Genomic DNA, 56,552 nt, shown 5'->3' with positions numbered 1-56,552 from the left:
AACCAGCTGTATCTGCTGCTGCCCGACGGGGCGCGTGCGGCCACCGGCTGGGACGGCGCGGCCGGACTGGTCTTCCTGATCGGAACGGTGACCAACCTCGCGCTCCAGCTGCGCATCACCCGAGCCCTGAAGTCCCGTGGATCCAGGCCGCGTTGGATAGCCGGCGGGCTCGCCGTGATGGGGCTGGCCTTCCTGCCACCCCTGCTCGGCGGACCACTGGTCCTGCTCAGCGCCCTGCTGTTGTACCTCGGCATGATGATCTGCTCCCCGTTCGTGATGGAGCTGATCCCCGGCTTCGGCCGCCCCGAACTGACCGGCACCTACTTCGGGATCTTCTACGTCGTCTCCGGCATCGCCGCCGCCGTCGGCAACGCGGTCGTCGGCTGGGCCATGGACACCGGCGAGAACCTGCCCTGGATCTACTGTGCCGTCGTCGGACTGGCCTCGGCGGGCTCGGTGGCGTGGCTGCACCGGCGCGGGGCGCTGCCCCGGGTCGGCGAGCGGAGCTACGCATGACCGGCGGCAACCTGCTCACCGACCACCCCGCCCTGTACGAGGCCCGCTTCCCCGACCCCGACCGGCTCGCCGCCCGCTGGACCGAGGACTGTCTGCGCCGCCACGGCGCCGGTCCGCGCCTTCTCGACCTGGGCTGCGGCACGGGCCGGGACGCCGCCCATCTGCACTCAGGGGGCCGTACGGTGACCGGCGCCGACCTGTCCGAGGCGATGCTGGCACACGCCCGGGACACGCACCCCGGGCCGGAGTACCTCCGGGCCGACCTGCACGGCTTCGACCTGGGCCGGGCCGGCTTCGATGCCGTCGTCTGCCTGGACAGCTCCCTGCTGTACTGCCACACCAACGACCAGCTCGACGGCTTCCTCGCCTCCTGCCGCCGCGCCCTCGCGCCGGGCGGGCTGCTGGTCGCGGAGATGCGCAACGGGGCGTACTTCCTGGGCCGTACGGATCTCCTCGACAGCCCCCGCGTCAACGCCTTCACCTGGCGGGGCGTCGCCTATCGCTCCACCACCACCCTGACCGTCGACCGCACCGCCCAGCTCCTGCGCCGCACCCGCGTATGGACCACCGACGACGGCTCAGCACCCGTCGAACAGCGCTCCGCCTGGCGGCTGCTGTTCCCACAGGAGCTGCGCCACTTCCTCGCCGCGCACGGCTTCGAGGTGCTCGAACTGCACGACGGCCCGGGACCGCGCACCGAACCGCCTTGGCGGCAGGGCGAGTTGCCCGGGACCGCCACCGATGCGGACCGGCTGCATGTCGTCGCGCGCAGGCACACCCACTGACACGAAGGACCACTCGATGAACGACGAACGTTTTCCAGGCCTGCGCCGACGCGGATTCCTCGCCGCCGCCTCGGGTGCCGCCGCTTTCACCCTGGTCGGCTGCGGTGGCGGCACCGACGACGACAAGACGGCCGACGGCACCCCGAAGCGCGGTGGCCGGCTGCGCGCCGCCTTCGCCGGCGGCGGCGCGAGCGAGACCCTCGACCCGCATCTGGCCAACCTGTTCGCCGACGCGGCGCGCGCCAAAGCCCTCTTCGACAAGCTCGCCGACTTCGGCGCCGACCTGTCCGCCCAGCCTCGCCTCGCCGAGAAGTGGGAGGCCGACAAGTCCCTGGACCGCTGGCAGGTGACCCTGCGGCGGGCCACCTTCCACGACGGGAAGCCGGTCACCGCCAAGGACGTCCTCTACAGCTACCGCCGGATAGCCGACCCGAAGCAGGCCTTCCGCGCCAAGGCGTCCCTGGAGCCCATCGACCTCGACGCCAGTCGTGCGACCGGCGAGCGAAGCATCGAGTTCGTGCTCAAGCGGCCCACCGCCGAATTCCCCAACGTCCTCGCCGCGTTCGGCGCGTACATCGTCCCCGAGAACGCCACCGAGTTCGACGACCGGCCGATCGGCTCCGGCCCCTTCAGGTTCGTCTCCTTCGCCCCCGGACGCTCCGCCGTGTTCCGCCGGAACGACGACCACTGGGACGGCGCACCGCTCCTCGACGAGATCGAGTTCGTCGTCGCCAACGAGGAGTCGGCCCGGGTCAACGCCCTCCTCGGCGGCCAGGTCGAGTACGCGCACGAGCTCAACCCGACCACCGCCCGCGCGCACGAGGGCCGGGGGCAGATCGAGATCGTGCGGCTGCGGGGCAGCGCCATGCAGGCGTTCTGCATGAAAACCGACCGGCCGCCCTTCGACGACAAGCGGGTCCGCGAGGCGTTCTTCCTCATCGCCGACCGCGAGGAACTCGTCGACGGCGCGCTGTCCGGCGCGGGCGAGATCGGCAACGACCTGTTCGGCAAGGGGTACCAGTACTACGCCGACGGTCTGCCCCAACGTACGCAGGATCTCGACCGGGCCCGTGCCCTGCTCAAGCAGGCCGGCGCCGAGAAGCTCAAGGTCACGCTGGACACCTCGGCCGTAGCGGCCGGGTTCACCGAGGCCGCCGGCATCTTCCGGGACCAGGCCGCGAAGGCGGGCGTCACGATCGACGTCAGGATGGGCAGCAAGGACTCCTACTGGAGCGACATCCTCGACGGCGGCACCCTGTGCTGTTACCGCTCCGGCGCCATGCCCATCGAGGCCCATCTCTCCCAGCGCCTGCTCACCGACTCCACCACCAACGCCACCAAGTGGCGGCACAAGGACTTCGACGCCCTCTACCGGCAGGCCCAGTCCACCCGGGACACGACCGAACGGGCCGCCGTCTACGCGCGCATGCAGCGCCGGCTGTACGCCGAGGGCGGTTTCCTCGTCTGGGGCTTCGCGGACTGGATCATCGCAACGGCGCGCACGGTGAAGGGAGTCGAGACCGAGGCCCCCGCCAACACCCTCGACTGGGCCCGCTTCGACAAGGTGTGGCTCGCGTGAGCTTCGGCCCCCCGCGTTCCTTCGTCGCCCGGCGGCTGCTCCTCGGCGTCGCACAGACCGTGGCCGTGGTGCTGCTGGTCTTCGTGCTCACCGAGGCGCTGCCGGGCGACGCGGCGGTCGCCCTCGCCGGGGACCAGCCGGACCCGGCACGCATCGCCGCGATCCGCGAGGCGATGGACCTGGACCGGCCGGCCCACGAGCGGCTCGCCGACTGGGCGACGGGTCTGGCGCACGGCGACTTCGGCACCTCCCTGACCTCCGGCCGTCCGGTCACGCAGTACCTCGCCGACGGCTTCGGCCCGACCCTGCTTCTCGCCGTCCTCACCCTGGCGCTGCTGGTCCCGCTCGGCTTCGGACTCGGTGTGCTCGCCGCCCGCCACGAGGGCGGCCCCGTCGACCGGCTGGTCAGCTCGGTCACGCTGGCCGTGTACGCGGTACCCGAGTTCGCGCTCGGAGTGCTGCTGGTGACGGTCCTCGCCCTGAAACTGGCGTGGCTGCCACCGACCGCCGTCGGTTACGGCACCGACCTGCTCGCCCATCCGGCGGCGCTGGTCCTGCCGGTGCTGGTCCTGCTGGCCCGCCCGGTGTGCTCCCTGTCCCGTCTGGTGCGGGCCGGCATGGTCGACGCCCTCGCCTCCCCCTACGCCGCCCACGCCCGCCGCTGCAAAGTCCCCGGCGCCCGCGTCCGCTACGCCCACGCCCTGCCGAACGCCCTCGCCCCGGCCGCTCAGCAACTCGCCCGCACCGTCGACTGGTTGCTGTGCGGTGTCATCGTCGTGGAGGCCCTCTTCGTGATCCCCGGCCTCGGGACGGTCCTCCTCAACGCCGTCGCCGAACGTGACGTACCCGTGGTGCAGGGGCTGGCCGTGGTGTTCGGCGTGCTGACGGTCCTGCTCAACCTCGCCGCCGACCTGGTGGCCCACCGGCTCACACCCCGTGCGGGGGTGGCCGCATGACCCGGCGCCGTTTCGCGCTCGGCCTCGCCGTCGTCGCCGTGCCCCTCGCGCTCGCCCTGCTCGGCCCCCTCTTCGCGGGCGACGCGGGTCCCCGGGCCACCTCCTTCACCCTCGGCGACGGACACCGGCTCGGCACCGACTTCGTCGGCCGCGACGTCTGGCGACAAGTGCTGCTGGGCGGCCGTACGGTCGTGCTCACCGCCCTGGCGGCGACCACGCTCGCGTATCTCGTCGCCGTCCCGGTCGCGCTCATCAGCGCCCTCACCCGCCTCCGCCTGCTGGAGGAGCTGCTGATGCGGCCGCTGGACGTGTTGCTCGCGGTGCCCTCGCTGCTGCTGATCCTGCTCGTGGCGTCCGTGCTGACGCCGGGCACCACGGGTCTCGCGTTGCTGGTGGCGCTGGTGAACGTGCCGGACGCGGCCCGGATCGTGCGCGCGGCGGCGGGCGAGGCGGCGGCCCGTCCGGCCGTCGAGGCGCTGCGCATGCAGGGCGAGACCTGGTGGCGGATCGCCGTCGGCTACGTCGGCCGCTCCGCGCTGCGCACCCTCGCCGCCGACGCCGGGATCCGGCTGACCGGCGTGCTGTATCTGGTGTCGACGGCCGCGTTCCTCGGCGTCGGTGTCGCGCCGGACGCCGCCGACTGGGCGGTGATGGTCGACCGCAACCGCACCGGTCTGCTGGTCCAGCCCTGGGCCGTGGTGGTGCCGGCACTGCTGATCGTGGCGCTGACGATGGGCACGAACCTGCTCTTCGACGCCGCGCTGGAGAAGAGAGGGCGACGCCCATGAGCCGGCCCATGAACCAGGAGACGGAACCCGTCGTCGAGATCCGCGGCCTGCGCGTCGAGGTCGACGGCCGGGCGATCGTCGACGGCGTGAACCTCCGGGTCCTGCCCGGAAAGGTGACCGCGCTCGTCGGGGCGTCCGGCAGCGGCAAGACCACGACCGGCCTTGCGCTGCTGGGGGAGTACCCGGCCGGCGCCCGGGTCACGGGCGAGGTACGGCGACCGCCGGGGGACGGCCCCGTGGGCTACGTCCCGCAGCACCCCGCCGCCGTCCTCAACCCGGCCCGCCGGATCGCCGCGCTCCTCGACGACATCGCCCGCCCGCAGGTCCGGCACCTGCCGCGCGCGGAACGCCGTACGGCCGCCCGGACACTGGTCCTGCGCGCCCTGTCCGATGCCCAACTCCCGCACGCCGAGGAGCTGCTGCGCCGCCACCCGCACCAGCTCTCCGGCGGACAGCAGCAGCGTGTCGTCCTGGCGCAGGCGCTGCTGCTCGGCGCCCGGGTGATCGTCGCGGACGAACCCACCACCGGGCAGGACGCGTTGACGAAGAGCCGGATCGTCGAGCAGCTGGCGTCGGTCGCGGCGCGCGGGGTCGCCGTGGTCCTGCTCAGCCACGACCTCGACGTGGTCCGCGCCCTGGCCGACGAGGTCCTCGTCATGCGCGCGGGGCGGGTCGTCGAGTCGGGGCCGACCGGCCGGCTGTGGGCGGCGCCCCGGCACGAGTGGACCCGCCGGCTGCTCGACGAACGGCGCGCCGCCCCGCCGGACGGCACCAGCCCGGTGGGGCGCCAACCGGTACTGGAGGTAAGGGACTTGACCGCTGGGCACGATCGCCGAGCTTTCGTCCTGCGCGTCCCACGCCTCGTCCTGAACTCCGGCGAATGCCTGGCCCTGGTCGGCCGTTCCGGCAGCGGCAAGACCACCCTGGCCCGCTGCCTCGCGGGACTGCACCGCGCGTACGACGGTGAGGTCCTGCTGGATGGCACACCACTCCCACCCAGCCTGCGGCAGCGCGGCCGGGACCGGCTGGCCGCCGTGCAGTACGTCTTCCAGGACGCCTGTGCCGCCTTCGACGAACACCGGCCGGTGCTGGACCAGGTGGCCCGCACGGCGATCCGGCTGCGGCGGGCGGATGAACGCGCGGCCACCGACGAGGCGACGACCACCCTGAACCGCCTCGGCCTGCCCGCGGACCTGGCCCGGCGCCGCCCCGGCGCGCTCTCCGGCGGCGAACTCCAGCGCGCCGCCCTCGCCCGCGCCCTGCTCGCTCACCCCAGGGTGCTGATCTGCGACGAGATCACCTCCGGCCTGGACACGGTCACCCGGCGCGGCATCCTCGACGTCCTCGCGGGCCTGCTGGGCGAGGGCGGCGGCCCGGACGCACGGCACGCCGGCCTGTCTCTCGTCCTCGTCACCCACGACCTGGACACGGCACGCCTGGCGCACCGGGTCGCCGTGCTGGACGCCGGCGACATCGTCGAACAGGGGCCGACACAACGGATCCTGACGGCACCTCAGCATCCGCTCACGATCGCCCTCATGGAGATCGCGGAGCGGCCGACGACCGGGGCCCGTCTCTGACAGCCGACCCCCGGGCACCTTCGCGGAGGAGACGGGAAGGTCTCCGCGAGCGGCCCGGGGGTCGGCGGCTTCGGGTGCACCCGTGGGTCTACGACCTGGTCGGCAGGCGCCGGCGGCGCGGGCGGGCGGTGGCCCGGGCGAGCAGCACGTGGATCTGGCGCACCGCCTCGCCGGGGTGGCCGGCGGGGGCGTCGAAGGGCAGTCGGACGTCATGGTGGGAGTCCGGTGTCTCCAGCCGCAGCACCATGCCGTGCCGGTCCAGCCGCAACGGCCGTACGTCCCCCGCGCCGAGCCGCCGCCGGGCCGGCAGCAGCCGGGCGAGGGGGGCCACGGTGTCGGCGTGGGCCGCGTCCAGCCGGGCCAGCATCTCCGCCTCGTGGGTGGCCAGCGGGTCGGGGGCGGCCAGGGCCAGTTCGTCGAGGCCGATCAGGGTCGTGCCGTCCGCCTCGGTGAGCACGGCCCGCGTCGGATGGAACACCAGCGCCTTCGGGCCGAGGGCGGTCAGCAGGCCGCCCAGCGTCAGCCGGGCGCGCACCCGGTCGCGTACGGCGACGGGGGCGACGTCGGTGAACTCGACCAGGGCGGTCAGGTCGCCCTGGGGTGCCACGGCGAGTTCGGCGGCGAGGAAGGCGTCCGGCGGGTTCTGGAGGAGCAGCCGGGCGGCGGCGTCGACCGTGTGCAGGCCGATCAGCTCGACGCGATGGCCGTGCGTGGTGACGGTCAGCGAGCCGGCCGCCGAGAGCACCGAGCGGGCACGCTCGGCGGGCGTCGGCTCAGGGCAGGGGGCAGCAGGCATGAGAACCTTTCGAGCACGAGCTTCGACTTAGGTAAGCCTAACCTTATCGGCCCGTGGGTGTGTTCACCAACCCGTCAGCAGCAGATGATTGACGAGCAGCGCGAGCACGGCCTGCGCCGCGAGCCAGGCGCGCGGTCCGGGCAGGAACGCGCACGCGGGCAGCAGCCACAGCGCGAACGGCAGCCAGATCCGCTCCGTCTCCGCCTTGCTCATCCCGGACAGATCGGCGGCCAGCATCGCGACCAGCCCGGCCAGCACCAGCACGCCGAGGCGGAACGCCGCCGTACGGTCCCGGCGCAGCAGCACCGTCCCCGTCCGCCGCAGCCCGGCCGCCGTCGCCAGGCCGACAACCAGCACCTGGCAGGCCAGGTTGGCCCACACCCAGTAGGCCTGCGGGCGGGTACCGCCGGCGCCCTGGTTGTAGCGGGTGACCAGCAGGTCGTACGCCTCCCACCAGTAGAAGCCCAGCGCCGTGAGCACCGCGGGCACGACCACGAAGCCCGCCAGCGCGAAGGGGAGCGGGCGCACCCGCCGGGTGCCCAGCACCAGGACGGCCGCGGCGATCACGACGTACAGCGTCAGACCGTACGAGAGACAGACGGTGAGGCCGAACAGCAGCCCCGAGGCGAGGCCGGTCCAGCGCGGCCGGTGCCCCGTCACCGCGAGCGCGAGCAACGCCACCGCCCACGACGCCACCGCCGCGAAGTAACCGTCGGCCGACGTACCCATCCACACCGCGGCGGGCGCCAGCGCCAGGAACGGCGCCGCGCGCCGGGCGAGCTTCTCGTCGGCGAGGGTGCGGATGGTGACGAGGATGCCCAGCGCGGCGGTCGCGCCGACCGTGATGCACCAGATCCCGGCCCACGCGCCGCCACCCAGACCGATGCGGTCCAGGTAGACGAAGGTGAGGGTGGCCGCCGGGGGATGCCCGGCGATGTGGGCGGGCCAGTGCTCCGGAGAGGCGCCGACCACGATGTGCTCGGTGAAGGTCCGCAGGGTCGCCGGGATGTCCCGGAAGTCGTCGATGACCTGGAGATACTCGTACCGTGTCGTCAGCCGGCGGGCGATGCCGCGCTGCCAGCCGTCGATCAGCGCGAGCGAGAAGGTCCAGGCCGTGCCCACGCCCCAGACGGCGAGCAACAGCCGCCGCCAGGGCAGTCGCGCGGCCAGCGCCGGGCCGTAGGCCACCACGGCCACCGCCACGACGATCGCGGCGGGGGTGCCCGGTCCGAGGTGCGGATCCCCATAGGCCAGGAGCGGCGGCCAGTTGACGAAGAGGGTGCCGTCCCGGTCCTCGATCCAGGTGCCGACCACAGCGGCGGCGGCGAAGAGCAGGACGGCGGCCGCGACCGCGTACAGATCGCGGCGGAGGTCGCGGCGGGCGGCCGGGCCGGTGTCGGCGGGAGCCTCGGGCAGAAGATCGCTGGTCACGTCTCAGACGCTAGGCCGCCGAGGGTCCGCCGGACGCGTGACGGGCGCGGACGTCAGAGATTCGTCATGGTTCACGGCGGCGTTTGCGGCCCCGCTTCGGCCTACGGTCGGGCCATGGCACGGTCTCCCTTCTCTCCTTCCTTCTGGCGCAGCCCGCTGCGCGGCCCCTGGCTCACCTCGGTGCTCGGTGTCGTCCTGCTCGGCGGGATCACGGTGCTGTTCGTGACGGGGCTGGTGTCCTACGCCGCCTACAACCCGAACCTGTCGCCGGTCAACGACAAGACCCCCGACAAGGGCATCCTCGGCTTCTACCTCTTCTCCTGGCCGACCGACCCGCACTGGCTGTACCGGCTCAACCAGGGCGTCCACGTCACGCTCGGCATCACGCTGATCCCCGTGCTGCTGGCCAAGCTGTGGTCGGTCGTGCCGAAGCTGTTCACCCTGCCGCCCGCGCGGTCCCTCGCGCACGCCCTGGAGCGGCTCTCGCTGCTGCTCCTGGTCGGAGGCGCCCTGTTCGAGTTCGTGACCGGCGTGCTCAACATCCAGCTCGACTACATCTTCCCCGGCTCCTTCTACACCCTGCACTTCTACGGGGCGTGGGTGTTCTTCGCCGGCTTCGTCGCGCACGTCGTGCTGAAGATGCCCATGGCCTGGCGCAACCTGCGCCAACTCCGGGAGGAGAAGAACGACTTGGTGCCGCCGAGCCCCGCCGAGCCGACCGTCTCCCGGCGCGGCGCCCTGTGGTTCGTGGGCGGCGGCTCCCTGCTGCTGTTCGCCACGACCGTCGGACAGAACTTCGGCGGCTCCCTGCGCCGGACCGCCCTCCTCGCCCCGCACGCCGCCGATCCGGGCAGCGGGCCGAACGGCTTCCAGATCAACAAGACGGCCGCGTACGCCGGGATCCGCGCGGCCGACACGGACGAGGAGGCGTGGCGCCTGGTGGTCGTCGGCCGCGACGGGCGAACGGTCCGCCTCAGCCGCGCCGACCTGCTGGAGATGCCGCTGCGCAGCGCGGCGCTGCCGATCGCCTGTGTGGAGGGCTGGTCGACGTCCGACCAGTGGTGGCGCGGAGTACGGCTGCGCGACCTGGCGGCGCTGGTCGGCTACGACGAGGACCCGCCCGACGTCCTCGTGGAGTCCCTGCAACAGCGCGGCGCCTTCCGCCGGGCCGCCCTGCGCGCCAACCAGGTCGCCGACTCCCGCTCCCTGCTCGCCCTCTCCGTCAACGGCGAGGACCTGACCCCCGACCACGGCTACCCGGCGCGGATCATCGTGCCCGCCGCGCCCGGTGTGCTGAACACCAAGTGGGTGGCGCGGATGACGTTCGGAGACCTGTGATGCGACGACCCCGGCTCATCCCTGTGGGCAGCCCCCTCCAGATCCTGCTGCTCCTCTGCTCGTTCGCGCTCGCCGGATACGCCGGGGTGCGGCTGCTGGAAGGGGACTGGTTCGACATCGCGCTGTGGTTCGTCGGCGCGGCGATCGTGCACGACCTGGTGCTGGTGCCGCTGTACGGGGCGGCCGACCAGGCGCTGCTGCGGGGCTTCGAGGCGGTCGACCGGCGGAGCTGGATGCCGTACGTCCGTGTCCCCGCCGCGCTGTCCCTGCTCCTTCTGCTGGTCTGGTTCCCCTTGATCACCGGCCGGGTGGCGGACCGGTACGCCGGCGTCACCGGCCTGTCCACGGACGGCTTCATGGCCCGCTGGCTGCTGATCACCGCCGTGCTCTTCGGGGGCTCCGCGGTGGTGTTCGTGGTACGGCGGCGACGGCGGCCGTCAGGCTCGCGCTGACCGGCTCACGGCTCGGCGAGGCGGTTGGGCTGGAGCAGCAGCAGCGCGATGTCGTCGGTGTGGTGGTTGGTGCGGCGGGTGTGGTGGATGAGGTTGTCCGCGAGCTGGTGCAGCGGGAGGTCGCTGGACACGGCGAGTTGGTGCGCGAGGTCCGTGATGGTCCGGGTGATGTCGGTGCCGGGGTCCTCGACCAGGCCGTCGGTGTACAGGGCGAGCAGTGTGTCGGGGGCCAGCGGCAGGGTGGTGAGCGGGTAGGAGGGGGTGCCGACACCGATGCCGAGCGGCGGGCCGGGGCGGATGTCGACGGCGTGGGCCCGCGCGTCGGGGTGGCGCAGCAGCGGGGGCGGGTGACCGGCGCTGGCGAGGGCCACCTGGTGGCGGGCGAGGTCGAGATGGGCGTAGAGGCAGGAGACGAACCGCCCGGCGTTGAGGTCGGCGAGGTCGCGGTCGGTGCGGGTGAGGACCTGGTCCGGGGTGGCCCCGGCCGTGGCGTGGGAGTGCACGGCCATACGGACCTGGCCCATGAGGGCGGCCGCCGACATGTCGTGGCCCTGGACGTCTCCGATCACGGCCGCGGCGGTGGTGCTGGTGAGGCGGATCAGGTCGTAGAAGTCACCGCCGATGTTCATGCCCTGGCCCGCCGGGAGGTAACGGGCCGCGACTTCCAGTCCGGTGACGGTGGGAAGGGCGTGCGGCAGCAGGTTCTGCTGGAGCGCGAGCGCGAGGCCGTGCTTGGCGTCGTAGAGGCGGGCGCGGTCCAGGGCCTGGGCGATCAGACCGGCGAGCGGCGTCAGGATGGAGCGCTCGGCGGTGGGGAACGGCCGCGGGTGGTTGTACGCGAGCAGCAGACAGCCGATCGGCCGTCCGGAGCTGAGCAACGGCAGGAAAGCCCAGGCGTGTTTGTCGCTGAGCTGCGGCGCCCGGGGGTAGAGCCGGGCCAGTTCGCCGCGGTCGGCGAAGAACGAGGAGGTGCCCGTGGCCATGGTGCGGCCGGCCGGAGTCAGGTCGGCGTCCGTGGGCAGGGCCTCGAACTGCTCGATGACGGCCGGGTCGTAGCCGCGGTACCCGATGATCCGGATCCGGCCGGCGTCGGCGGTGGACATGATCATGCCGTGGGCGCCGAACGCGGGCAGGATCTGGTCCGCGACCAGGTCGACGACGTCCTGGACACCGACGGTCTCGGTCAGCGCGGCGGCCAGCGCCATCAGCAGATGGATACGGCTCTCCGGCGGGGCGCCGGTGGCCACGGGCCGCACGTCGGGGGCCTCGGCGGAGTGGTCGGGGGTGACGAGGATGCTGGTGCCGGTGTCGTCGGTGTGCAGCCGGAAGTCGAGCCACTGGTCCGGCGGGCGCAGGACGGGCAGGGCGAGCGGCTCACGGCTGCTCATCGCCGTGCGGTAGGCGTCCATGTAGGCGACGTTGTCGAGCCAGGGCAGCGACTGCCACGGCTCGGTGCCCAGCAGGTCGTCCAGGGGTTTGCCCAGCAGTTCGGCGGCGGCGGTGTTGACGTAGGTGATGTGCCCCGCGAGGTCGAGGGCGAGGGTGCCGACGGGCAGGCGTTCCAGCAGGTCGGCCGCGGCCGGCGCGGACTGCGGGGTCGGCTCGGCGTGGTGGGGACGGACGAAGCGGGGGCGGTCCGGAATGACCGGAGGGAAACGGGCCCCGTCCAGCACACGGGCGATGTGCCGGGCGCTGAACGCCATCCGTCCGCGCTCACGGAAGCCGAGCCGGGACGAGCGGCCGGGCGGCCAGATCAGCAGCAGCGTGCCCCGGCAGTGGCGGGCTCCGGTGACCGGGACGACCGCGAACGCCACCTCGTAGGGGATGGTCGCCGCGGCGCGGGGGTAGCGGCGGGCCAGCTCCTGGAGGGAGCTCATCCACACGATCCGCTCGTTGCGCAGCGCGTCCTGGTTGGGACCGTGGAGGGCATAGGCGGTCCGCCACCAGGGTGCGAAGACATCGACCGGGATGCCGCACAGCGCGACCAGACCCAGCATCTCCTCGGCCGGGTCCAGTACGTAGACGCCCCCGTACGCGGCACCGGTGCGGCGCACCGCCGCCGCCAGGGCCTCACCGAGCGGGTCAGCCGCGCCTGGCGTCTCACCGGCCCCGGTCATGCGGCGCAACACCTAACGCCCATATCCAGACGCTAAGCCCCCGCACCGGCGAAGGCATGTGGATCAGCGGCGCCGCCGGCTATGCCGCCCGCGCCTGCTCCGAGGTCACCGGAAAGCCCTCGGTACGCAGGACCCGTCGCTCGGTGTCCACCGCGAACACCTCGCAGCCGGGCCGCGCCGCCGCCCATGCGATGCCCTCCGCGCCCATCGCGAACGCGGCTGTCGCCACCGTGTCCGCCACGGTGAGCGAGGGGGCCACGACCGTGAGGGAGAGCAACCCGGTCGCCGGACGGCCCGTGCGGCCGTCGAGGATGTGGTCGCCGCGTTCGTAGCAGGCGGACGTGGCGATCGCCGCGTCGCCGAGTTCGGCCACCACACACACCTTGTCGGCGTGCTCGGGGTGCCGTACCCCCACCCGCCAGGGCCCGCCGGAGGCCACCACGTCGCCGCCGGCGTTCAGGACGAAACGGCTCGCGCCCGCCGCCCTGAGCAGCCCGGCCGCCCGCTGCACGGACCAGCCCTTCACCACCGCGCACGGATCGAGCCCGCGCCCCGGCAGCCGTACGTCGAAGGCGCCGCCGGTGGCGACCCGGTACTCCTCGCACAGCTCCAGAACCTCGTCGAGGTCCGCGCTGACATCGCCGCGCCCGATCTCGCCCCGGTCCAGTCGGCGGACCTCGCTGTCCGCCCTGAACGGGCTGAACCGGGCGTCGACCTCCCGCAGCCACGCGAACACGGCGTCCGCGCTCTCCTCGCCGACGTGCGGGTCATCGACCCGCAGCGACACCGGGAAGCCCATGACGTGTTCGACTCGGTGCATGATCAGCCCTTCGCGTCGATCGCGGCCTGGAGGGACTCCTGGTAGCCGTCGCTGGTGATCGTGGCGCCGGAGACGCTGTCGATGTCGGCGCTCTGGGCCTCGAGGGTCTCCGCGATCAGCTTCGGGACCGCCGCCGTGGTCTGGGGGTGGTTCGGCTGCTGGAGCATCTTCACCGAGGCGATCTCGTCGCCCTCGAAGGTCACCTGGACCTGCACGGGGCCCTTGTCGGTGGTGACCGTCGAGCCGTCGACCGTCCGCGCGGCGGCGGACGCCGAGGGAGCGGAGGCGGCGGACTCCGTGTTCGCGTCGATGGCGGCCTGGAGGGACTCCTGGTAGCCGTCGCTGGTGATCGTGGCGCCGGAGACGCTGTCGATGTCGGCGCTCTGGGCCTCGAGGGTCTCCGCGATCAGCTTCGGCACCGCCGCCGTGGTCTGCGGGTGGTTCGGCTGCTGGAGCATCTTGACGGCCGTGATCTCGGTGCCCTGGAAGGTCACCTGCACCTGCACCGGACCCTTGTCCGTCTGCACGGTCGAGCCCTTGACGACCGTGTTTCCGGACCCGGACGCCGCCGAGGACGACGCCGAAGGAGTCGCGGCCGGCGAAGCGGTCTCCGTGGTGGCCGTGCCCAGGGACGGCTCGTAGCGCCAGACCGGGATCAGGCCCGCGATGCTGAGGACCAGGACGGGTATTGCTCGCTTCACGATGTCTTCCCGTCCTGCTCAGCCGGCCAGGCTGAAGCGCTCGAAGTGGACCTGCTCCTTGGGCACACCCAGCTCGCGCAGGCTGCCGATCACCGCGTTCATCATGGGCGGCGGCCCGCACAGGAAGACGTCCCGGCCGGTGATGTCCGGGACCAGCCGCGCCAGCTCCGCCGGGGCCAGCCTGTCCGGCGTGACCGGGCCGGTCACCAGATGCAGCTCGGCGCCCTTGGCGTGGGCGAGCTCGGCCAGCTCGCCGTACAGGACGGCGTCCTGGTCGGAGGCGACCCGGTAGATCACCACCGCGTGGCCGTGCAGTTCCTCCAGCAGTGCCCGGATCGGGGTGACGCCCACACCGCCGGCGATGAGCACGGCCTCCGGCCGGGTGCGGTGCAGCGCGGTGAACGCGCCGTACGGGCCCTCGGCGAAGACGCGGGTGCCCACCTTGAGGTGCCTGAGAGCCGCCGAGCCGTCGCCGGCCGCCTTGGCGGTCAGCCGCAGCCGGGTGCCGTCGGGCGCGGCCGACAGGGAGAACGGGTTCGCCTGCCACCAGCGGTCCTTCGTCAGGAACCGCCACAGGAAGAACTGGCCGGCCCGCGCCGGCAGCTTGTCCAGGTCCCGGCCGGTGACATAGATCGAGACGACGTTGTGCGACTCGGGGACGACGGCCTCGACCCGGAACCGGTGGCGCCAGTTCCGCCACACCGGCAGGACCAGCCTGCCGACGAACACCGAGCCCAGCGCGACGCCCCACACGCCGTACCAGTACGCCGTCGCGGCGGAGGAGGAGGTGAAGGACGTACCGACCGCGACCTGGTGGGTGAACGCCAGGACCACCGCGACATAGGTGTACAGGTGGATGAAGTGCCATGTCTCGTACGCCAGCCGGCGCCGCGCGAACCGGGCCGACACCACCCCGATCACGATGATGACCCCCAGCGCCACGACGGCCCGCAGCACGCCCTCGACCGTCTCGGCGAGGTCGATCAGCTGGTTCACCGGGTCCAGCGAGGACGACTCGGCGTACCCGAAGGTGATGAAGACGGCGTGCGCGAGGAGGACCCACAGGACGCTGAAGCCCGTCCAGCGGTGCCAGGACGTCAGCCGGTCCATGCCGATCCGCCGGTCCAGCCAGGGCAGCCGGGCCACCAGCAACAGCTGGAAGGCCATCAGCAGTGCGCCGAACAGGCCGGTGAGGCGGCCGATCACGATGAGCGTGTTCGAGGCGAAGCCGGCGGCGAGGAAGAAGTAGAGGACCACGGCCACGTTCGCGGCCAGCACGGCGTACAGACCCGTGCGGGCGACCACCCTGGGGCGTACCGCCGTGGGGGGCGCGGGGGGCGATTGGACGGTCGTCACGGGCGACAGCTCCTTGATCTCGTCTGTGGATACCGAGCTTGTCCGGCGGGAGCTGTCGAAAAGCTGTCGTACTTCTTTCAACTGATTATCGATGTGGCCGAGGGCTCACACCCCCCTCATAGGACCGGTGCCCGGTACCGCACTATGAACGGGTGGAGAAAGTACGCCTGCTGGTCGTGGACGACGACCCGCCCATCGCCGACCTCGTCGCGACGGTCGCCCGCTACGAGGGCTGGGAGGCGGTCACCGCGAACTCCGGCGAGGAGGCGCTGCGGCTGGCCGCCGAGTTCCACCCGGACATCGTGGTGCTGGACCTGATGCTGCCCGACGTGGACGGCTTCGGCGTCCTGGACCGGCTGCGCGGCGCCGGCGCGATGGTGCCCGTGGTGTTCCTCACCGCCCGCGACGGGGTCGCCGACCGGGTCGCCGGGCTGACCCGCGGCGGCGACGACTACCTGGTCAAACCGTTCGCCGTGGAGGAGCTGATGGCCCGGCTGCGGACCGTGCTGCGGCGCAGCGCCGGACCCGGCTTCCAGCGTTCCGTCCTTCGGGTGACCGACCTGACGATGGACGAGGACACCCGCGAGGTCCGCCGCGGCGACAAGCTGCTCACCCTCACGCCCACCGAGTACGAAGTGCTGCGCTATCTGATGCGCAAGTCGCCGACCGTGCTCACCAAGGCGCAGATCCTCGACCATGTCTGGGAGTACGGCTTCGGCGGCCGCTCGAACGTCGTCGAGCTGGTCGTCAGCCGGCTGCGCCGCAAGCTCGACGACAGCGGCGCCCCGCTGATCCACACCGTGCGCGGCTTCGGGTACGTGATCCGGCAGGCGGCGGAGTGAGCGGGCGGTTGCGGCGGGCGTATCGCGGGATGCGGCTCGGGACCCGGCTGGCGCTGGGCCTCGGCGTGCTGTCCCTGGTGGTGTTCGCGGTCGTCGGCACCGCGCTGACGACGTACATGCGCGACTACCTGTCCGCCCAGCTCGACACCCAGCTCGCGCAGGGCCAGATCGCCCAGTCCAAGTCCATCGCGGACTACGGCACGCTCTCCGGCAAGAAGTACTACAGCTGGTTCTACGCCGTGTACGACGTGTCGGACGGCAAGCCCGTGCTCCGCCGGCCCGAGGACCCCGCCGACCTGCCCGCGGACGTGGACGACTTCACCTCCCTGGCCCGCGCGCAGACCACCTCGGCCACCGAGGTGCTGCGCACCGAGCACCTCCGGGGCGCGGGCGAGTACCGGCTGCGTGCCTGCGAGGTCGAGCCCGGGGTGGTGCTGGTCAGCGCCGCGCCCATGGAGGACATCGAGGACACCGTCGGCCAGCTGGTCACCATCCAGGCCGTCGCCTTCGGGCTCGCGCTGCTGGCCCTCGTGGTGCTCGGGCGCGGGATGCTGCGGCGGGGCCTGAAGCCGCTCAGCGACATGGCGCACACCGCCCGCGGCATCACCTCGCACGACCTCACCGACTCCGGCCGGCTGCCGGTGCGGCACGACGGGCGCGGCGGCGGACCCGAGGTGGAGGAGCTGCGCACCGCGTTCAACACGATGCTGGAACACATCGACGACTCCCTCGCCGTGCGCGCGGAGGCGGAACAGCGGCTGCGCCGCTTCGTGGCGGACGCCTCGCACGAGCTGCGGACGCCGCTGATGTCGGTGCGCGGGTACGCCGACCTCTTCCAGTACGCGGCCGCCAACGCCCCCGAGGAACGCGACCGGCACCTGGCCCGGCTGCGCGCCGAGGCCGCGCGCATGGGCTTCCTCCTCGACGACCTGCTGCTGCTCGCCCGCCTGGACGCCGCCGACGTCGAGACGCCGCTGCGACCGCAGGAGGCGGACCTGGTGGACCTGGTCGAGCAGGCGGCGGACGCGTTCCGGGTCACGCACGGCGGCCATGCCCTGACGGTGGCCCCCGGGCCCGGCTCCCTGCGACTGCGCCTGGACCCCCAGCGCATCCGCCAGGTCCTCGACAACCTGATGACCAACGCGGCGATGCACACCCCCGCCGGCACCGAGGTGTCCGTGGCGGTGTCGGTGACGGCCGGCACGGCCCAGGTCCGGATAGCCGACCGGGGCCCCGGCATCCCGCCCGGCGACCGGGAACGCGTCTTCGACCGCTTCTACCGCGTCGACAAGGCCCGCAGCCGGGACCGGGGCGGCAGCGGACTGGGACTGGCGGTCGCGCAGTCGCTGGTACGGGCGCACGGCGGCCGGATCGACCTGACCAGCGAGCCGGGGGCGACGGTGTTCACGGTGACGATCCCGCTGACAGCGGCCGGGGCGGGCGGGGACGCCGCGGGGGAAACACTTACGGTCCCGTGACATGCCCGGCACCGAGCGGCCGAAGCGCCGCTCGCGGCCCTAGCGTGAGGGCATGCGCGTACTGGTCACCGGCGGTGCCGGGTTCATCGGGTCCCATGTCGTAGAGGCGCTCGTGGCGCACGGGCACGAGCCCGTGGTGTACGACGTCCGCACCGACCCCGCCGCGGACGTACGGGACGCCGACGCCGTCCGCCGTGCCCTGACCGGCGTCGACGCCGTCAGCCACCAGGCGGCGATGGTCGGCCTCGGCACCGGCTTCCGCGACGCCGCCGAGTACGTCTCCCGCAACGACCTCGGCACGGCCGTGCTGCTCACCGCCATGGCCGACGCGGGCGTGCGGCGGCTCGTGCTGGCCGGGTCGATGGTGGTGTACGGCGAGGGCCGCTACGCGTGCGAGCGGCACGGCGTCGTACGGCCGGGCCCCCGAGCCGTCGCCGATCTGGACGCCGGCCGGTTCGAGCCGCCGTGCCCGGTGTGCGGCGCCGACCTCGCGCCCGGACTGGTCGCCGAGGACGCCCCGGTCGACCCGCGCAACGTGTACGCGACGACCAAGCTCGCCCAGGAACACCTCGCGGCGGCGTGGGCCCGCGCGACCGACGGCACGGCCGTGTCGCTGCGCTACCACAACGTGTACGGACCCGGCATGCCCCGCGACACCCCCTACGCCGGCGTCGCCTCCTTCTTCCGCTCGGCCCTCGCGCGCGGCGAGGCACCGCGGGTCTACGAGGACGGCCGGCAGCGGCGGGACTTCGTCCACGTACGGGACGTGGCCGCCGCCAACGTGGCCGCGCTGGAGGCGGGTTCGGCGGCCGTGGCCGAGGGCGCGCTCACCGCGTACAACACCGGCAGCGGCGACCCGCACACCGTCGGCGAGATGGCCGACGCGCTCGCGCGGGCGTACGGCGGTCCCGAGCCGGTCGTGACCGGTCAGTACCGGCTCGGCGACGTACGGCACATCACGGCGGACTCCTCCCGGCTGCGCGCGGAGTTGGGCTGGAAGCCGGTCGTCGGCTTCCAGGACGGAATGCGGGAGTTCGCCGAAGCGGGCATGCGCACGGCGTAGCCTGCCTCGAACCGGTGGTGCTGCCCGCATTCAGGAAGCGGCGGCGGGCAGCACCACCTCGAAGCGACAGCCACCGGGGACGTTCCGTACGGAGGCCCGCCCCTGATGGGCCTCCACGATGCCCCGCACGATCGCGAGGCCCAGCCCGGCGCCGGCCGGGGGCGTACGGGCGTGCGTACCGCGCCAGCCCGTTTCGAAGACGCGCGGCAGGTCCTCCTCCGGAATGCCGCCGCAGCCGTCGGTCACGGACAGCACCACCCCGTCCGGCGAGCGTTCGGCGGCGACCGCGACGGTGCCGTCGGCCGGGGTCCGCCGGATGGCGTTGACCAGCAGATTGCCCAGGACGCGGCTCATCTCCTTGCCGTCCACCTCCACCGGCACGCCCTCGACCCGTTCGCCGACCAGCCGGACGCCCTGCTCGCGGGCCAGCGCGTCCGCCCCGGAGAGGGCGTCGCCGACGAGGTCGTACAGGGACATCCGGGCGAGCGAGAGGGTGAGGGCGCCGGCATGTATGCGGGAGAGCTCGAACAGGTCGCCGACCATGCCGTTGAGGCGCTCGACCTCCATCCGGATCTGCTTGAGATAGCGGTCGGGGTCGGCGGCCACCCCGTCCTCCAGGGCCTCGGCCATGGCGCGCAGCCCGGCCAGCGGAGTGCGCAGATCGTGGGAGATCCAGGCCACGAGTTCACGCCGGGACGACTCCAGGGCCCGCTCCCGCTCGCGGGACTCGGCCAGTTTCACGCTGGTCGCCTCCAACTCGCGGCTCAGCGCCGCGAGTTCGGCCGTGGCGGGACCGTCCGGAGTGGTGAAGCTGCCGCCGTCGCCGAAGGAGCGGGCGGCGAGGGCGAGCGCGTGGCTGCGGGCGGCGACCCAGCGGCCGAGCAGCAGCGCGGTGGCCAGGGAGACCACGGCGGCCATGGCGACCACCATCGTGACGACCCGCAGGTCGTGCCCGGACAGGAACATCGCCTGGGCGACCACGAGCGTGCCCGCGAGCATGGCGGTGACGCCGACGCCCGCGACCACGGTGAGGTGCGCGATCAGGGAGCGGCGCCGGATCACCCGCAGCGCGCCCGCGCCGAGCAGTCCGGCCGCGACGGCCCCGAGGAAGGCGAAGAGGGCGATGAGGAGGGTGTCGCGCACGGTCAGGCCTCCGGGTCGGGGGAAGGGCCGGGGGCGTCGAAGCGGTAGCCGACACCCCACACGGTCTGGATCAGCCGTGGCCTGGCCGGGTCGTCCTCCACCTTCCCGCGCAGCCTGCGGACATGGACCGTGACGGTCGACAGATCGCCGAAGTCCCAGCCCCACACCTCGCGCATCAGGTCCTCCCGGCTGAAGACCCGGCCGGGGTGCCGCAGGAAGAAGGCGAGGAGGTCGAACTCCCGGATGGTGAGGGCGAGTTCGGCGTCGCCCTTCAGGGCGCGACGGGCCGCCGGGTCGACCGCGAGCCCGGCCGCGCGGAGCATGCCGGACGACCGGCCCTCGGGGGTGCCGTCCACTCGGGCGGGGCGGGTGCGGCGTAGCACCGACTGGACGCGCAGGACGAGTTCGCGGGGGCTGAAGGGCTTGGTGACGTAGTCGTCGGCGCCGACCTCCAGACCGAGGATGCGGTCGTCCTCGTCGCCGCGCGCGGTGAGCATGATGACCGGCACGGGGGCTTCGCCGCGGATCCGGCGGCACACCTCCAGGCCGTCCATGCCGGGCAGCATCAGGTCCAGCACGACGAGGTCGGGCCGGTGCGCGGCGGCCCGGGCGAGGGCGTCGGGGCCGTCGCCGGCGCGGTCCACGACGTAGCCGGCGCGGTCGAGGTACCCGGAGACGACCTCCGCGACGGTGGGGTCGTCGTCGACGACCAGGACCCGGGCGCCGGCCTGCGGGTACGGCTGTTGCTGCTCCATGCCGCAAGCCTCGCACCCCGCGCGCGCGTGCGTCGCCGTGGGGGCGCGACGTCCTTGTTTCGTAAGAAGACGCTGACCGATATGTCCGATTCTCGCTCGTAGGGTGAGAGCCGTGACGACCCCATCCCCAGCAACGAACGCGCCCCGCGCGGCGTCCGTCGACGTCGTGCTCCCCTGTCTCGACGAGGCCGAGGCCCTGCCCTGGGTGCTGGAACGCATCCCGCCCGGCTGGCGGGCGCTCGTGGTCGACAACGGCTCCACGGACGGTTCGGCCGCCGTCGCGCGGGCGCTCGGCGCGACCGTCGTCCACGAGGAGCGGCGCGGCTTCGGCGCCGCCTGCCACGCCGGGCTGACCGCCGCCACGGCCGACATCGTCTGCTTCTGCGACTGCGACGCCACCCTCGACCCGGGCGACCTCGTGCCCTTCGTCCAGCGGATCGCCGCGGGCGAGGCCGACCTGGTCCTGGGCCGGCGCCGCCCCGGCACCCGCGGCGCCTGGCCGCTGCACGCCCGCGCCGGCAACCTCGCGCTCACCCGGCTCCTGCACCGCCGCACCGGCCTGCGCCTGCACGACCTCGGGCCGCTGCGCGCCGCCCGCCGCGAGCCCCTGCTCGACCTCGAACTGACGGACCGCCGCAGCGGCTACCCGCTCCAGATGGTCGTCCGCGCCGCCGACGCCGGCTGGCGGATCGCCGAGTACGAGGTGCCCTACCTGCCGCGCACGGGCGTCTCGAAGGTGACGGGCACCTGGCGCGGGACCTGGCAGGCGGTACGAGACATGAGCCGGGTGCTGGCGGACGGCGACGGGCGTGCGCCGACGGGGCGGCCGGCGGCCGGGACGCGCGAGGCACTGGGCACCGGGACGGCCGACGGCGGCGGACCGAGGAACGGCGTCCGTAGGGAGCCCGAGTCCGGAAGGGGCGAGGGCCCCGCCATAGCGCTCGCCGTCCGTACGGAGGCCGAGCACGCCGACCGTCCCGGCGCCCGGCAGGACACCTCCGCCCGGAAGGGGATCCGCCCGTGACCACGCTCCTCGTCATCGCCAAGGAGCCCCGACCGGGCCGGGTGAAGACCAGACTGACACCGCCGTTCACCCCGGAGGAGGCCGCGGCGCTCGCCGAGGCGTCCCTCGCGGACACCCTGGACGCCGTCGCGCGGACACCCGCGCGGCGCCGGGTGCTGGTGCTGGACGGCACACCGGGCCCCTGGCTGCCGGCCGGGTTCGAGGTGGTACCGCAGTGCGCGGGCGGCCTCGACGAACGGCTCGCCGAGGCGTTCGCGGGCTGCGCCGGCCCGACGCTGCTCATCGGCATGGACACCCCGCAGGTGACGCCGGACCTGCTGACGGTGGACTGGGACGGGCACGACGCCTTCTTCGGCCCGGCCGAGGACGGCGGCTTCTGGGCGCTGGGCCTGGCCGAACCCGACCCGGCACGGCTGCGGGGCGTCCCGATGTCGACGGCGCACACCGGCGCCGCACAGCGCGCCCGGCTGGCGGACCTGCGGGTGCGGGACCTGCCGTGTCTGCGGGACGTCGACACGGCGTACGACGCCGGACTGGTCGCCGAGGGCGCCCCGGGCGGGCGTTTCGCGAAGGCGCTGGCGCGGCTGACCACGGAGGCGGGCCGATGAGCGGCGTACGCGACATGATGTCCGCCCACATGGCCCTCCGGGAGGCCCCGGACGGGGAGCGACACTCCCACGAGCGCGCGGGGGAGGAGGGTGAGAGCTTCCACGGCGACGGCGATCCGAGTGTGCGACGCGGCGCGGTGGCCCTGATCCGCGCCGGACTCGGCCTCGCGCCCCACGACTCCGCCCGCCCGGCGACCGGCATCGACATCCGCCCCCCACGGTCGCCCGCCGACGCCGTCACGCTCGCCCCGGGCGCGGACGGCACCGCCCTTCGCGCCGTGGCCGCCGCCGGCGACAGCAGGACCTGGTCCGCCGACCCGTACACCGACGCCCTGCGCACCGGCCAGGGCCCGCTGTTCCTGCGCCGGACCGACGGCTGGCTGCTGCCGCTGGACGTGGAGCGCTGGTGCGCGAACGCCGACGCCGCGGACCTGGAGGTGCTGCGGCGGTGCGAGGGCGTGGTGCTCGACGTCGGATGCGGGCCGGGGCGGCTGGTGGCGGAGCTGGGCCGGCAGGGGCGACGGGTGCTCGGCGTCGACGTCAGCGCGGCGGCCGTGGCCCGCACCCAGCGGCTCGGCGGGCCGGCGCTGCGCCGCTCGGTCTTCGAACCGCTCCCCGGCGAGGGCCGCTGGGGCACCGCGCTGCTCATCGACGGTAACGTCGGCATCGGCGGCGACCCGGCGGCCCTGCTCGACCGGCTGGCCCAACTCCTCGCTCCTGGGGGCCTGTTGATCGTCGAGACGGTGCCGGACGCGGATCTCGACGAGCGCGTCGAGGTGCACGTCACCGACGCCCACGGCACCACCGGCACCCCCTTCCCCTGGGCCCGCCTCGGCACCCCCGCCCTGCTGCGGTACGCGGAACCCGCTGGCTGGCGTGCCGTCGAGCTCTGGGCGACCGGCGGCCGCTCCTTCGCGGCCCTGCGCACCGGCTGAGAATCGACGGACGCACAGGTCGGGCAGGCCGCACGTGTCACACACCGGCAGGAGCGCCGCAACACAAGGCGTCTAGACTCGGGCGTCAACGGCCCGGCGCCCGTGGTCAAAAGCGGGCGAAACCTGCCAGACCCGAAGGGTATTCGGCGTTTTGATACGGATAGATTCAGTCACCAAGCGGTACCCGGACGGTACGGTGGCGGTCGACCAGCTCTCGCTGGAGATACCCGACCGCTCGATCACCGTTCTCGTGGGGCCCTCGGGCTGTGGGAAGACGACCACGCTGCGGATGATCAACCGGATGGTCGAGCCCAGCGAGGGCACCATCCTCCTCGACGGCGTGGACATACAGCAGCAGCCCGTCAACACCCTGCGCCGGTCCATGGGATACGTCATCCAGAACGCCGGTCTCTTCCAGCACCGCACGATCCTCGACAACATCGCCACCGTGCCCCGCCTGCTGGGCTGGGGCAAGGAGAAGTCCCGGGCACGGGCGCGGGAGCTGATGGAACGGGTCGGCCTCGACGGGGCGCTCGCCAAGCGGTACCCGTACCAGCTCTCCGGTGGCCAGCAGCAGCGCGTCGGCGTCGCGCGGGCGCTCGCGGCGGATCCGCCGGTGCTGCTGATGGACGAGCCGTTCTCGGCCGTCGACCCCGTCGTCCGCAAGGGGCTCCAGGACGAACTCCTGCGCATCCAGGAGGAACTGGGCAAGACCATCGTCTTCGTCACCCATGACATCGACGAGGCCGTCAAGCTCGGCACCATGGTCGCCGTGATGCGCACCGGCGGCCACCTCGCCCAGTTCGCGCCGCCCGCCGAACTGCTCTCGCACCCCGCCGACGCGTTCGTGGAGGACTTCCTCGGCGCCGACCGCGGCATCCGGCGGCTGTCCTTCTTCCCCTCGACGGGCCTGGAGTTGCTGACCGAGCCGATCGTCGCCGTCGACGCCACCGCGGAGCAGATCGCCGGCGCGGGAGACGTCCCGTACCTCCTGGTCACCGACGCGGACGGCAAGCCCCTCGGCTGGGGCGAGCCGGGCGATCTCACCGCCGGGGCGATCGAGACCGCGCGACTGCTGCCGTACGGGCGGCCGTTCGTGGCCGGTACGGACTCGCTGCGGGCCGCCCTCGACTGCGCGGTGCTCTCGCCCACCGGATGGGCGGTCGCCGTGGACACCGAGGGCCGGGCCGCCGGGGTCGTCTCGCAGCAGACCATCGGCGAGGCCATCCGCGGTGCCCACGCCGAGAGACGGGACACCGACGGACGGGACGAGGGCCGTACGGACGTGAAGGTCGCCGGATGAACTGGGACCGTTTCTTCGACATCCCCAGCGACCTCCAGCACAGCTGGCTCGGGCTGATCGGCCTGCATCTGCGCGAGGCCCTGCTGCCGGTGCTGGCCGGACTGGTGGTCTCGCTGCCGCTGGCCCAGCTGTGCGTGCGGTTCCGCTGGCTGTACCCGCCAGTGCTGTGGGTGACGACCGTGCTGTACGCCATCCCCTCGCTGGCCTTCTTCGTCCTCCTCATCGACTACACCGGCCAGACCGAGCTCACGGTGATGATCCCGCTCACCGTCTACAGCCTCGTCGTCCTGGTCCCCGCGATCGTGGACGGCGTCCGCTCGGTCCCCCAGGAGACCCTCGCCGCCGCGAAGGCCATGGGCTTCGGTCCCGTACGCCGTTATCTCCAGGTGCAGTTGCCGATCGCCGTGCCCGCGATCATCGCCGGGCTGCGGGTGGCGACGGTGTCCAGCATCAGCCTCGTCAGCGTCGGCGCGCTGATCGGCAACCAGGGCGCCCTCGGCAATCTGATCAACGACGCCAACATCTACAACCGGCCCGAACTCGCGATGAACGCCGTGCTCACCATGGCCGTCCTGGCGATCCTCGCCGACGCCCTGCTGGTCGTCGTACGCACGCTGCTGACGCCCTGGATGCCGCGCCGGGCCCATACGACACCCAAGGCCGACCGGCCCGACGCGGCCGCGGCCGCCCTGGAGGACGCAGCCCGGTGAACCTGCTCAGCTTCATCAGTGACTTCTTCCGGGACAGCGCGCACTGGAACGGCTACGACGGCATCCCCACGCGGATGTTCGAGCACATCCAGTACACCCTCCAGGCGCTCGGCATCGCCGCCCTCATCGCCCTGCCGGTCGGTCTGATCACCGGCCACTACGGGCGCGGCGGCAACGCCCTCGCCCTGATCGCGGTCGCCGGGCGGGCCCTGCCCACCTTCGGCCTGCTGGTGCTGATGACGCTGCTCGTCGGCTTCGGCATGGTGAACGTGATGACCCCGCTGGTCATCCTCGCCGTCCCGCCGATCCTCGTCACCACCTACGAGGCGATGCGCTCCGTCGACCCGTCTCCGGTGGACGCCGCCCGGGGCATGGGCATGAGCGAGATCGGCGTCCTCTTCCAGGTCGAGGTCCCCGCGGCGCTCCCTCTGATCCTCAGCGGCCTGCGCTCGGCGGCCATCCAGATCGTCTCGACGGCGACCATCGCGGCATACGTCGCCCTGGGCGGACTGGGCCGCTACATCGTCGACGGTCTCTACCAACGCAACTACGAGAAGGTCGTGGGAGGCGCAACCCTGGTCGCCGGACTGGCCCTGGTAACCCTGGCAGTCTTCTGGGCAGCGGGCCGCTTCGCGGTATCACCGGGGGTACGCAGGCGCAGCTAGGCAGCGCGCCTGCTCGCGGGATGCGTGGGCCCACCCAGGGGCGCGGGGAACGGCGCGACCAGCCCCGACGCACCCGCAGACGACCGACGGTTAGCGGGCGTCCAGATCCTCTTGAGCCCGGGGTGCGTTGTCCCACTTAGGGGCGCGGGGAACTGCGCGACCAGCCACGACGCACCCGCAGACGACCGACGACCTGGCCCGGCAAGACCTACCGCGGAGCGCCCGGCGGAGCGACTCGCGCCAGGGCCAACTCCAGCACCACCAGCAGAGCGTCCCGCACCGAACCCGTCTCCCGCGCGTCGAACACCACGACCGGCACGCCGTCGCTCACGTCGAGCGCCCAGCGGATCTCCTCCAGCGTGTGCCCGACCTCGCCGTCGAAGGCGTTGGCGGCCACCGCGAAGGGGATGCCCTTGTGCTCGAAGTAGTCGACGGCGGCGTAGCAGTCGTCCAGCCGCCGGGTGTCGACGATGACGAGACCGCCGACCGCGCCCTCGACGATGTCGTCCCACATGAACCCGAACCGCTCCTGGCCGGGCGTGCCGAACAGATACAGCTTCAGCGTCGGGTCGATGGTGAGGCAGCCGAAGTCCATGGCCACAGTGGTCGTGGTCTTGGCCGGGGTGTGCGTGAGGTCGTCCACGCCCGCCGCGACCTCCGTGATGGCGGCCTCGGTGGTCAGCGGCTCGATCTCGGAGATCGAGCCCACGGCGGTGGTCTTGCCCACACCGAAGCCACCCGAGATCACCATCTTGACCGGCAGCGGCGGTCGTACGGTGGCCGGTTCAGTCGCTGTCACTCAATGCCCCTCGTGCGTCGGGGATGGCACGCAGGCCGTCGATGACCCTGCGCAGGACGGATGCGTCGTGGACGACGCCGGAGTCGGGCACGTGCACCGTCAACTGGCCGGCGGCGCGCAGGTCCTCGGCGAGGACGCGCACCACGTTCAGGTGCAGCCGCAGCCGGGCAGCGATCTCCGCGAGGGACTGCGGAAGCCGGCACACGGCGACGATGTCGTGCTGCTCGAAGAAGAGCCGGTCGAGCGCGTCGATCCCCTCCGGGGTGGCCACCACCTGGCTCTCGACCGGCAGCGACTTGCCGTCGGCGTCGTCCGCCACCCGGCCGGCCGTGAGCAGGAAGGGCCGTACGGCGGCCGCCTGGCCGACCGGGTCCGGCCCGCTCCGGTCCGGCGGTGGGGTGCCGTCCGCCATGGCGTCGTCCGTTCCGCTCAGCGGGCCGAGGCGGCGCCGACGCTGTTCTTCAGCTCCAGCACCAGCTGCGGGCTGAGGGCGCTGCCGGCACGGTTGGTGAACACGGTCATCTCGTAGGCGATGTTGCCCAGCTTGGCCTCCTTGTCGGTGACCACGCCGAGCACCGCGCCGCTGCCGATCGCGGAGACCAGCACATGGCCGCCGTCCAGGTCGATGATGACCTTGTTCAGGGCGCCGAGGCCGTAGTTGCCGGAGGCCCCGGCGGCGAGGCTGGTGATGCCCGAGACGATCGCGGCGAGCCGCTCGGAATCGGCCTGTTCCCGCAGCTCGGACACGGCGATGAGCAGTCCGTCGGATGAGACGGCGATGGCGTCCACGACACCGGCGGTCTCGGTCGCGAAGCGGTTGAGCAGCCAGGTGAAGTCCGCTGCGGCGGCCTTCAGTTCGGCCTGCGTGGCGCCATCCGCCGGGGTGCCACCTGTCGACGTGCTCACTGCTGCGCTCCTTCCGGGAGGTCGTTCTGGTCGTGCGAGGGAGAGGTCGCGGGTGCGGCGGAGTGTTCTCCGTCGCCGGGTCGGCTGTCGCGGTGCGCGCGCTCCACGGCCGCCTCGAACTCGTCGAGGGTGGCCCGCACCGCCTCCGCGTCCAGGGCCGGGGCGCTCTGCCGCAACGCGGCCTGCCGTTCGGGGGCATCGCCGGTCGTGCGCAGGGTCGCGCCCCGGACACGGCGACGCAGGGGGCGGGCGCCGGGAGCCTCGTCGGCGGACGCCGTCGCGGCGGGCCGGGTCGCGGCCACGGCCGGGTCCGGCCGGTCGGCGCGGGCGTGATCGCCGGCGGACGGGTCGTCGGCGTCGGACGCCCGACGGGACACCCGGCGGGGCAGCGACCGCGCTCCGTCCTCGCTCACCGCTACGAGCCCCTCCGGCGCGGAGGGCGACGGCACCGGACCGGTGGCCACGGCCGCCCGCTCGGCGGAAGCAGCCGTCGGGTCCTTCGCCCCGGCGCCCGGGGAGGCGGACACCGCGGCGAGCGCCGCCGTGGCCGTGCCCACCGTCGTGCTCCCCGTCACCAGCAGCGACGACGGAACCGTCACCTCGGCCGTGACACCGCCGCCAGGGGTGCGTGACAGCGTGACCCGGATCTCCCAGCGGCGCGCCAGCGTGCCGACGACGAACAGGCCCAGCACCTTGGTCGGGACGACGTCCAGCCGCTCGCGGCGGATCAGGCGGGCGTTCTCCTCGTCGAGGCGCTCGGGGGTCATGCCCAGGCCGTGGTCGGCGACGACGATCACCGCGTCGTCGCCGGCGGCCGACACGGCCACCTCGACCGGACTGCCCTCCGGCGAGAACGACACCGCGTTCTCCAGCAGTTCGGCCATCATCAGCGTCAGGTCGCCGATGACCTCGGGCTCCACCACGGCCTCGGTCCGCGCGCGCAGCTCCACGCGCCGGTAGCCCTCGATCTGGCCGAGCGAGGCGCGTACGACATTGGTGAGCGAGGTGGGCCCCGCGTGGAGGTCCGCCTCGTGGATGCCGGCGAGCAGCATCAGACTGTCGGCGTTGCGGCGCAGCCGGACCGCGATGTGGTCGATGGAGTAGAGACGCTCCAGCAGGGCCGGGTCGGTCTCGCCGCGCTCCACCGCGTCGATCAGCGCCAGCTGACGTGTCGTCAGGTTGCTGACCCTGCGGCCCACGTTGCCGAACATCTCGGCCACGTTGCGCCGGCTGAGCACCTGCCGCTCCAGCAGCGCGGCCGCCGTGGTCTGCACCTGGTTGAACGCCTCGGCGAGTTCACCGATTTCGTCGCGCGCCGTCACCGGCATCTCGCGCAGCCGCGGCGGACCGTCGTCCTCGGCGTCGTCGTCGGCCACCCGGGCCAGTTCCCGCTCGGCGACGACGGCGACCTGCCGCGCGGCATCCGTGAGAGCCGTGACCGGGCGTACCACCGAGCGGCGCACCAGCATCGCAAGCACCAGCCAGACGGCGAAGCCGAGCACCGCGCAGCCCAGCAGCAGGACCGCCCGCCAAGCCGCCGTGTCGGAGGCGCTGTCCGCCTGGTCGGCGATCTGGTGGATGAGCGAGGTGGTGATCGCCAGCCGTGTGCGCGCCTGGTCGCGGTAGGCGCCGTAGGAGTCCAGCGCCGCCGCGAGCGACCTGCGGATCTCGGTGCGCGAGCCGGCCTGCACGGAGCCGGGGTCGATCTGGAGGTCGGCGTACTGCCGGCTGATGACGCTCTGCGCCGCGGTGTACTTGATTCCGGCGAGCTGGGCCGCCTGCGCCTCGGTGGCGAACCGGGCGAAACGGTCGGCCTGGCGGGTGTACTCGTCGTAGGCGCCGATCGCGCCGATGAACTCCAGCAGCGCGTTGGAGTCACCGGTGGACGCGGAGAAGACGCTGGTCTCGAAGGCGCTGTGGGCGGCGCCCGCGCGCAGCAGCGAGTCGAGCAGGTTGCCGGTGAAGGCGGTCGCCAGATCCGGGTTGCGGTCCAGGCCGAGGCCGTCGATGAGCAGCTGGGCGGCGTGCGTGTAGGCGGGGTCGATGTTGCTGGCCGGCAGATAGCCCTGCTCGATGGTGTCACGCAGGCTGCTCAGGCCGTCGACGCCCTTGAGCGCCTGCGCCTCGGTCTCCGGCAGCCGGTCACCGAAGGCGTCGCGCACCCGTTGGACCTGGGCGTCCACCATGGACTGCGCGGTGCGGTAGGCGGCGGTCGGGGGTTCATCGCGGCCGGCGGCCTCGTGCCGTACGGAGAGCAGCACGGCCTGCTGGTGCTCGGCGGCCAGCCGGTCGGCGAGGGTGGCGACCTCGGCGCTCTCCCGGACCAGCCGCGCGGCGTCCGCGGCGTCGCGCGACTGCGCGGTCTGGTCGGCGATGAGATAGGCGAGCAGGACCGCGACCACGGCCAGCGGTACCCGGACGAGGAGATTGAGCTTGCGCCGGAAGGGCAGGCGGTCGGCGAAACCGCGACCGCGTATTCGACCCGAGGGGGGCGTGCCCTCCACGTTCGTGGACACCGAGTTGCCTCCTTCGTGGGCGTCGCACAACGCGCGAGGTCTCACGTGACCGCTGTTGTTCGGGTATGGAACGGCTTCGTCCGGGGACAGTACCGTCCTTTGAACGCCGTGACCGGAACTGTACGTCAAGAATCCGTTACAGCCCCCTGCACCCCAAGCGTCCCGCCTGCACATCGGAGCGCAACTGCCCGTTACCTTCCGTTTTTCGAGGCCAATCGGTGACCTGGCCGGTCTTGACTGACCGAGAAGCGGCTGGATTGGATCAGTGAAAGAGCTCTGCCACCCCCCTGAACCCGGAACGGGAACCGTGACTTTCACCCCTTCAAGCAGCAGGTCCCTCAGGAACCATCCCGGCGCGGCCGCCGTCGCGCTCGCCGCCACGGCGGCGCTGCTGGCGGGATGTTCCTCCTCCGACGACAAGTCCGACCCTCTGGCCGGGGACGGGGCGAGCGGCGACACCGTCGTCGTCGGCTCGAACAACTTCCCCGAGAGCATCCTGCTCGCCGACATCTACGGCGAGGCGCTCAAGGCCAAGGGCCTCAAGGTCACCTACAAGCACAACATCGGCAGCCGGGAGACCACCTACGGTCTGCTCAAGAACGGCTCCGTCACCGTCCTGCCGGAGTACAACGGCTCGCTGCTCGCCTACCTCGACTCCAAGGCGGTGCAGAAGACGGCGGACGCCGTGAACACCGCGGTGAAGGGCAAGCTGGACGCCAAGCTCACGCTGCTGGAGTCCTCGCCGGCCGAGGACAAGGACTCCGTCAGCATCAACGCCGAGACGGCGAAGAAGTACAAGCTGACCTCCGAGTCCACGCTCGAGGACCTCAAGGCCGCCGCTCCTGAGCTGGTGATCGGCGGCTCGCCCGAGTTCCAGACCCGGCACCAGGGCCTGAAGGGCCTGGAGTCCGAGTACGGCCTGGAGTTCAAGTCGTTCAAGGCGCTGGACGCCGGCGGTCCGCTGACCCAGGCGGCGCTGGCGAAGAACACCGTGCAGGCCGCGGACATCTTCACCACGGACCCGACCATCACCAAGGAGGGCTTCGTCGTCCTGAAGGACCCGAAGAACCTCTTCGGCTTCGCCAACGTGACCCCGCTCGTCTACAAGAGCGGCCTCTCCAAGGAGGGCGTGGCCGCGCTCAACGCGGTGTCGGCCAAGCTGGACACCGAGGCGCTCCTCGACCTGGACTCCCAGGTGCAGCTGGAGAACAAGGACCCGCTCGACGTGGCCGAGGCCTGGCTGAAGTCGGCCGGCCTGAGCTGACCCGGCACAGGATCGCGCGGGGTTGTGACGGGCGTCCGTCACAACCCCGCTGTGCTGTTCAGTAGCCGACCTGGAAGGTGGCGTCCTGGCGTTCGGTGGTGGTGGAGACCGGATCGATGCGCAGGGCGTAGTTCGCGTGCCTGATGTAGCGCGTGGGGTTGTTGTACGAGCGGAACGACGCCCAGGAGGCGTCGGCGAGCCCGGCCGTGCGGTGGAAGGTGGCGTCGGCGGCGAACGTCGACGTGCCGTCGTTCTCGTCCAGGCGCAGCGCGTAGTCGTAGTGCCGCAGGTACCGCGTCGGGTAGTTGACCGACTGGAACGAGACGCCCGAGGCGTCGGCGAGCCCCGGCACCAGCTTCCACTGCGAGTCGGGGAACGGGTCGAAGGGGTACGCGTCGATCCGGCCGGCGAAGCCGCTGTGCCGGACGTAACGGGCCGGGTAGTTGTACGACTTGAGCCGGTTCCAGGCGGGGGTGCCCCACTTGGCCGTCAGGTCGGCGTACTCGGTCGACGTGATCGGGTGGATGCCGCAGTGCTTGGAATTGAGGGGCTGGGTGTACAGCTTCTGGTCCAGGGGCGTCCAGCTGCCGGAGGCCAGGTCGCTCGTCTGCCAGACGTAGAAGACGCCGTTCGGTGTGTACGTGTCGCCCCAGAGGTACCAGGTGTTGCCGGTCAGGGCTCGGACCACCGTGGGCGCCTCGGTGCCGCCGTGGCTCACGGCCGTGCTGAACGGGGTGAAGCTGCCAGGGTTCAGACTGGTCGAGCGTGCCCCGACCAGGGTGCCCTCGCGCTTGAAGTAGAGGTGGTTGACGCCGTTCACGCCGAGGGTGAGGTTGCCGTCGATGACGTCGTAGCCGGGGTCGAAGAAGACCTGGGGGCTGGTCGTCGTACGGAAGTCGGTTGTGTAGCTGACCATGATGACGTTGTGGCCGCTGCTGTTCACCGACGAGTAGAGGATGCCGTACTGGCCGCGCGCGGCGTCCCAGTAGGCCTCCGGCGCCCAGCTGTGCGTGGTGGTCATGTCGTGCAGCTTCAGCAGCCGGTAGCCGGTGAAGGTGCGCAGGTCGGTGGAGTCCCAGACATGGATGTACACACTGGTGCGGGACCAGTCCGTGCCGCTCAGGTCGGTCGCGATGACGACGAACGTGCCGTCCTGCTTGCGCAGCAGGAACGGGTCACGCAGACCGCCGGCGCCGAGGGTGGGGGTGGCGACGGGGTTGTTCTGGTTCAGCGGGGTCCAGCGCAGACCGTCGGTGCTCACGGCCAGGTGGAGGTTGTAGTCGGCCTCCAGCATGGTGGTGGACTCGGTGAAGTAGACCATCGCGTACGCCGAGTCGGCGGCGTGGGCCGTCCCCGCGCCGAGGGTGAGGGCGCCGGTCGCGGCGAGCGGGACGGTCGCGGCCATGCCGAGGAAGTGTCTGCGGGAGGGGTGCGTCATGCGGCTCTCCTGGGGGTGAGGGGCTTGCCCTGACGGCTCGTTGGTCGAAATGCCGAACGCAGTTCGGCGAATCGACCAGAAGGTAGGAGAGTGTTGATGGCACGTCAATCACAGGGGCATCCTTGGCGGATTCCCGCCACCCCTCCGCTACCGCGCGCGGCTCAACCCTTCTCGCGGGCGTCCGCGATCAGCTGGTCGATCAGGGCGATCAGCACGTCCCGGCACGACTCGCGCTCCCGCGCGTCGCACAGCAGCACCCGTACGTGCTCCGGCAGGGCCAGGGCGTCCCGGATGTCCTCGGCCGGGTAGGGATGTTCGCCGTGGAAGCCGTTGACGCCGACCACGAAGGGGATGTCCCGGCGCTCGAAGAAGTCGATCGCCGCGAAGCTGGACTCCGGCCGGCGCACGTCCACCAGGACGACCGCGCCCAGAGCGCCGATCGCCAGGTCGTTCCACATGAACCAGAACCGCTGCTGTCCGGGCGTACCGAACAGATACAGCACCAGCTCCCGGCTGATGGTGATCCGGCCGAAGTCCAGAGCGACGGTCGTGGCGCGTTTCTGCTCGATGCCGTCGAGGTCGTCGATGCCCAGGCCCGCGGCGGTCAACGGCTCCTCGGTGCGCAGCGGGGCGATCTCGCTGACCGACCCGACCATGGTGGTCTTGCCGACGCCGAAGCCGCCGGCGATGAGGATCTTGACCGTGTCGGGCGGCGCGACCGCCTGCACGGTGGTGTCAGAGCCGGCCAAGGCCGTCCCTCACTTTCTGCAACAGGTCCGGGTCCGGGTTACGGGGGGTGACGGGGTGCGGCGGATGCACGCTGATCAGGCCCGCCTCCAGCAGATCGCAGAGCATGATGGCGACCACGCTCACCGGCAGGTCGAGATGGGCCGCCAGCTCCGCCACGGCGATCGGCCGGGCGCATCGCCGCAGGATCCGTACCTGTTCGGGCTGCGGACGGGGCGCCCGCTCGGGCGGCGGATCCACCGCGGTCACGGTCGTGATCAGCGTGAAGTCGGTACGGCTGGGCCGGGTCCGGCCCCCCGTCAGCGTGAAGGGACGGACCAGCCGACCCGCCGGATCGTCCGAGCCCACCTCACGCGCCAGGGCCGACATGGGCCCGTGGTGCCGCCGAGAGGTGCTCGCCGATCTTCTTCACCAGCATGTTCATCTGGTACGCCACCACCCCGACGTCGGCGCCCTGGTTGGTCAGGACGACCAGGTGCGCGCCGGGCCCGGCGGAGGTCAGGATCAGATAGCTGTTGGCCATCTCGATCAGCGCCTGGCGTACCGGTCCGCCCCGGAAGTCCATGCTGACGCCCTTGCTCAGGCTCATCAGGCCGGACGCGGTCGCCGCGAGCCGCTCGGCGTCGTCGCGCAGGAACCCGGTGGACTTGCTCACCACGAGCCCGTCCTCGGAGAGCACCACCGCGTGGTTGACGTCGGCGACCCGCTCCACGAGTCCGGTGAGCAACTGGTCGAGCTGGGTGTCCGTGGCTGGGGTGGGGCGTGTCATGGCGGTGTCCTTCATGAGCGGTCGGCGGGCGGGGTGGAGGACGTGGGAGCGGCGGCCGGGGAGGAGACGGCGGCGTGGTCGGCGGGTTCCTGATGGTCCGCGGTGCCGAGCGGGTTCCGCGTCGCCTCGTCGGAGCCGTCGGAGCCGTCGGAGCCGTCCGCGTCGTCGCGGGCCCGAAGCGTGCCGCGCTGGAAACCGGCCAGGGAGGAGGCCGCCTGCTCGGCGGTGAAGTCGTCGGGGTGGCCGTTGTGTTCGGCGGGCGTGGACTCCTCGCGCAGCTCGGCCGCCAGGCTGGTCTGCGGCACCCGGCGCGGCAGCGGGGAGAGACCTCCGCCGCCCGACCGCCCGGCGGTGGACGCGGTCGCGGTACGGGCCGGCACGACGGGGCGGGACTCCCGTACCGGCTCCTCCGGTTCGGCGGCCCCGGCGTGCTCCACCTCCTCCCGGTCCGGCGCGGCGACGTCCCGTACCACCACGTCGTGCGGGATCAGCACGATCGCCGTCGTGCCGCCGTACGGCGAGGACCGCAGCGTGACCGCGATGCCGTGCCGGCGGGCGAGCCGGCCGATCACGAACATGCCGAGCCTGAGGTCGTCGGCGAGCGCCACCACGTCGAACTGCGGGGGCTCGGCCAACTGCGCGTTGAAGGAGGCGTAGTCCTCGTCGGACATGCCGAGGCCGCGGTCCTCGACCTCCACGGCCAGCCCCTTGGCCACCATCGCGGCCCGCACCCCGACCGGCGCCGGGGCGGGGGAGTACAGCGTGGCGTTCTCGATCAGCTCGGCGAGCAGATGGATGACGTCGGCCACCGCGGGCGGCGCGAGATGCACCTCCTCCTCGGTGTGCACCTCCACCCGCTGGTACTCGGCGACCTCGCCGACCGCGCTGCGCAGGATGTCGATCAGCGCGACCGGCTCGCTCCAGCTGCGGCCCGGCCGCTCACCGCTGATGATGACGAGGTTCTCCTCGTAGCGGCGCAACTGGCTGGCGGTGGAGTCCAGTTCGTACAGGCCCCGGAGCACCTCGGGGTCCTGGTGCGCGCGTTCCAGCGCGTCCAGCTTGGTGAGCTGGAGGTTGACCAGGTTCTGGCTCTGCCGCGCGATCCCCAGGATGATCTTCTGGAAGCCGCGCCGGGTGTCGGCGAGTTCCACGGCGGTGTGCACGGCGGTGCGCTGCGCGGTGTTGAACGCCGCGGCCACCTGGCCGAGTTCGTCATGGCCGTAGTCCAGCGGCGGCGTCGCCAGCTCCACGTCGACCTTCTCGCCCCGGTCCAGCCGGGCCACCACGTCGGGCAGCCGCTCCTGGGCGAGACCGAGGGTGGCCTCGCGCAGACCGCGCAGCCGCCGGGACAGCGAACGGGTGATCCGCCAGGACATCCCGACGCACAGCAGCAGCGCGATCAGTCCGCCGGCGCTCAGCGAGGCCGCGGTGATCAGCAGATTGCTCGCGTTGTCGGCACTGCGCTCCAGCAGCCCGTTCGTCTGCCTGCGGATCAGCAACTCGTACTCGTCGGAGACCTTGACCAGCGCGGCCCGCCACTCCTTCTGCGCGTCCGGGACCGTGATGTCCCCGTTCGCACGGGCCGCCGTTCGCGCCGCGAGCACCTTGTCCTCGACGGACTCCAGGGTCCGCCACTGCGAACTGCCCAGGATCCGCTCGGTCTCCGCCTTGGCCTTCCCCGCGAGCGAGGGGAGGATCTGGTCCTCGACCAGCCAGCGCCGGGTGTTCACCAGCTCCGCGAACTCGTTCCAGGTCTTCTCGTCCATCCTCCGCGACGGCGAGGCCAGCGTCAGCAACGCGTCCTCCCGCGAGACCAGTTCCGCCGCGTGCTCCAGCGAGACGAGCGGACCGGCCTGCGAGGTGAGGTCGCCGTCGTCGACCTGGGACAGCTCCTGGAAGGCGTGGATCTGGTCGTCGATGATCGAGGTGTACTGGCCGAGCGCCTGGGCCGCCGGGATGTCCGTGGGGTTGTCCACCTGCCCCCGGTAGTACTCCAGGCTGCTCGCGGACGCGACGACCGAGTACAGCTGGTCCTTGATCCGGGAAGGGGCCTGCTGGATCTTGTCCGACTGGGCCAGGAGCTTGGCGACCGCCTTGTCGGTCTTGCCGCGCTGCGCGTCCAGCGCGCTGCGCGCGGAATCCTGGCGCGTGGCGAGCCATACGGCGGAGTAGCTGCGCTCCTGCTGGAGCGCGAGCGTGGCCTCGGTGCCCATGGCCCCGGTCGACCTGCTCAGGCCGGTCTGCGACCGCAGCCCCAGGCCCTCCGAGAACATCTGGATCGTCGTCACGCTCCACACGGCGGCGAGCGTGACGCTGGGCACCAGCGCCAGCAGGATCAGGGAGAGACGGATGGAGCCGAGGCGGCGCCGGGGACCTGTCCGTTCAGACATCGTCGTCCTTGGGCGATCAGCGGAGGGCGGGCGGGAGCAGCGCGGAGGCGGGAAGGGGCGGGTGGACGAGCGCCGGGGGTGACGGCGTGTCCGGTACGTCACGGGGGGTGCGCAGGATGCTATCCGTACAAGTGAGCGTACGCGTCACGCGTGACCGAATCTTTGGCGACACCGGCGGGAGAACTGTCCGGTCAGCGGGTCCCGTTGGCGGCGAACCGGGAGACCGACGCGATGTTCGCCTTGGTGACGAAGGCGGGCCCGGTGAGCACGGGCGCCTCACCTCCGCCGAGGGTGTTGCCGTTCTTCCGGTAGAGCCAGAGCGAGTCCACCGCGAGATAGCCCTGGAGATACGGCTGCTGGTCCACCGCGAACTGCACGTCCCCGTCCTGCACCGCTTTGACCAGGTCCTTGTTCAGGTCGAAGGTCGCCACGTGGGCCTTGGCGCCGGCCTGCTCGACCGACTTCACGGCGGCCAGGGCGAACTGCGCGCCGTTGGTCACGACTTCGTCGATGGCCGGGTTCTGCGTCAGCCGGGCGGCGACGGTCGCGGTCACCGCGTCCATGTCGGTGCCGTCCACGTAGAGGTTGTCCGTCTCGCCGCCGAACGCCTTCTTCACGCCCGCGCAGCGCGCCTCCAGAGCGACGTTGCCGCGCTCGTGGATCACGCACAGCGTGTGCTTGGCCTTGAGGTCGTCCAGTTTGTCCCCGACGGCACGGCCCGCGACGCTCTCGTCCTGGCCGAAGTACTCCAGGAGTCCGGCGGAGCGCCAGTCGTCTATACCTGAGTTGAGGCCGACCACGGGTATGCCGGCTGTCCGGGCCTGGCCGACGGGACCGGCCATGGCCGTCGGCTTGGCCAGGGTCACCGCGATGCCGTCGACCTTCTGCCGGATCGCGTCCCGCATCAGCTCGGCCTGGCCCGCCGGGTCGTCGTCGCTCGCGAAGGTCAGATCGATGTCGTCCTTGGCGGCCGCGGCCTGGGCGCCCTTGTGCACCAGCTCCCAGAAGGCGTCGCCCTCGCCGCCGTGGGTGATCAGGGCGACCTTCAGCCGGGCGCCGCTCGCGGTGTCCGCGCCGGACGCGTCGTCGCTCGCGCCGACGCCGGAGCAGCCGGCCAGCAGCAGACCGGTGGCGGCCGCGAGGGCCGCGACGCGAGTGGGAGTGGAGGAGGGGGGTGGGGTCTTCATGAGGGTGCGGCACCTCGCTGTGCGGCCGAGCCTGAGGAACGGACGAGAGTACGGCCGGCACCGAACGGGGGAGTTCGCCGGCCCGGTGAACTCTCGCTCCGGCGGAGCCAATCGCGTGTGACCATCGGTAGTCAAGTGTGCAACCACAAGGCGTGAGTTGTTGCTCCCACATCGTGATGAACCGCTGGCGGGAGGCCGGACCGGCGACCGGACCGCCCTTGCCGCTTGCGCTCGCAAACCGGTCAACTCGGCTTGCGCGCCACGGCCCCGTACATCGCGATGTCCTCGTCCCGGATCACCTCGGGGTCCGTGCCGTGCGGGCGCCACTTGTGGACCTGGACGATGCCCGGTGCCATGAGGTCCAGACCGGTGAAGAAATCCTCGGCCTCGGCCCTGGTGCGCAGCCGCATCGGCATGCCCCGCGCCGCGTACTCCCGGGCCACCTGGCCGACCTCGTCCGGCGCGAAATCGGCGGTGCCGATCGACATCGCGAGACAGCTGGCCGCGGGCAGCGGCTCAAGGAGCCGACGCACGATCCCCACGGCGTCGTGCTCGTCCAGCATGAAGTGCACGATCGCGATCACGGCCAATGCGACGGGCTCACCGAGGTCGAGGGTCTCGCGGAACGCCGGGGCGTCGAGAATGGCCGCCGGGTCGCGCATGTCCGCCGCTATGTACGCCGTCCTGCCCTCGGGTGTGCCGGACAGCAGCCCCCGGGACAGGGCGAGCACGAGGGGATCGTTGTCGACGTAGACGACCCGCGAGGCGGGAGCGACCGACTGGGCGATCTCGTGGATGTTGGGTGACGTGGGGATCCCGGTGCCCACGTCCAGGAACTGCCGTATCCCCGCCTCCTCGGCGAGATGGCGCACGGCCCGGTGCATGAAGTCGCGGTTGGCCCGCATGTGCACGGGCAGCGCCGGCCACTCCCGCACCATGGCGTCGCCGGCTTCCCGGTCGGCCGGGTAGTGGTCCTTGCCGCCGATGATGTAGTCGTAGATGCGGGCGGAGTGGGGGATCTCGGTGTCGATCCGGTCGGCGGGCACACAACCTCCAGCGGCCACAGGCGAGTTGGCGTTCCGCGTGCCAACCTATCGGCACGCGGGGCTGTGTCGAGCCGCGGTTCCGCCAGGGCGGCGCGAGAGGCCCTCAGGGACCCGTGCCCGCCGAACTCAACCAGTTCCCACGGCGTTGCGCCGACGCTCCCGCCGGCCGCGCCGGGGCTCCTGGTCGGGCAGCCAGCCGAAGATGAGGCAGCTTCCCACCACACCCAGCAGCAACCCTACGAAGAACCCGCCGAGGTTCGAGGTGAGCCAGGTCCCCAGCGAGACCAGCACCCCGGTGATCGAGTAGAAGAGGCGCTGCGCCGGGTTGAAGACGGTGAGCAGACCGAGCAGCACCATCAGTGCCGGCAGCAGGTATCCCGCCAGCCCCTGCATGCCGACATGCAGAACGACCTTCAGTGAGGCCTTCATCGTGAGCAGGATCCACGCCCCGCCCAGGGTGAGCAGCAGCCCGCCCCAGAACGGCCGGTCGGCCCGCCGGCGACGGAAGGCCGACCGCAGTCCATCCGGCCCGCGCATCAGCAGCCCGTGCTGCTGAACCGCAGCTTCAGCCCGGGGAGCTTGAACACACCGGCGGTCGTCGCGTAGTTGGTCTGGCGCAGATCGGCGATGCGCACGGTGTCCGCCTGCTGGCTGAAGACGCCGATCGGCCCCTTGACCCCGGCCTTGGTCAGGGTGCTCGCGTCGTTGCCGATCTCGATGTTGCTGAACGCCGCGTCACCCGACAGCTCGGTCGAGTCGGTGGCCAGATCGGTCGCGGTGACCTTCTCCGCGCCGCTGCCCGCGGTGATCAGCAGATTCGTGCCGCCGAGGTCGACGCTCTGGCACAGCTTGGTGAGCGTGGCGTTCTTGATCGCGGAGGTGACGACGAGCACCTGGCCGCCGGTGTCCCCTTCGTTGGGGCTGCCCGGCGCCATGTTGTCGAGGCCGCCGAACTGCTCGAAGCCGGTGCCGTTGAGCTCGGTCGCGGTGACCGTGAAGGGCATGCCGGAGATGGCGAACTGCACGCCCAGCGCGCCCTCGGCGGTCAGCACCGCGAGCGTGCCGGCGACCAGGGTGGCGGGCACCGCCATCACGGCGGCGCGACGCGCCCGGACCCGCCCGCGTCTCGCGGGGCCGTCGGGGCTCTCGGGCTTCTCCGGGCTCCCGTGGCTCCCGTGGTTCTCGGACGCGTCGGACGCTTCGGACACGGAACCGCTTTCCATAACTGCTCCCAGGTGCAGACAGTGCGGGTAGGGCATCGGATGTCAGCGGCACGTTGTCCTGGCGCGGACAGCGCCCACGGCGCACGTCTCCTCGCAACTCCCGGCGGGTGCAAGGGCTTTCTCGTACTCCGCAGTAGCCAGGACCGGAAGTTACCGGTGGTTACAGTCGAGGGTCAAGGCGGTTGTGTAAAAAGAGTGTCGGTTGTGTGCCACCTGTGGGTCATGAGCCGTCAAGAACCGCGAAAGACGTCTGCCGGAACAACAACTCCCTTACTCACCCTTGACGTTGACGAACCCTCAGGTCTACAACTCTCCCTGGTTCCCCCCTGGATCCGTGGCGCCGGATCCGCCGCCGCGCGGCCTCTGCCCGCGTTCCCGGCCTGATGCCCTTCACATTTCCTTTTCGCGAGATCAGTCCACGGCGCCGTCACGGTCGCTTCCCCCTCGGTCCGTGCCGGCCGCACCCCCCGCCCGGTCCGGCCGGAGCCCTCCCCACGGTCTCCGGCCGGCCACCGGCCGGGCCGCCGTTGCCGGTCCGTGTCGTACGGAGAAGGCGTCACGGACCGGCAACGGCCCCACCGCACTCGCGCGCCCCCCCACACCCTCCGAACCCCCTGAGCCCTCGGGCCCTCAGGGCACACCCCCGCAACGAAAGACGAGGTACACCCGCATGCGTGCACGCACCCTCCTCACCCTCGCCGGCACCGTCGCCGCCCTCACCCTCCCCCTGGCTGTCCCGGCGTCCGCGGCCGACGGCGCCGTCCTCACCACCGGGTCCGTCGGCGGTACGGCCGTCGCGGCGGGCGAGGTCCTGACCGCGCCGCTGGCCGGCGGCACCGCCGCCACGTTCTACTCCAGCGCGACCGGCACGAGCGGCATCTCCTGCACGTCCTCCCAGTTCACGGCCACCGTGACCGACAACCCCGGCGCGCCGGGCACCGCGACGGAGTCGGTCTCCGCGCACACCTTCGACGCCGCCAGCTGCACCACCAACGTGGTCGGCGTGCTCGGCGTCACCGGCATCACGGTCAACAACCTGCCGTACAGCGCCGCCGTGACCTCCGAGGGCACCGTCACCGTCACCCCGGCCGCGGGCTCCACCATCCAGACCACGGTCGTGCTGCGCACCCTGCTGGGCAGCATCAACTGCGTCTACCAGGCCCCCAGCCTCGCCGGCACGGCGAGCAACGACGACAACAGCATCAACTTCACCAGGGCCCAGTTCACCAAGGTCTCCGGCTCGTCCCTCTGCTTCGCCAACGGCTACTTCACCGCCAAGTACGCTCCGGTGACCGGCAGCGGCGAGGCGGTCTACATCAACTGACGCCCCGCCTCTGGTAGTTCACCTCCGACGCAGCCGCAACACCAGCGCGGCGCCCCCGGTGAGCAGCAGCACCGCGGCGGCGCCGCCTGCGAGGGCCGGCGTGGACGGGCCTGTGCCCGTGGCTTCGGTGGAGGCCACGGGGGTGCTGTCGGCCTGGGTGTTCGGGGTCTCGGTGGCGGCCGGTGCGGACGGTGAGGGTGCGGGAGGTGTGCGTTGCTCGCCCGCCCGCGGCTTCGTCGTCGGTGAAGCTCCCGCGGTCGTACGGTCGTTGGCGCGATCCTTGTCCGTGGGCGCGGACGTCGTGGCGGAGCCGCCACCGCTCCCGGAGCTTCCGCCTCCCGGGAACACCACGTCCGAGCACGAGTAGTAGGTGTCCGGCGTGCTGCTGTTCTGCCAGATCGTGAACAGCACATGCCGTCCGGCGCGATCGGACGGGAGCGTCGCCCTGATCCGGTACGCCCCGTCCGTCAGTGCCGGGTCCTTCACCTCCGCGAACGGGCGTTCGGGGAGGTCGGACCAGGTGAGCGGCTTCGTCGGGTCGTAGGCGGGCTCGGTGAGGTAGAGCCGGAACGTGCCGGTGTGCGGGATCGTCGAGGCGTACCGCATGGCCAGAGCGGCACCCGGGGTCAGCCGGGTCGACGGCCAGTCCGCGCGCGCGAGGTCGAGGCCCCGGTACGCGGGCAGCCCGCCGCTGCACAGCCGGCCGTCGGGGACGACCTGCCGGTCCCGCCCGTTCACATTGGCGATCCGGAGGTTGTCCCAGGCCGTGAAGGGCGCGCCGCTGGAGGCGACCGCCGCCCGGCACGCCGCCGACCCCGAAGGGCTGCCGCCGTCGGGCGAGCAGGCGTACACCCTGCTGACCGGATCCGTCGGAGCGCCGTGTGCCTGAGCGGGGCCCGCCGTCCACACCGTGAGCAGCAACGGCGTGACGGCGGCGGCCGCCAGAGCGGAGCGGTGCGATCTGATCCTGGGCATCCGGGACATCCGGAACGTCTCCTCGGCCGGGCGGGAAGGGTCCTCGTCCAGTACGGGCCACCGGCCCGGCGCGTTCACTGTGCGACGAACCGGGCAGAGACCGTCAATACCGGTCAACTGTCCGACGTAGAGGGTGGGTTTCCGGCCGGATCGAGGGTTTCCCCTGTATCCCGATGACCTTCTCTTTGCCTATCGTTCGACCACAGCCGACCCAAAGGTAACCCCGAACGGATCGGCCCCCGCGCCAGGCCGGCCACCGCGCCCCCGCACTTTCGAGTCACCCCCCGCCGCTTCGAGGACGAAGCGAAAACGTCCGCCGCTCCGCGCTGCCCGGAGTACGGCCGGCCACGAAAGGCACTCCCCATGCGCACCTCCACACCCCTCAGACGGAAGCTGATATCCGTCGCCGCGGTCTCCGCCACGCTGTTCACGGCCGCCACCACCGTCGCGGTGGCCCAGGAACCCGAGCCCCGGGAAGCTGCCGTCCCCGCCGCACAGGCCGAGGCCGCACCCGGCACCCCGGCCGAGCGGCTCATCGTCGGCTACAAGTCCGGCGCCGCGGAGGCCAAGTCGAACAAGGCTGCTGAGGCCGACGCCGCCGCCAAGGGCAAGGAGGCCGGCGAGGACCTGGACTTCCGGCGCCGCCTCGGCTCCGGCGCCGCCCTCGTCGACCTCGGCGAGCACCTCACCAGGACGGACGTCGCCGACGTCGTCGCCGAGTACCAGGCGGACCCGCAGGTCGCCTACGTCGTACCGGACCGGCTGAACAAGCCGCTGGCCACGCCCAACGACACCGAGTACACCAAGCAGTGGGACCTCTTCGAGACCACCGCGGGCATGAACGTGCCGGGCGCCTGGGACGTCGCCACCGGCAGCGGGGTCACCGTCGCCGTCATCGACACCGGGTACGTCACCCACTCCGACCTCGGCGCCAACATCGTCGGGGGCTACGACTTCATCTCCGACGCCACCGTGGCCAACGACGGCAACGGCCGCGACAGCAACCCGGCCGACCCGGGCGACTGGACCGCCGCGAGCGAGTGCCAGTCGGGCGAACCGGCCTACGACTCCTCCTGGCACGGCACCCATGTCGCCGGCACCATCGCCGCCGTCACCAACAACGGCAAGGGCGTCGCCGGCATCGCCTACGGCGCCAAGGTCTCCCCGCTGCGCGTCCTCGGCAAGTGCGGCGGCTACGACTCCGACATCATCGACGCCATCACCTGGGCGTCCGGCGGCACGGTCTCCGGCGTCCCGGCCAACACCAACGTCGCCAAGGTCATCAACATGAGCCTCGGCGGTGGCGGCGCGTGCACCAGCGCCACGCAGAGCGCGATCAACGCCGCCGTCAACCGCGGTACCACGGTCGTCGTCGCGGCGGGCAACAGCAACGACAACGCGGCCAACTACTCGCCGGCCAGCTGCAACAACGTCGTCAGCGTGGCGGCCGCCGACCGCCAGGGGAACCGCTCCTACTACTCCAACTACGGCTCGGTCGTCGACATCGCCGCGCCCGGCGGCGAGACCAACTCCGTCACCTCCAACGGCATCCTGTCGACGCTGAACTCCGGCGCGCAGGCTCCGTCCGCGGAGAACTACGACTACTACCAGGGCACCAGCATGGCCGCCCCGCACGTCGCGGGCTTGGCCGCGCTGATGAAGTCGGCCAACGCGTCGCTGACCCCGGCACAGATCGAGTCCGCGATCAAGACCAACTCGCGTACTCTGCCCGGTACCTGCTCGGGCGGCTGCGGTGCCGGCCTCGCGGACGCGGCCAAGACGGTGCATGCGGTGAGCGGGTCCGGCGGCTCCACGGGGGGCACCACCTTCACCAGCACCACCGCGGTCTCCATCCCCGACAACGGCTCGGCGATCGAGTCCCCGATCACCGTCAGCGGCCGCAGCGGCAACGCCCCCTCGGCCCTCCAGGTCGGCGTGGACATCACCCACACCTACCGCGGTGACCTGGTCGTCGATCTCGTCGCCCCGGACGGCTCGACGTACCGCCTGAAGGCCGCCAGTTCCTCGGACTCCGCGGACAACGTCAGCACCACCTACACGGTGAACGCCTCCGGCGAGACCGCCAACGGCACCTGGAAGCTGCGCGTCCAGGACACCGCGGCCCAGGACACGGGCCGGCTGAACAGCTGGAAGCTGACCTTCTGAGCACGGCCGACACCTGAACGCGGGCCCTGACGGGGCGCGCGTCACCAGCTGGCGGGCCGACCGATGCGGATGGGGCATCGGGCGGCCCGCCGTTCGTCGTGGTCACCGACCCGGGTGGTGACGGAAACCGTCACTCCGGTCGGAGATCGTGCACTCAGCGTACGGACACGTCCAAGCCGGCCTGCTCAAAACCGGCTTCCTCGATGGCCGCCAGCACCCGCACGCCCCGATCGGGCCTGCGGTCGATCCCGGTGAGCAGGGCCGGCACCGCGATGCTCGGCAGAAGGTGTCCCCAGAGCACCGAGATCCGCTCGGCGAGGTCGCTCCGGTCGGTCAGCGCCCTGGACATCAACTGGATCCCCGCGAAGGCGCCGACCAGCAGCTCCACCGACTGTCTGGGTTCCACGGAGGGCAGCAACTCGCCCTGATCACGGGCCAGTTCCAGCACGCCGACCAGATGGTCCGCCCACTGCCGGAACGGTCCGGAGTGGTCCACACCCGGCGGCGCGCACTGGTCGACCGCCAGCCGCACACTCCCCTTGAGCAGGGAGTTGGTGAGCAGCCGCTGACCGAACACGAAGGTGACGTCGACGAGTTCCTGGAGCTTGCACGGCTGCGGCGGCACGGCACCGAGCGACAACTGCTCGTCCAGCACGGCCTGGGCGAGGGATTCCTTCGAGGGGAAGTGGAAGTAGAGGGCGCCCTTGGTCACATCGGCGCGCTCCAGGACCATCGCGATGGTGGTCGCGGCGTAGCCGTGCTCGTCGAAGACCGCGCCCGCGGCCTCCAGGATCACCTTCCGCGTTCTGATGGCGCGCTCCTGCCTCGCCATGGCAGCCCCTCCGAACTTCCGGCCGCAGCAGGTCCGATCCGCGCGCCCCGGTGTGCGCCGGAGCGGTTCCGGCCAGGGGCCGAGCGACCCCGAGGCCGCATTGAAAACAAACCGGTCGGCTCGTACTCTAACGCTCGCGGCACGGGCACCTCGCCGTCTGTCAGCGCACATACGGGGGACCCAAGGAGGGGACATGTCTGATCCGCGCCTGCCCGCCACGACCACGCTCGCCGGCATCCCTCACGCGCCACAGGACCTGACCGCCACGGTACCCCGCCAGCTGGTGCACCGATCCTCGGTGGCGGAAACGTTTCTCACCGGGGTGAACAGCACCGGCACCCATCAGTTCACCGCCTTCGCCGAATGGCCGCGCGCCCATCAGTTACACGTGTCGCCCGACCGGTCGGCGTACGAACCGCTGCTCGTCGCGGAAACCGTCCGCCAGGTCGGCGCGCTCCTCGCGCACACCGCCTACGAGGTCCCGCTGGGCCACCAGTTCGTGCTCAGGGAACTCGGAATCACCACGTATCCCGGACAGTTGGCCCTCGGTCCGGCACCCGCCGAACCGGAACTGCGGATCTCCGTCACCGACGTCGACCGCCGCGGCGGCCGTCCGGCGGGCTTCCGCTACGAGACCGACGTACGGCTGGGCGCGGAGCGCGTCGCGACCGCGCACGTGGCCGTGACCTGGACCGACGCGGCCGTCTACCGCCGGCTGCGGGGCGGCCGCACCGCGACCGGCGTGGCCGCGCCGCCACCACCGCCCGGACTGCCGCCCGCCGTCGTGGACCGCGCCCTGCCCGGGGACGTGGTCCTCAGTCCCTCCAAACACCCCGACCGCTGGCAGTTGCGGGTCGATACCGCCCATGCCGTTTTCTTCGATCATCCGCTCGACCATGTGCCCGGCATGCTGCTGCTGGAGGCGGCCCGCCAGGCCGCTCACGCCCGGACGGGGAACGGCCGGCGAACTCCCGTCTCCTTCCACGCCGTCTTCCACCGGTACGCCGAACTCGACCTACCCGTATGGATAGTGGTGGTCGACCAGCCGGGTGCGAACGGAGCCGACGTCCAAGTCGTGGGACAGCAAGGGAAGTCGACAGTCTTCGAGTGCGGGGTGGGTACCGCGAGCGAGTGAGTTATCGTGTACAGGGAGTAAGAAACAAACGGCATGACCCGTTCTTTTCCCGGTCCCAGGAGAGTCCAGCCGATGGCGAGGCAGTTACGCGCGGAACAGACCCGCACCACGATCCTCACGGCGGCCGCCGAGCTGTTCGACCGTCACGGCTATGAGTCGACCAGCCTCAGCGACATCGTCGAGCAGGCCCAGGTCACCAAGGGCGCGCTGTACTTCCACTTCGCCGCGAAGGAGGACCTCGCCCAGGCGATCATGGAGTTGCAGTCCAGAGCGTCCCGCCAGATGGCGAGTGAGATGGACGCCCGGGGCCACACCTCGCTGGAGGCGCTGATACGCACGACGTTCGGTATCACGCGCCTCGCCGTCGAGGGCCCGATCACCCGGGCCGGACTGCGCCTGGCCACCGGTTCGGTGGTGATACGGCCGCCGCTGCGGCACCCCTTCACCGAGCTGCTGGACATCACCACCCGCAAACTCCACGCCGCCGCCAAGGAGTCCGACATCCACCCGGACGTCGACGCGGAGGCCGCGGCACACGCCCTGGTCTGCTTCTACGTCGGCACCCGCGTCGTCGGCCGCTCCCTCGAACCCGTCGCGCGGCAGCCGCGCAGAGTGGCCGAGATGTGGCACCTCATGATCCGCGGCCTGGTCCCGGTGCCCCGCCGGGCCCGCTACCTCGCGCTCGCGACACAGCTGGAACGGGAGATCAAAGCCGTATGACACGGGCGGTACGGTGAGGAACATGCCCGAGAGGTCCGACACCCCGCCCGTGCCCGTGCTCCTCGGGAACGAACCCGGCTCGTTCCCGCACAGCGTGCTCGCCGAACGGCATCCCGCGATCATCCGACAGGTGCGGGAGTCCTTCCCGTACGGCCCCGAGCGGCAGCAGGCCCTGGACGCGCTGCTGGCGAGCTGCGTCGAGGGCGTGATCGAGCCGCTCCCCGCCGACGCCCACGACCGGGACCGCTGGACGCAGTGGGGTGCCGAGGAGTACACCGGCCGTTCCTGGTTCGACGTACCGTGGCTGTGGTCGGAGAGCTACTTCTACCGCCAACTCCTCGAAGCCGTCGGCTATTTCACCCCCGGACCCTGGCAGGGCATCGACCCTTTCCGTCCCTCCAAGCTGGCCGAGCTGGACGCCCCGGAGACGGACGAGGAGCTCTCCGCCCTCGACGAGCTCGACGACCGGCCGACCGACGAGCGGGAGCGGGCACTGCTGCACGGCTCCCTGTGGGGCAACCGCGCCGACCTCGGCTTCCGGCTGTCCGCCGAGCACGACGAGACCGGCTCGGACACCCCGCCGCTGGTCGCCGACGACAGCGAGACCTTCTGGTCCCTGCTCCCGCCCACCGGCTCGGCCACCCTGTGCCTCATCGCCGACAACGCCGGCCGGGAACTCGTCCCCGACCTGCTCCTCGTCGCCCACCTCCTCACCGAGGGGCGGATCGGCAAAGCGGTCCTGCACATCAAGCCGTATCCGTACTACGTCTCCGACGCCACACACGCCGATGTGCTCGACGCCCTGCGCCGGCTGACGACCGCACCGGGCGCGGCGGCGGCATACGGCCACACACTCTGGTCGGCGATGACGGACGGCCGCCTGACCGTCCGCGCCCACCCCTTCTCCAGTGCGCCCCTGCCCTTCGCGGAGATGCCCGCCGACCTCCGCGAGGAGCTGGCCGCCGCGACCCTCACCGTAGTCAAGGGCGACCTCAACTACCGCCGCCTCGTGGGCGACCGGCTCTGGCCGCCGACCACACCCTTCACCGACGTCACCGCCCATTTCCCGGGCCCGGTCGCCGCTCTGCGCACCCTGAAGTCCGACGTGATCACGGGCCTGGACGCCCGCACGGAAGAGGCTCTGGTGGCGGCGGAGGGCCAGAAGTGGCGGACGGGTGGGACGCACGCGCTGATCCAGGTGCGGAGCTGACCTCGCCGCCGCGCGCCCGGCTCAAGTGACGTGCATCGGGAGCGACTTGATGCCATTGATGAAATTCGACACCAGCCGCTTGGGCGGTCCCGCCGGGCGCAGTACGGGCAGTGCTCGCAGGGTCTCCCGGTAGAGCACCCGTAGCTGGAGCCGCGCGAAGTGCGCGCCGAGGCAGACGTGCGGGCCGTCACCGAAGGACACGTGCGGATTCGGCGCGCGGGTCAGGTCCAGCCGGTCCGGGGCGGCGAAGACCCGTTCGTCGCGGTTGGCGGAGGCGTGGAAGACGACCACCTTGTCGCCCGCGCGGATACGCCGCCCGGCCAGCTCAGTGTCCTCGGCGGCGGTCCGGCGGAAGGTGAGGACCGGAGGGTGCCAGCGCAGCAACTCGTCCACCGAGGGGAGCAGTTCGACATGCCCCCCGCGGAGTCGCTCGTACCACTCCGGATGCTCGGCGAGGGCCAGGAGCCCGCCCGGCGCGGCGCTGCGGACGGTGTCGTTGCCCGCGACGGTGAGCAGGAAGAAGAACATCTCCAGCTCGGGTCCGGCGAGTTCGGCGTCGTGGGCGAGCGTGGTCATCACATCGTCGTCCGGGAACCGTCGCTTGTGCGCGGCCAGTTGGCGGGCGTAGTCGAACATGTCCCGCAGCATCGCGGGCGACCGCGGATTGACCGGAGTGCCCTGTGCGTCGCGCAGCTGGGGACCCGCCTCGTCCGGATCCTGATAGCCGATGACCCGCTGGGTCCAGTGCAGCAGCAGCTTGCGGTCGGCCTCCGGGACGCCGAGCAGGTCGGCGAGGTTCAGCAGCGCGTAGTCGTCGGTGAGGGCGGTGACCAGGTCGACGGTGCCGTCCGCCGCGCGGGCCGAGTCCAGGGCCCGGGCGAGCAGCGCCCGTGCCCTGCCCTGCGCCACCCCGGTGAACCGGTCGACCCGGCCGGGTGTGAAGGCCCGGCTGACCAGCCTCCGCAACCGACCGTGCCCCGGCGGATCCTGATTGAGCATCATGCGCCGGATGAACGGCAGGTCCTGCGGATCCGGATCGCGGATCTGGGTCGCGCCGATGTACGAGGAGTACGTCGCCGAGTCCTTGAGCACCCGCACGACATCCGCGTGCCGCGTCACCGCCCAGAACCCCGGCCCGGCCGGCCAGCCCAGCACCTCGTGCTCCTCCTGCCGGACGACGGGGTGGTGGTCGCGCAGGACGCGGTACGCGGCGTAGGGCACGCCGGTGGCGTACTGCCGGGGGTCGAAGACGTCGGGGACGGGAGGAGCGGCCGGGGTCCCCGGGGAGGAGGTCATGTGACCAAGGTGACGTATCTCGGTGAAGACCGACAGAGGGGCTTGTCCGGGGGCGTGAACTCCGGAGACGGAGCTGGGGGCGGGGCCGCTGCCGGGGCGTGAGGGTGCGGCGGCGACAGGGTGGGCGAGGTGTGCTCCCTTGCCCACCCTGTCACCGCCGGGATCGCAGCTCTGGGCGCCGGTCAGCCGCTAACTAGCAGTGCGGGACGACACGCTGGTTGGAGACCTTGTTGGCGGAGATCCATCCGGACACCCGGACGGACGACCCGTTCTGGGGGTGTATGCCGGGCGCGCTGACGAAGAACCAGCGGTTGGTGCCGTTGGACCAGGCACCGTCCGCCCAGCACTGCATGTCCACCTTGGTGCCCGCCCAGATGGTGCCCATGCGGGTCGTCGGAACCGTGCCGATGGAGGCGTAGGCGGTCGCGGGACTGTTGGTCCTCGGTACCACGGGCGTCTGATTGCCACCGCCGTCGGCGGCCGCGGGACCGACCGCGGCCAGGGCAAGGGCGGCGCCGAACGCTCCGGCCGTGACCATGCGGCTCAGCCGCCCGAGGTGTACGCGGTCGCGGTTCATGTATCGCCTCTCATCGTGCAGTCAGGGGTCAAGGAGAAGGCCGGTGCTGACAGCACCCGCCTGCTCCCAGTCGACCACGCGTCACCCCTGTCACCGGCCGGTCTCCGGCTTACGGAACCCTTACGCGTCCCCGCCATGCTTCTGAAGAGCCCGGCCGGCAAGGGAGTTGCAGCGCGTCGGTCAGCTCACCCGCACGTCCTGCCACACCATCCGGTGGTCGGACGTGGGCACCGTCGTCCCGTTGCCCACCAGTCGGTACAGCGGGTCGTCCGACGTCGGCCAGAAGATCCCGTTCCCGCCCGGCGTCAGCCCCTTGGACGGCAGCACATAGTCGACCCGGAGGTTGCCGGGCGCGATGTCGCCGAAGTCGGAGGTGTCGTACGCCGGGTTCCCGACGTGCGAGGTGTTGGCGCCGCCCTGGAGCCGCGCCTCGACACCGCCCGAGCTGGCCGGGGGAGTGACCGGGAGGTTCACCGCCGGGTGGTCGAGCAGCTGCTGGATGGCGTGGCCGTAGCTGTCCCCGTCGTACGGGTCGGCGTTGTTGTCACCGGCGATGACGAATCGCGCACCGGGCCGCAGACCGCCGCGCCGGCCCTTGTCGTCGTACAGGTACGAGCTGCGCCGGCGGCCGCCGACGTAGTCAGCCCACAGACGGATCTCGTCGTGGTTGCGCCGCCCGTTGCGGTCCTCGGTGCCGTCGAAGGTGGGCGGCGTCGGGTGGGAGACCAGGAAGTGCACGGTGTCGTGGCCGATGCACACCGGGACGTCCCAGTGGCTCTTCGAGGACAGCCGGAGGATCGCGCGGGCCTCGTCGCTGTAGTAGCCGGGCGGCATGATGTGCCCCGGCATGTCCTTCCACAGGAAGCGCTGGAAGGTGCGCACCGCGCGCGTGTCGATCGGGAACTTCGACAGCACGACCATGCCGTACTGCCCCGGGAACCAGCCGTACCCGTACGCGTCCTGGCCGTACGCGTCCGAACCCGGCGTGGTGACCGCGCCGTTCTTGCCGTCGAGGTCGACGCCGGTGGCGACGCCCGTGTTCACCGGACCCGTGAAGTGGTACGGGAAGCGGACCGGCTCGGCGCCGCGCTGCCCCACGGCCAGGTAGTTGCGCTGGAACAGACGGACCGCTCTGCCCTGCGCGTCGTAGTCGAACTCGTTGATGAGCAGGACGTCCGGGTCGACCCGCTGAATGGTCTCGGCGACATTGCGCGCCTGGACGTTGTCCGGCGTGGACAGGTCGGTGATCAGGGCGCCCTGCGTGGCGCGGTTCAGGGAGGCGTTGAAGGTGGCGAACCGGACGGACCGACGGCCGTGCCGCTCGGTCGCCGAGGCCGGGAACGCCGCCGTCGTGGCCAGCGCCGCCCCGGCGAGAGAGGCCAGCGCGGTGCGGCGGGAGAGGGAACCGGTGTGGGTCATCGCGACTCCGGTGCGGGAGGGGGCAAGGGGACACATGGCGGGAGAAACACATGGAGCTGCAAAAGTCTGCGCGCGTAGAGATGAACGCCACAAGGCCCGGCGAGAACTCCCGGATTCACCCATGATTCACGCGATGGTGTGATCATGTCCCGCGCCGCGGATGCCCGTTGAGGGCCGGGGGTAGTGCCCGGCCATGACGCAGCAGCCCTTCGAACTCCCGCACTTCTACATGCCGTATCCCGCGCGGCTGAACCCACATGTCGACGAGGCCCGCGCCCACTCGACCGAGTGGGCGCGCGAGATGGGCATGCTGGAGGGGTCCGGGATCTGGGAGCAGGCCGACCTCGACGCGCACGACTACGGCCTGCTCTGCGCCTACACCCACCCCGAGTGCGACGGCCCCGCGCTGTCCCTGATCACCGACTGGTACGTGTGGGTCTTCTTCTTCGACGACCACTTCCTGGAGATCTTCAAGCGCACCCAGGACCGCGCCGGCGGCAAGGCCTATCTGGACCGGCTGCCCCTGTTCATGCCGATGGACCCGGCGACCCCGATGCCCGAGCCGCAGAACCCGGTCGAGGCGGGCCTGGCCGACCTGTGGACCCGCACGGTGCCGAAGATGTCGGCCGACTGGCGCCGCCGCTTCTCCGTGGCGACCGAACACCTCCTCAACGAGTCCCTGTGGGAGCTCTCCAACATCAACGAGGGCCGCGTCGCCAACCCCGTCGAGTACATCGAGATGCGCCGCAAGGTCGGCGGCGCCCCCTGGTCGTCGGGCCTCGTGGAGTACGCGACCGCCGAAGTCCCGGCCTCCGTCGCCGAGTCGAGGCCGCTCAGGGTGCTGATGGAGACCTTCTCCGACGCCGTGCACCTGCGCAACGACCTGTTCTCCTACCAGCGCGAGGTCGAGGACGAGGGCGAACTCAGCAACGGCGTCCTGGTGCTGGAGACCTTCTTCGGCTGCACCACCCAGGAGGCCGCCGACACCGTCAACGACGTCCTCACCTCCCGGCTCCACCAGTTCGAGCACACCGCCCTCACCGAAGTCCCCGCGGTGGCGCTGGAGAACGGGCTCACCCCCGACGAGGTCGCCGCGGTCGCCGCGTACACCCGGGGACTTCAGGACTGGCAGTCCGGCGGCCACGAATGGCACATGCGCTCCAGCCGGTACATGAACGCGCGCGCCGAGTCCACCGCGCCCTGGCACGCCCTGACCGGTCCAGGCACCTCCGCCGCCGACGTCGGCGCGCTGCTCGCCGCGGCCGGCGCCGAGCGGCTGCGCGCCTACACGCATGTGCCGTACCAGAAGGTCGGCCCGTCCCGGCTCCCCGACTTCTACATGCCCTTCGAGGTGCAGCTCAGCCCGCACCTCGAAGGCGCCCGCGGCCGGCTGACCGAGTGGACGCATCGCATGGGCATCCTCCAGGAGGGAGTCTGGGACGAGGACAAGCTCGCCGCCTACGACCTCCCGCTGTGCGCGGCCGGCCTCGACCCGGACGCCACGCCGCAGGAGCTCGACCTCAGCTCGCGGTGGCTCGCCTGGGGCACCTACGGCGACGACTACTACCCCCTCGTGTACGGCCACCGCCGCGACCTGGCCGCCGCCCGGCTGACCACACAGCGTCTGTCCGCCTGCATGCCGCTCGACGGCGAGCAGGCCGTCGTCCCGCTCAACGCGATGGAACGCGGACTCGCCGACCTGTGGGCGAGCACGACGGCGGAGATGTCCCCCGAGCACCGGCGCTTCCTCAAGGACGCCGTGAACGTCATGACCGAGAGCTGGGTGTGGGAGCTGTCCAACCAGTTCCAGAACCGCATCCCCGACCCGGTCGACTACCTGGAGATGCGCCGCGCCACCTTCGGCGCCGACCTCACCCTCAGCCTCTGCCGGATGGGCCACGGTCCCGCCGTACCGGCGGAGGTGTACCGCAGCGGGCCCGTCCGCTCCCTGGAGAACGCCGCCGTCGACTACGCCTGTCTGCTCAACGACGTCTTCTCGTACCAGAAGGAGATCGAGTACGAGGGCGAGATCCACAACGCCGTCCTCGTCGTACAGAACTTCTTCGGCATCGACTACCCCACCGCGCTCCATGTCGTCCACGACCTGATGACCCAGCGCATGCAGCAGTTCGAACACGTTGCCGCGCACGAACTGCCGGTCATGTACGAGGACTTCGCGCTGTCGGAGGACGCCCGGGAGATCATGGAGAACTACGTGGCCGACCTCCAGAACTGGATGGCGGGCATCCTGAACTGGCACCGGGAGGTCGACCGCTACAAGGCCGAGTGGCTCGCCCGCCGTGCCCACGGTTTCCTGCCGGACCGCCCGCCCGCCGTGCCCGCCCTCAGCTGACCTCCCGCACCCGCGCCGCGGTCCGCTCGGCGAGCTCCCGGACGCCACGCGCGGCGCTGTCCGAGAGCTCGCCGAGTATCGCGTCGGCGGCCGCGAGGAGTGCGCGTGCTTCCTCCGGCCGGCCGGCGTCGGCCAGGGCGCGGGTGAGCAGATAGTGCTCCTCGGCGATGAAGCGGCCGAGGTTGACCCGCTGCCAGTCGCGCAGCGAGTCGTCACCGGGAACGGCCAGGGTGTCCCGCACGGCGGTCAGGGACCTCGCGGCGTCGGACAGCAGGCCCGAGTCCCGTTCGAGCCGGGCCTGGGTGTGCCGGGCCGAGAGCCGGTCCCACGCCGTCTCCTGGAGCGAGGCGCACAGCCGCTGGGCGCGCAGCGCCTGGGGCAGATCGCCGAGTTCCTCGAAGTCACGGGCGAGCGCGCTCAAGGGCGCCGTGCTCAGCGTGCGGGGCGTGTCCGGGCGGATGAGCCGGCTCTGGTCCATGAAGATCTCGTCGAGTTCGCGGATCAGCGTCACCCGGGCGAGCTCCGTCATGCCTTGGTCGCGGGCCAGGTCGGTCCAGGTGCTCACCGGCTCGTCCGAGGGGTCCGTACCGAACATCGAGTCGTCGAGTTCTCGCGCCCACTCGCGCAGCTCCTCGGCGCTCGCCCCGGGTTCCGGTATGCCGCCGAGACCGCACGCGGTGTCGAAGTCCGTCTCCCGCACCTCGTGCAGCAGCGGCAGGTCTCCCGTGTCGCCGCGCAACCCCACCAGCACCGCGGCCAGCCGCAGCTCGTCCGTCATCGACGATCGCGTCTCGTGCCGCAGCAGCTGCCGAAGCAGCTCCAGGTCGCCCTCGGCCCGGTCGAACTGCGCGGCCCGCAGGGCGAGTCGGCGCCGTACGTCATCCTCGGCGACCTGCCGCCACGCGGTGCGGTCATCCGCGCGCAGCAGCGCGAGGTCGGCGTGGCCGCTCGCGAGCACCAGCTCCCACAGCGGTGGGCGCGGGTATGTGTCGAGCAGCTGATAGGCGCTGTGCTCCGTGTCGTTCAGCAGCACGAAGTCGGGCTCGGTGCGCAGCAGCGCGGCTCGGAGCATGGCTTCGAGCTCCGCCCGGGAGCGGTCGGGGAAGCCGAGCGCGGCGCGCAGTTCGGCCCGCGCCCGCTCCAGTTCACCCTGCTGCTCGGGCTCCTCCTCGTCCTCGGCCTCCGCCAGACCGATCCTGATCTCCAGCGCCTCGTCGACGGTGGAGCCGACGATCCCGGCCGAGCCCTCCGAGTCGGCGTACAGCATCGAGCCGTCCGCGCACGCGAAGTACGTACCCCCGGAGGCGTCCCCCGCCACTATGTCGAGCGGACCGCCCGAGGCGAGGCGTACCTCCTCGGCATGGCCGTGGGCCGCGCGGTCGAGGTCGAAGTCGAAGGGGAATGCCGCCAGTTCGGCCAGGCGAGGGTGCTCGCGCAGCGCCCGGAGTGCTTCATCGGTCATGTCACAGAACGTAACAGCCGCCACTGACAACGGGCTTCCCGCCTCCGGATGCCCTTTCCGAAACTTTCCGTGCGGAACGGGATATTCACGGAACTTCGTCGGTGCCCCGGGAGTCTTCTGGGACGAGGGGAACAGACAACGAGAACACACGGGGGTGTTCGACCTTGACCGACATCATCGAGAGGTTCACGGACAGCGACATCAAGGCCGGGACGGCGCGGCGGCAGCCCGACACCGGCGAACTCACGCCGTACGCGGCCCCGCTGCCCGTCCCTCCCGTCCTGCGCCCGGCCTCCGACGACGTACTGCGCGAGACCGAGATCGCGCCGATCGTGCATCCCATGCACATCCACCTGGCCGACTTCCAGTTGCTCGGCCGGGACGCCTACGACGTCTCCGGCTTCGACCCCGCGATCGGCGGCACCCGCACCCCCGTGCGTCACGACGCCGGCACGACGATCCCGCTGGCGCCGAACGAGCGTGGGTACAAGGACGTCTTCCGGGTGCCCGGGAACCAGATGCTGCGTGTGATGGGCAAGTTCGACGGTGCGTACGGCCGGTTCATGTACCACTGCCACCTGCTCGAACACGAGGACATGGGCATGATGCGGCCCTTCGTCGTCATGCCCGCGCAGGCCCTGAAGTTCGACCACGGCGGTGGTCACGGCGGCCATGGGGAGGGGCACACGGGCTGACGAGCGCGCGCGTGGCGGGATCCACGCGTCACACGCGCGTGACGGGGTTCCGTGCGGCCGCGTGCTCGACCGCGGCTCGCGCCAGCGCCCGGACGACCGGGTGCGGGCGTGAGCCGTCGCCCGACAGCTCGGGCTGGAAGAGCGTGGCCAGGAAGAAGGGATGGCCGGGCAGTTCGGCGATCCGCACATGACCGTCCTCGTCGTGCCCGGTGAAGCGCAGTCCGCGGGCACGCAGGGTGTCGAGGTGACGCGAGGGGCCGTACGCGCAGAAGTACCGCTCGACCGTGCGCTCCGAGCCGATGACGGCGTGGGCGAGTGAACCGGGCTCGATCCGCACCACCGCCTCGTGCCCGACCAGCGAG

General features: G+C 71.8%; 51 protein-coding genes and 2 pseudogenes (2 of these 53 cut by a window edge). 25 read left to right on the top strand and 28 right to left on the bottom strand.

Annotation, left to right across the window (positions count from 1 at the left end; genetic code table 11):
- The 6 genes in view from ACIQWG_RS32465 to ACIQWG_RS32440 are tightly spaced (at most 16 nt apart) and all read left to right on the top strand, a layout consistent with a single transcriptional unit that may run on beyond the window.
- Positions 1-516, top strand: partial view of an MFS transporter gene (locus ACIQWG_RS32465; protein WP_404102165.1) — the 3' end only. Its footprint begins 675 nt before the window's first position; the window shows 516 of its 1,191 coding nt (coding positions 676-1,191); its start codon lies off the left edge, out of view; it ends in the stop codon at positions 514-516.
- A complete protein-coding gene (locus ACIQWG_RS32460) occupies positions 513-1,301 on the top strand; it encodes a class I SAM-dependent DNA methyltransferase (RefSeq protein WP_404102163.1) in 789 nt (262 codons plus the stop codon). Before ACIQWG_RS32465 ends, ACIQWG_RS32460 begins: the two co-directional genes overlap by 4 nt.
- Positions 1,302-1,317: 16 nt before the next feature.
- Positions 1,318-2,880, top strand: a complete 1,563-nt coding sequence (locus ACIQWG_RS32455; protein WP_404102161.1) for an ABC transporter substrate-binding protein — start codon at positions 1,318-1,320, stop codon at positions 2,878-2,880.
- Positions 2,877-3,836: an ABC transporter permease gene (locus ACIQWG_RS32450; RefSeq protein WP_404102159.1), complete on the top strand. Its 960-nt coding sequence runs from the start codon at positions 2,877-2,879 to the stop codon at positions 3,834-3,836. The genes ACIQWG_RS32455 and ACIQWG_RS32450 overlap by 4 nt, the downstream gene beginning before the upstream one ends.
- Positions 3,833-4,624 carry an ABC transporter permease gene (locus ACIQWG_RS32445; RefSeq protein ID WP_404102157.1) on the top strand — a complete coding sequence of 264 codons (792 nt, stop codon included), beginning with the start codon at positions 3,833-3,835 and terminating at the stop codon, positions 4,622-4,624. The genes ACIQWG_RS32450 and ACIQWG_RS32445 overlap by 4 nt, the downstream gene beginning before the upstream one ends.
- A gap of 8 nt (positions 4,625-4,632) precedes the next feature.
- The gene (locus ACIQWG_RS32440; RefSeq protein ID WP_404102155.1) at positions 4,633-6,204 is read left to right on the top strand and encodes an ABC transporter ATP-binding protein; all 1,572 of its coding nucleotides are present in this window, start codon (positions 4,633-4,635) and stop codon (positions 6,202-6,204) included.
- 88 nt (positions 6,205-6,292) lie between these two features.
- Here the strand turns inward: ACIQWG_RS32440 and ACIQWG_RS32435 are convergent, their stop codons facing one another.
- Both ACIQWG_RS32435 and ACIQWG_RS32430 read right to left on the bottom strand, forming a co-directional pair.
- A complete protein-coding gene (locus ACIQWG_RS32435) occupies positions 6,293-7,000 on the bottom strand; it encodes a DUF2470 domain-containing protein (RefSeq protein WP_404102154.1) in 708 nt (235 codons plus the stop codon).
- Between the two features lie 63 nt (positions 7,001-7,063).
- Positions 7,064-8,431, bottom strand: coding sequence for a hypothetical protein (locus ACIQWG_RS32430; RefSeq protein ID WP_404102152.1), 1,368 nt, complete (start codon positions 8,429-8,431; stop codon positions 7,064-7,066).
- A gap of 114 nt (positions 8,432-8,545) precedes the next feature.
- On the opposite strand from ACIQWG_RS32430, the gene ACIQWG_RS32425 reads away from it, so the two are divergent.
- On the top strand, positions 8,546-9,769 hold the full coding sequence (locus ACIQWG_RS32425) for a molybdopterin-dependent oxidoreductase (protein ID WP_404102150.1): 1,224 nt from the start codon (positions 8,546-8,548) through the stop codon (positions 9,767-9,769).
- Entirely contained in the window at positions 9,769-10,221 is a 453-nt protein-coding gene (locus ACIQWG_RS32420; RefSeq protein ID WP_404102148.1) for a hypothetical protein, read from the top strand. The genes ACIQWG_RS32425 and ACIQWG_RS32420 overlap by 1 nt, the downstream gene beginning before the upstream one ends.
- A gap of 5 nt (positions 10,222-10,226) precedes the next feature.
- Here the strand turns inward: ACIQWG_RS32420 and ACIQWG_RS32415 are convergent, their stop codons facing one another.
- The 4 genes from ACIQWG_RS32415 to ACIQWG_RS32400 all read right to left on the bottom strand — a co-directional run bounded on the left by ACIQWG_RS32415 (position 10,227) and on the right by ACIQWG_RS32400 (position 15,215).
- Positions 10,227-12,338: a SpoIIE family protein phosphatase gene (locus ACIQWG_RS32415; protein ID WP_404102147.1), complete on the bottom strand. Its 2,112-nt coding sequence runs from the start codon at positions 12,336-12,338 to the stop codon at positions 10,227-10,229.
- 79 nt (positions 12,339-12,417) lie between these two features.
- Positions 12,418-13,158, bottom strand: coding sequence for an FAD:protein FMN transferase (locus ACIQWG_RS32410; protein WP_404102145.1), 741 nt, complete (start codon positions 13,156-13,158; stop codon positions 12,418-12,420).
- A 2-nt stretch (positions 13,159-13,160) separates the two neighbouring features.
- Positions 13,161-13,859, bottom strand: a complete 699-nt coding sequence (locus ACIQWG_RS32405; RefSeq protein ID WP_404102143.1) for an FMN-binding protein — start codon at positions 13,857-13,859, stop codon at positions 13,161-13,163.
- An 18-nt stretch (positions 13,860-13,877) separates the two neighbouring features.
- Positions 13,878-15,215, bottom strand: coding sequence for a ferric reductase-like transmembrane domain-containing protein (locus ACIQWG_RS32400; protein ID WP_404102141.1), 1,338 nt, complete (start codon positions 15,213-15,215; stop codon positions 13,878-13,880).
- 152 nt (positions 15,216-15,367) lie between these two features.
- On the opposite strand from ACIQWG_RS32400, the gene ACIQWG_RS32395 reads away from it, so the two are divergent.
- The 3 genes from ACIQWG_RS32395 to ACIQWG_RS32385 are packed head-to-tail and all read left to right on the top strand — an operon-like array spanning position 15,368 to position 18,598.
- Entirely contained in the window at positions 15,368-16,057 is a 690-nt protein-coding gene (locus ACIQWG_RS32395; protein WP_404102139.1) for a response regulator transcription factor, read from the top strand.
- Positions 16,054-17,535, top strand: coding sequence for a sensor histidine kinase (locus tag ACIQWG_RS32390; RefSeq protein WP_404102137.1), 1,482 nt, complete (start codon positions 16,054-16,056; stop codon positions 17,533-17,535). The genes ACIQWG_RS32395 and ACIQWG_RS32390 overlap by 4 nt, the downstream gene beginning before the upstream one ends.
- 52 nt (positions 17,536-17,587) lie before the next feature.
- The gene (locus tag ACIQWG_RS32385; protein ID WP_404102135.1) at positions 17,588-18,598 is read left to right on the top strand and encodes an NAD-dependent epimerase/dehydratase family protein; all 1,011 of its coding nucleotides are present in this window, start codon (positions 17,588-17,590) and stop codon (positions 18,596-18,598) included.
- Between the two features lie 30 nt (positions 18,599-18,628).
- Here ACIQWG_RS32385 and ACIQWG_RS32380 read toward each other — a convergent pair whose 3' ends face one another.
- The gene (locus tag ACIQWG_RS32380; RefSeq protein WP_404102133.1) at positions 18,629-19,741 is read right to left on the bottom strand and encodes a sensor histidine kinase; all 1,113 of its coding nucleotides are present in this window, start codon (positions 19,739-19,741) and stop codon (positions 18,629-18,631) included.
- Positions 19,742-19,743: 2 nt separating this feature from the next.
- Complete coding sequence (locus ACIQWG_RS32375; protein ID WP_404102131.1) at positions 19,744-20,496, bottom strand: response regulator transcription factor; 753 nt, start codon at positions 20,494-20,496, stop codon at positions 19,744-19,746.
- A gap of 103 nt (positions 20,497-20,599) precedes the next feature.
- On the opposite strand from ACIQWG_RS32375, the pseudogene ACIQWG_RS32370 reads away from it, so the two are divergent.
- The 6 genes and pseudogenes from ACIQWG_RS32370 to ACIQWG_RS32345 all read left to right on the top strand — a co-directional run.
- A pseudogene (locus tag ACIQWG_RS32370) lies at positions 20,600-21,313 on the top strand (glycosyltransferase family 2 protein); the annotation flags it as partial.
- 203 nt (positions 21,314-21,516) lie between these two features.
- Positions 21,517-22,128: a DUF2064 domain-containing protein gene (locus ACIQWG_RS32365; RefSeq protein WP_404102129.1), complete on the top strand. Its 612-nt coding sequence runs from the start codon at positions 21,517-21,519 to the stop codon at positions 22,126-22,128.
- A 278-nt stretch (positions 22,129-22,406) separates the two neighbouring features.
- Positions 22,407-23,063, top strand: a complete 657-nt coding sequence (locus ACIQWG_RS32360; protein ID WP_404102521.1) for a methyltransferase domain-containing protein — start codon at positions 22,407-22,409, stop codon at positions 23,061-23,063.
- A gap of 151 nt (positions 23,064-23,214) precedes the next feature.
- A complete protein-coding gene (locus tag ACIQWG_RS32355) occupies positions 23,215-24,366 on the top strand; it encodes an ABC transporter ATP-binding protein (RefSeq protein WP_404102128.1) in 1,152 nt (383 codons plus the stop codon).
- Positions 24,363-25,076 carry an ABC transporter permease gene (locus ACIQWG_RS32350; RefSeq protein ID WP_404102126.1) on the top strand — a complete coding sequence of 238 codons (714 nt, stop codon included), beginning with the start codon at positions 24,363-24,365 and terminating at the stop codon, positions 25,074-25,076. The genes ACIQWG_RS32355 and ACIQWG_RS32350 overlap by 4 nt, the downstream gene beginning before the upstream one ends.
- Positions 25,073-25,741, top strand: a complete 669-nt coding sequence (locus ACIQWG_RS32345) for an ABC transporter permease (RefSeq protein WP_404102124.1) — start codon at positions 25,073-25,075, stop codon at positions 25,739-25,741. The genes ACIQWG_RS32350 and ACIQWG_RS32345 overlap by 4 nt, the downstream gene beginning before the upstream one ends.
- A gap of 208 nt (positions 25,742-25,949) precedes the next feature.
- On the opposite strand, the gene ACIQWG_RS32340 is transcribed toward ACIQWG_RS32345, so the two are convergent.
- The 4 genes from ACIQWG_RS32340 to ACIQWG_RS32325 are packed head-to-tail and all read right to left on the bottom strand — an operon-like array spanning position 25,950 to position 29,962.
- Entirely contained in the window at positions 25,950-26,492 is a 543-nt protein-coding gene (locus ACIQWG_RS32340) for a GTP-binding protein (RefSeq protein WP_404102519.1), read from the bottom strand.
- Between the two features lie 34 nt (positions 26,493-26,526).
- Positions 26,527-26,952, bottom strand: a complete 426-nt coding sequence (locus tag ACIQWG_RS32335) for a DUF742 domain-containing protein (RefSeq protein WP_404102122.1) — start codon at positions 26,950-26,952, stop codon at positions 26,527-26,529.
- 17 nt (positions 26,953-26,969) lie between these two features.
- Positions 26,970-27,446 (bottom strand): roadblock/LC7 domain-containing protein, encoded by a 477-nt coding sequence (locus ACIQWG_RS32330; RefSeq protein ID WP_404102120.1) that lies wholly within the window; start codon positions 27,444-27,446, stop codon positions 26,970-26,972.
- Entirely contained in the window at positions 27,443-29,962 is a 2,520-nt protein-coding gene (locus ACIQWG_RS32325) for an ATP-binding protein (protein WP_404102118.1), read from the bottom strand. Before ACIQWG_RS32325 ends, ACIQWG_RS32330 begins: the two co-directional genes overlap by 4 nt.
- A 307-nt stretch (positions 29,963-30,269) precedes the next feature.
- Here ACIQWG_RS32325 and ACIQWG_RS32320 point away from each other — a divergent pair, with 307 nt between their 5' ends.
- The gene (locus ACIQWG_RS32320; RefSeq protein WP_404102116.1) at positions 30,270-31,226 is read left to right on the top strand and encodes an ABC transporter substrate-binding protein; all 957 of its coding nucleotides are present in this window, start codon (positions 30,270-30,272) and stop codon (positions 31,224-31,226) included.
- Positions 31,227-31,284: 58 nt separating this feature from the next.
- Here the strand turns inward: ACIQWG_RS32320 and ACIQWG_RS32315 are convergent, their stop codons facing one another.
- From ACIQWG_RS32315 to ACIQWG_RS32275, 9 genes are all read right to left on the bottom strand, one after another.
- A complete protein-coding gene (locus ACIQWG_RS32315) occupies positions 31,285-32,664 on the bottom strand; it encodes a glycoside hydrolase family 43 protein (protein ID WP_404102115.1) in 1,380 nt (459 codons plus the stop codon).
- Positions 32,665-32,825: 161 nt separating this feature from the next.
- The gene (locus tag ACIQWG_RS32310; protein ID WP_404102113.1) at positions 32,826-33,413 is read right to left on the bottom strand and encodes a GTP-binding protein; all 588 of its coding nucleotides are present in this window, start codon (positions 33,411-33,413) and stop codon (positions 32,826-32,828) included.
- Entirely contained in the window at positions 33,400-33,780 is a 381-nt protein-coding gene (locus ACIQWG_RS32305) for a DUF742 domain-containing protein (RefSeq protein ID WP_404102111.1), read from the bottom strand. The genes ACIQWG_RS32310 and ACIQWG_RS32305 overlap by 14 nt, the downstream gene beginning before the upstream one ends.
- Positions 33,761-34,180, bottom strand: a complete 420-nt coding sequence (locus ACIQWG_RS32300) for a roadblock/LC7 domain-containing protein (RefSeq protein WP_147997842.1) — start codon at positions 34,178-34,180, stop codon at positions 33,761-33,763. Before ACIQWG_RS32300 ends, ACIQWG_RS32305 begins: the two co-directional genes overlap by 20 nt.
- Positions 34,181-34,191: 11 nt before the next feature.
- Positions 34,192-36,570 (bottom strand): nitrate- and nitrite sensing domain-containing protein, encoded by a 2,379-nt coding sequence (locus ACIQWG_RS32295; RefSeq protein WP_404102109.1) that lies wholly within the window; start codon positions 36,568-36,570, stop codon positions 34,192-34,194.
- Positions 36,571-36,761: 191 nt separating this feature from the next.
- The gene (locus tag ACIQWG_RS32290; RefSeq protein ID WP_404102108.1) at positions 36,762-37,757 is read right to left on the bottom strand and encodes a substrate-binding domain-containing protein; all 996 of its coding nucleotides are present in this window, start codon (positions 37,755-37,757) and stop codon (positions 36,762-36,764) included.
- A gap of 242 nt (positions 37,758-37,999) precedes the next feature.
- Entirely contained in the window at positions 38,000-38,803 is an 804-nt protein-coding gene (locus tag ACIQWG_RS32285; RefSeq protein WP_404102107.1) for an SAM-dependent methyltransferase, read from the bottom strand.
- Between the two features lie 126 nt (positions 38,804-38,929).
- A complete protein-coding gene (locus ACIQWG_RS32280; protein ID WP_404102105.1) occupies positions 38,930-39,340 on the bottom strand; it encodes a DUF6114 domain-containing protein in 411 nt (136 codons plus the stop codon).
- On the bottom strand, positions 39,340-40,026 hold the full coding sequence (locus ACIQWG_RS32275; RefSeq protein WP_404102104.1) for a DUF6230 family protein: 687 nt from the start codon (positions 40,024-40,026) through the stop codon (positions 39,340-39,342). Before ACIQWG_RS32275 ends, ACIQWG_RS32280 begins: the two co-directional genes overlap by 1 nt.
- A gap of 670 nt (positions 40,027-40,696) precedes the next feature.
- Here ACIQWG_RS32275 and ACIQWG_RS32270 point away from each other — a divergent pair.
- Complete coding sequence (locus ACIQWG_RS32270; protein WP_404102102.1) at positions 40,697-41,350, top strand: Tat pathway signal sequence domain protein; 654 nt, start codon at positions 40,697-40,699, stop codon at positions 41,348-41,350.
- A gap of 18 nt (positions 41,351-41,368) precedes the next feature.
- Here ACIQWG_RS32270 and ACIQWG_RS32265 read toward each other — a convergent pair whose 3' ends face one another.
- Positions 41,369-42,325, bottom strand: a complete 957-nt coding sequence (locus tag ACIQWG_RS32265; RefSeq protein ID WP_404102101.1) for a lytic polysaccharide monooxygenase — start codon at positions 42,323-42,325, stop codon at positions 41,369-41,371.
- Positions 42,326-42,688: 363 nt separating this feature from the next.
- On the opposite strand from ACIQWG_RS32265, the gene ACIQWG_RS32260 reads away from it, so the two are divergent.
- Positions 42,689-44,491 (top strand): S8 family peptidase, encoded by a 1,803-nt coding sequence (locus ACIQWG_RS32260; RefSeq protein ID WP_404102099.1) that lies wholly within the window; start codon positions 42,689-42,691, stop codon positions 44,489-44,491.
- 154 nt (positions 44,492-44,645) lie between these two features.
- On the opposite strand, the gene ACIQWG_RS32255 is transcribed toward ACIQWG_RS32260, so the two are convergent.
- Positions 44,646-45,323, bottom strand: a complete 678-nt coding sequence (locus ACIQWG_RS32255) for a ScbR family autoregulator-binding transcription factor (protein ID WP_404102098.1) — start codon at positions 45,321-45,323, stop codon at positions 44,646-44,648.
- A 193-nt stretch (positions 45,324-45,516) separates the two neighbouring features.
- Here ACIQWG_RS32255 and ACIQWG_RS32250 point away from each other — a divergent pair, with 193 nt between their 5' ends.
- The 3 genes from ACIQWG_RS32250 to ACIQWG_RS32240 all read left to right on the top strand — a co-directional run bounded on the left by ACIQWG_RS32250 (position 45,517) and on the right by ACIQWG_RS32240 (position 48,388).
- Complete coding sequence (locus ACIQWG_RS32250) at positions 45,517-46,458, top strand: ScbA/BarX family gamma-butyrolactone biosynthesis protein (protein WP_404102097.1); 942 nt, start codon at positions 45,517-45,519, stop codon at positions 46,456-46,458.
- Positions 46,459-46,530: 72 nt separating this feature from the next.
- Entirely contained in the window at positions 46,531-47,178 is a 648-nt protein-coding gene (locus ACIQWG_RS32245) for a ScbR family autoregulator-binding transcription factor (protein WP_404102095.1), read from the top strand.
- Between the two features lie 22 nt (positions 47,179-47,200).
- On the top strand, positions 47,201-48,388 hold the full coding sequence (locus ACIQWG_RS32240) for a damage-control phosphatase ARMT1 family protein (RefSeq protein ID WP_404102093.1): 1,188 nt from the start codon (positions 47,201-47,203) through the stop codon (positions 48,386-48,388).
- A 21-nt stretch (positions 48,389-48,409) separates the two neighbouring features.
- Here ACIQWG_RS32240 and ACIQWG_RS32235 read toward each other — a convergent pair whose 3' ends face one another.
- The 3 genes from ACIQWG_RS32235 to ACIQWG_RS32225 all read right to left on the bottom strand — a co-directional run bounded on the left by ACIQWG_RS32235 (position 48,410) and on the right by ACIQWG_RS32225 (position 51,680).
- On the bottom strand, positions 48,410-49,684 hold the full coding sequence (locus tag ACIQWG_RS32235) for a cytochrome P450 (protein ID WP_404102092.1): 1,275 nt from the start codon (positions 49,682-49,684) through the stop codon (positions 48,410-48,412).
- Between the two features lie 193 nt (positions 49,685-49,877).
- Complete coding sequence (locus ACIQWG_RS32230) at positions 49,878-50,261, bottom strand: hypothetical protein (protein WP_404102090.1); 384 nt, start codon at positions 50,259-50,261, stop codon at positions 49,878-49,880.
- Between the two features lie 180 nt (positions 50,262-50,441).
- Complete coding sequence (locus ACIQWG_RS32225; RefSeq protein ID WP_404102088.1) at positions 50,442-51,680, bottom strand: endonuclease/exonuclease/phosphatase family protein; 1,239 nt, start codon at positions 51,678-51,680, stop codon at positions 50,442-50,444.
- Positions 51,681-51,873: 193 nt separating this feature from the next.
- Between ACIQWG_RS32225 and cyc2 the strand changes: the two genes are divergently transcribed.
- The gene (cyc2, locus tag ACIQWG_RS32220; RefSeq protein WP_404102086.1) at positions 51,874-54,033 is read left to right on the top strand and encodes a germacradienol/geosmin synthase Cyc2; all 2,160 of its coding nucleotides are present in this window, start codon (positions 51,874-51,876) and stop codon (positions 54,031-54,033) included.
- Here cyc2 and ACIQWG_RS32215 read toward each other — a convergent pair.
- Complete coding sequence (locus ACIQWG_RS32215; protein WP_404102084.1) at positions 54,026-55,495, bottom strand: hypothetical protein; 1,470 nt, start codon at positions 55,493-55,495, stop codon at positions 54,026-54,028. The two genes, cyc2 and ACIQWG_RS32215, sit on opposite strands and share 8 nt — an antisense overlap.
- Positions 55,496-55,815: 320 nt before the next feature.
- Here ACIQWG_RS32215 and ACIQWG_RS32210 point away from each other — a divergent pair.
- Positions 55,816-56,190: pseudogene (locus ACIQWG_RS32210) on the top strand (multicopper oxidase domain-containing protein); the annotation flags it as partial.
- Positions 56,191-56,218: 28 nt separating this feature from the next.
- Here ACIQWG_RS32210 and ACIQWG_RS32205 read toward each other — a convergent pair.
- A protein-coding gene (locus ACIQWG_RS32205; protein ID WP_404102082.1) for a hypothetical protein crosses the window boundary here: on the bottom strand, positions 56,219-56,552 show its end. Its footprint extends 404 nt past the window's final position; the window shows 334 of its 738 coding nt (coding positions 405-738); its start codon lies beyond the right edge, outside the window; it ends in the stop codon at positions 56,219-56,221.

It is taken from the genome of Streptomyces sp. NPDC098781 (assembly GCF_044759995.1).
In the GTDB taxonomy this organism is placed as follows: Bacteria; Actinomycetota; Actinomycetes; order Streptomycetales; family Streptomycetaceae; genus Streptomyces.
This window is presented reverse-complemented; position numbering and strand designations above follow the sequence as displayed.

Bases quoted from the DNA above. Each gene is read 5' to 3' on its own strand.
- ACIQWG_RS32240 (WP_404102093.1), top strand. From the start codon at position 47,201: ATGCCCGAGAGGTCCGACACCCCGCCCGTGCCCGTGCTCCTCGGGAAC.
- ACIQWG_RS32410 (WP_404102145.1), bottom strand. From the start codon at position 13,158: ATGCACCGAGTCGAACACGTCATGGGCTTCCCGGTGTCGCTGCGGGTC.
- ACIQWG_RS32315 (WP_404102115.1), bottom strand. From the start codon at position 32,664: ATGACGCACCCCTCCCGCAGACACTTCCTCGGCATGGCCGCGACCGTC.
- ACIQWG_RS32235 (WP_404102092.1), bottom strand. From the start codon at position 49,684: ATGACCTCCTCCCCGGGGACCCCGGCCGCTCCTCCCGTCCCCGACGTC.
- ACIQWG_RS32230 (WP_404102090.1), bottom strand. From the start codon at position 50,261: ATGAACCGCGACCGCGTACACCTCGGGCGGCTGAGCCGCATGGTCACG.
- ACIQWG_RS32280 (WP_404102105.1), bottom strand. From the start codon at position 39,340: ATGCGCGGGCCGGATGGACTGCGGTCGGCCTTCCGTCGCCGGCGGGCC.
- ACIQWG_RS32420 (WP_404102148.1), top strand. From the start codon at position 9,769: ATGCGACGACCCCGGCTCATCCCTGTGGGCAGCCCCCTCCAGATCCTG.
- ACIQWG_RS32265 (WP_404102101.1), bottom strand. From the start codon at position 42,325: ATGCCCAGGATCAGATCGCACCGCTCCGCTCTGGCGGCCGCCGCCGTC.
- ACIQWG_RS32445 (WP_404102157.1), top strand. From the start codon at position 3,833: ATGACCCGGCGCCGTTTCGCGCTCGGCCTCGCCGTCGTCGCCGTGCCC.
- ACIQWG_RS32340 (WP_404102519.1), bottom strand. From the start codon at position 26,492: ATGGTGATCTCGGGTGGCTTCGGTGTGGGCAAGACCACCGCCGTGGGC.
- cyc2 (WP_404102086.1), top strand. From the start codon at position 51,874: ATGACGCAGCAGCCCTTCGAACTCCCGCACTTCTACATGCCGTATCCC.
- ACIQWG_RS32375 (WP_404102131.1), bottom strand. From the start codon at position 20,496: ATGGAGCAGCAACAGCCGTACCCGCAGGCCGGCGCCCGGGTCCTGGTC.
- ACIQWG_RS32290 (WP_404102108.1), bottom strand. From the start codon at position 37,757: ATGAAGACCCCACCCCCCTCCTCCACTCCCACTCGCGTCGCGGCCCTC.
- ACIQWG_RS32305 (WP_404102111.1), bottom strand. From the start codon at position 33,780: ATGTCGGCCCTGGCGCGTGAGGTGGGCTCGGACGATCCGGCGGGTCGG.
- ACIQWG_RS32385 (WP_404102135.1), top strand. From the start codon at position 17,588: ATGCGCGTACTGGTCACCGGCGGTGCCGGGTTCATCGGGTCCCATGTC.
- ACIQWG_RS32250 (WP_404102097.1), top strand. From the start codon at position 45,517: ATGTCTGATCCGCGCCTGCCCGCCACGACCACGCTCGCCGGCATCCCT.
- ACIQWG_RS32435 (WP_404102154.1), bottom strand. From the start codon at position 7,000: ATGCCTGCTGCCCCCTGCCCTGAGCCGACGCCCGCCGAGCGTGCCCGC.
- ACIQWG_RS32270 (WP_404102102.1), top strand. From the start codon at position 40,697: ATGCGTGCACGCACCCTCCTCACCCTCGCCGGCACCGTCGCCGCCCTC.
- ACIQWG_RS32415 (WP_404102147.1), bottom strand. From the start codon at position 12,338: ATGACCGGGGCCGGTGAGACGCCAGGCGCGGCTGACCCGCTCGGTGAG.
- ACIQWG_RS32215 (WP_404102084.1), bottom strand. From the start codon at position 55,495: ATGACCGATGAAGCACTCCGGGCGCTGCGCGAGCACCCTCGCCTGGCC.
- ACIQWG_RS32295 (WP_404102109.1), bottom strand. From the start codon at position 36,570: ATGTCTGAACGGACAGGTCCCCGGCGCCGCCTCGGCTCCATCCGTCTC.
- ACIQWG_RS32440 (WP_404102155.1), top strand. From the start codon at position 4,633: ATGAACCAGGAGACGGAACCCGTCGTCGAGATCCGCGGCCTGCGCGTC.
- ACIQWG_RS32455 (WP_404102161.1), top strand. From the start codon at position 1,318: ATGAACGACGAACGTTTTCCAGGCCTGCGCCGACGCGGATTCCTCGCC.
- ACIQWG_RS32225 (WP_404102088.1), bottom strand. From the start codon at position 51,680: ATGACCCACACCGGTTCCCTCTCCCGCCGCACCGCGCTGGCCTCTCTC.
- ACIQWG_RS32335 (WP_404102122.1), bottom strand. From the start codon at position 26,952: ATGGCGGACGGCACCCCACCGCCGGACCGGAGCGGGCCGGACCCGGTC.
- ACIQWG_RS32425 (WP_404102150.1), top strand. From the start codon at position 8,546: ATGGCACGGTCTCCCTTCTCTCCTTCCTTCTGGCGCAGCCCGCTGCGC.
- ACIQWG_RS32245 (WP_404102095.1), top strand. From the start codon at position 46,531: ATGGCGAGGCAGTTACGCGCGGAACAGACCCGCACCACGATCCTCACG.
- ACIQWG_RS32260 (WP_404102099.1), top strand. From the start codon at position 42,689: ATGCGCACCTCCACACCCCTCAGACGGAAGCTGATATCCGTCGCCGCG.
- ACIQWG_RS32275 (WP_404102104.1), bottom strand. From the start codon at position 40,026: ATGGAAAGCGGTTCCGTGTCCGAAGCGTCCGACGCGTCCGAGAACCAC.
- ACIQWG_RS32460 (WP_404102163.1), top strand. From the start codon at position 513: ATGACCGGCGGCAACCTGCTCACCGACCACCCCGCCCTGTACGAGGCC.
- ACIQWG_RS32350 (WP_404102126.1), top strand. From the start codon at position 24,363: ATGAACTGGGACCGTTTCTTCGACATCCCCAGCGACCTCCAGCACAGC.
- ACIQWG_RS32300 (WP_147997842.1), bottom strand. From the start codon at position 34,180: ATGACACGCCCCACCCCAGCCACGGACACCCAGCTCGACCAGTTGCTC.
- ACIQWG_RS32255 (WP_404102098.1), bottom strand. From the start codon at position 45,323: ATGGCGAGGCAGGAGCGCGCCATCAGAACGCGGAAGGTGATCCTGGAG.